This window comes from Mycobacterium sp. PS03-16, assembly GCF_004570325.1.
Classification (GTDB): Bacteria; Actinomycetota; Actinomycetes; order Mycobacteriales; family Mycobacteriaceae; genus Mycobacterium.
Genome location: NZ_SPQO01000020.1, coordinates 1 through 57029 on the forward strand (window position 1 = coordinate 1; position 57029 = coordinate 57029).

Sequence of the window (57029 nt, forward strand, 5' to 3'; positions counted from 1 at the left end):
TCCGATCGGGATGTCGGGTGCGCGGGTGGCGCTGCATGCGGCGTTGGAGCTCAGGCGCACCGGTGGCCGCTACGCCGTCGCGGCGCTGTGCGGCGCCGGCGGCCAGGGCGACGCCCTCATCCTGCGCCGCTGAGCACGGCGACGCTACGACGCTATGTAGTAGCTGGCCGCCGGATCGGGCACAATGGCGGCCATGACTGGCGCATTCGACCTCCGCACCGCCGCTGGGTGGCTTCGTCTCGTCGGCCTGCTCGAAGCAGTGAGTTGGGTCGGCCTCCTGATCGGCATGTACTTCAAGTACCTGGGCAGCCCGCGCACCGAGATCGGGGTGAAGGTGTTCGGCCCGATCCACGGCGGGATCTTCGTGGCGTTCGTGGTCGCGGCCATCGTCGCCGGGCTCGCCTTCAAATGGGGCCTCGGCACGTGGTTGCTGGCGTTGCTGGCCAGCATCGTCCCGCTCGGCACTGTGATCTTCCTCATATGGGTCGATCGCACCGGCCGGGCAGGCCAGACGCGGGCCGCCTCGGCGCTGACTCGGCCAGGCCGGACGGCACCGGAAACGACGTGACAGACTTGGGCGTGTGACACGTCCACGACCTTCCATCGGGCCCGCACTGGCCGGTGCGGTTGATCTGTCCGCACTCAAACAGCGGGCCACCTCGGAGCCGTCGGCACCGGGTGCCGGCGCCGGCGGACCCGGCGGCGTCGAGGTCACCGAGGCCAACCTCGAAGCCGAGGTGCTCGTCCGCTCCAGCCAGGTCCCCGTCGTCGTGCTGCTGTGGTCGCCGCGCAGCGAATCCAGCGTGGCGCTGGGCCAGACGCTGGCCGACCTGGCCGTGGCCGACCGCGGCAAGTGGTCGCTGGCGACGGTCGACGTCGACACCACACCGCGGGTGGCGCAGATGTTCGGCGTCCAGGCGGTGCCGACCGTCGTCGCGCTGGCCGCCGGTCAGCCGATCTCGAGCTTCCAGGGCCCGCAGCCACCCGACCAGCTGCGCCGCTGGGTGGATTCGCTGCTCAACGCCACGGCCGGGAAGCTGTCCGGCGCACCCGGGGGTGACGAGGCCGAAGAGGTCGACCCCGCGGTCGCGCAGGCGCGTGAGCACCTCGACGCCGGCAACTTCGACGCTGCGCTGAGCGCCTATCAGGCCATCCTCGACGCGCAGCCCAACCACGCCGAGGCCAAGGGGGCCGTACGCCAGATCGGGTTCTTGCAGCGTGCGACCGCACAGCGGCCCGACGCGGTCGCGGTGGCCGACGCCGCCCCCGACGACATCGACGCCGCCTTCGCCGCCGCCGACGTCGAAATCCTCCAGCAGCAGATCGAGCCTGCGTTCGACCGGCTGATCACGCTGGTCAAGCGGACCGCCGGCGATGACCGCACGAAGGTCCGGACGCGGCTGATCGAGCTGTTCGAGCTGTTCGACCCGGCCGACCCCGAGGTGATCGCGGGCCGGCGCAAGCTCGCCAACGCGCTGTACTGACGCGTCCCCCCGATGCCTCGACGGGTGTGCAGTTCCGTACGGCCGCCATGGCGAGTCGCGTACGAAACCGCACACCCGGTCGGCAGCGGCTAGGACATCGGCGGGTCGGTCGCGGGCTCCTGCTCGACAGGCGCGTCGGCGCTGTCGGTCGCGGGGACCGGTTCGAACCACAGCGCGGACAGCGGCGGCAGCGTCATGACCGCCGATGCCGGACGGCCATGCCACGGCTCGTGGGTGGCCTCCACGGCGCCGTAGTTGCCGATGCCTGCGCCGTTGTAATCGGTCGCGTCGGTGTTGAGCACCTCACGCCAGGTACCGGCGTGCGGGAGGCCCAGCCGGTAGCGGCCGTGCTCGGAGCCGGAGAAGTTGAACACGCACGCCATCACCGAACCGTCGTCGCCGTAGCGCAGGAAGCTCAGCACGTTGTTCGCCGAATCGTTCGCATCGATCCAGGAATAGCCCTCGGGCTTGGTGTCGTGCGACCACAGCGCCCGCCGGCTCTGATAGATGCGGTTCATGTCCGACACCATGCGCAGGATGCCGCCCGAGTAGCTGTTCTCGTCGAGCTGATACCAGTCGACGCCGCGCTCCTCGGACCACTCCGCGCGCTGGCCGAACTCCTGGCCCTGGAACAGCAGCTGCTTACCCGGATGTGCCCACTGGTAGGCCAGTAGCTGGCGCACCCCCGCCGCCTTGCGATGGTCGTCACCGGGCATGCGGCCCCACAGCGTGCCCTTCCCGTGCACGACCTCGTCGTGGCTGATCGGCAGCACGTAGTTCTCGCTGAAGGCGTAGAGCATCGAGAACGTCATCTCGTGGTGGTGGTAGCTGCGGTGGATGGGATCGCGGCTGATGAACGCGAGCGTGTCGTTCATCCAGCCCATGTTCCACTTCATCGAGAACCCCAGCCCGCCGAGATTCGTCGCGCGGGTGACGCCGGGCCACGACGTCGACTCCTCGGCCACCGTGACGATGCCCGGGGTGGCCTTGTGCACGGTCGCGTTCATCTCCTGCAGGAACTGCACCGCCTCGAGGTTCTCGCGGCCGCCGTAGATGTTCGGCGTCCACCCGCCCTCGGGACGGGAGTAGTCGAGGTAGAGCATCGAGGCCACCGCATCGACCCGCAGCCCGTCGACGTGGAACTCCTGCAGCCAGTACAGCGCGTTGGCCACCAGGAAGTTGCGCACCTCGGCCCGGCCGAAGTCGAACACGTAGGTACCCCAGTCGAGCTGCTCACCGCGGCGCGGATCGGCGTGCTCGTAGAGCGCGGTGCCGTCGAAGCGGCCCAGGGCCCACGCGTCCTTCGGGAAGTGCGCGGGCACCCAGTCCACGATCACGCCGATGCCGGCCTGGTGCAGCCGGTCGACCAGGTACCGGAAATCGTCGGGCGTACCCAGGCGCGACGTCGGCGCGTAGTACGACGTGACCTGGTACCCCCAGGAGCCGCCGAACGGATGCTCGGCCACCGGCAGCATCTCGACGTGGGTGAAGCCGTGCTCGAGCACGTACTCGGTGAGCTGGTCGGCCAGTTCGCGGTACGACAGGCCGGGCCGCCACGACATCAGGTGGACTTCGAGCGTGCTCATCGGCTCGAAGACGGGGTTCTGCGCGGCCCGCTTGGTCATCCAGGCGTCGTCGTTCCAGGTGTAGTCGCTCTGGGTCACCCGTGACGCGGTCTGCGGCGGCACCTCGGTGGCGAAGGCCATCGGGTCGGCGCGTTCGGTGACGACGCCGTCGGCGCCGTGGATGCGGAACTTGTAGAGACCGTCGACCGGGAAGTCCGGCCAGAACAGCTCCCACACCCCGGTCGAGCCGAGGACGCGCAGCTGCGCCTCGTTGCTCTCCCAGTGGTTGAAGTCGCCGATCAGCGTGACGCCCTTGGCGTTGGGCGCCCACACCGCGAACGACACGCCCTCGACCACACCGTCGGGGGTTTCGAAGCTGCGCGGGTGCGCGCCGAGCACCTCCCAGAGCCGTTCGTGGCGGCCCTCGGCGAACAGGTGCAGGTCCATCTCGCCCAGCGTGGGCAGGAACCGGTAGGCGTCGGCCGTGCGGTGCACGTGCGGCTGGTCGCCGCCGTGGTCGTAACTGACCTCGAGCCGGTAGTCGATCAGCCCGGTGAACGGCAGCGCCACCGCGAACAGGCCGGCCTCCACGTGGGTGAAGACGTGGCGCTCGCCGCCGACCACCGCGGCCACCTCGACCGCGTGCGGACGGTAGGCGCGGATCACGGTGTGGTCGTCGTACTCGTGCGCGCCCAACACCGAGTGCGGATCGTGGTGTTCGCCGGCCAGCAGCCGGTTCAGGTCCGAGGTGTGCGGCCGCAGGTGCGCGCTCGCTTCTTGGTTGATCTGCGTCATCGTGTTCACTCCCTACGCAGTAGGTTGAGTCGTCGGTCGGCGGGGACCTGCGGCATGTTCAGCACGTGGGCCACCGCGCGGGCGGGATCCAGGCGCACATAGTTCGACTGACCCCATTGGTATTCGTCCCCGGTGATCTCGTCGCGCACCCAGAACCGGTCATAGGCCTCCATACCCAGTGCGCCCATGTCCAGCCACAGCGTGGTCTCCTCCGCGGCGAACGGGTTGAGGGTCACCACCACGAGCACCTGATCGCCCGACACCGGATCGAACTTGCTGTACGCCAGGATGGCGTCGTTGTCCGGGTAGTGGAACGTGATGGTGCGCAGCTGGTGCAGTGCGGGGTGTACGCGGCGAATCTCGTTGAGCCGGGTGATGAACGGTTCGAGAGACTCCCCGTCGGCCAGCGCGGCCTCGAAGTCGCGTGGGCGCAGCTCGTACTTCTCGGAGTTGAGGTACTCCTCGCTGCCTTCGCGCACCGGCCGGTGCTCGAACAGTTCGTACCCCGAGTACACGCCCCACACCGAGCTCATCGTGGACGCCAGCACGGCGCGGATCGCGAACATGCCGGGACCGCCGTGCTGCAGACTCTCGTGCAGGATGTCGGGCGTGTTGACGAACAGGTTGGGCCGGGCCTCGTCGGCGTGCTCGGCGATCTGCTCCCCGAACTCGGTGAGTTCGGCGCGCGACGTGCGCCACGTGAAGTACGTGTAGGACTGCGTGTAGCCGAGTTTGGCCAGCCCGTACAGGCGCGCCGGCCGGGTGAACGCCTCGGCCAGAAACAGCACGTCCGGGTCTTCGTTCTTGATCTCCCCGATCAGCCAGGCCCAGAAGTTGGGCGGTTTGGTGTGCGGGTTGTCGACGCGGAACACCTTGACGCCGTGGGAGATCCAGAATCGAACGACCCGCAGCACCTCGTTGTACAGGCCGACCGGGTCGTTGTCGAAGTTCAGCGGATAGATGTCCTGGTACTTCTTCGGTGGATTCTCCGCGTAGGCGATCGTGCCGTCGGGCAGCACGGTGAACCACTCGGGATGGTCCCGCGCCCACGGATGGTCCGGTGCGCACTGCAGCGCCAGGTCCAGTGCCACCTCGAGGCCCTCGTCGCGGGCGGCCGCGACGAACTCGTCGAAGTCGGCGATGGTCCCGAGGTCCGGATGCACCGCGTCGTGGCCGCCTTCGTCGCTGCCGATCGCCCACGGTGATCCGACGTCGTCCGGGGCGGCGGTGACGCTGTTGTTGCGGCCCTTGCGGTGCACCTTGCCGATCGGGTGGATCGGCGGCAGGTACACCACGTCGAAGCCCATCCGGGCGATGCGGGGGAGTGCCTTGATCGACGTGGCGAACGTGCCGTGCACGGGATTGCCGTGGGTGTCCCAGCCGCCGGTCGACCGCGGGAAGAACTCGTACCAGGAGCCGAAGCGGGCCAGCGGACGGTCCACCCAGACGCCGTGTTGCTCACCGCGCGTGAGCAATTCGCGCAACGGATACTGCGCGAGCAGCGACGTCACCTCGTCGGACAGGGCCGCGCCTGCGCGGCCGAAGGGGTCGCCCGGTTCCCGCAACCGCTCGGCGGCCTGGATCAGCGGGTAGCGGTCCTGGCGCGGGACGCCGGTGGCGGCGCGCTCGAGCAGGCGGGCGCCGACCAGCAGGTCGTTGTTCAATTCGGACTCGCTCTGCCCGGCGTCGAGTTTGGCGGTGACGGCCTTGCGCCACGTCGCGATCGGATCGCCCCAGCCGTCCACCCGGTAGGTCCACAGCCCGACCGCGTCGGGCACGAACTGACCGTGGAACACGTCCGGCGTGCGGCCCTGGGCCATCGGGAGCGCCTGCGGTTTCACCCGCGGAGACGGTGTCACGAGATCCTGGATCGGCACGGGATCGGTGCCGCTGCCGCGCGGCACCGGCGTCTCGCCCAACTCGGGGTACGCCGTGCCGTGATAGCGGACCACCAACGTCGCCGCGACGGCGTCGTGACCCTCCCGCCAGACCGTGGCGCTCACCGGCACCACTTCCCCCACCACCGCTTTGGCGGGGTATCTCCCGCCGGATACGACGGGCTGGACGTCATCGATTCCGATACGGCCGGCCACCACCACTCCTTCGCTCAGCGCAGCCACGAGCGTCGTCGGCGTGACCACTGTCGGTTGGATCTGGGACCTTCTCCGTGCCCTGTACCCACCGTAGTGCGCCGCCCAACCCGAAGCGGGCCACGAGATCAGAGGAACGCTGCGGCGCGCCGATAAGTCAGTAAGGTAAGGCCACGTGAAAGCCCTGCGCCGGTTCACCGTCCGTGCCCACCTTCCCGAGAGGCTGGCCGCACTGGAGCGGTTGTCGATCAACCTCCGCTGGTCGTGGGACAAACCCACCCAGGACCTGTTCGCCGATATCGATCCCGGCCTGTGGCAGCAACTCGGCTGCGACCCGGTGGCGCTGCTCGGCGGTGTCAATCCCCGCCGGCTGGACGAACTCGCCACCGACGAGGAGTTCCTGCGGCGCCTCGACCAGCTGGCCGCCGATCTGGACGACTACCTGAGCCGGCCGCTGTGGTACCAGCAGCAGCTCGAGCAGGGACAGGCGCTGCCCAACGGCATCGCGTACTTCTCGATGGAGTTCGGTGTCGCCGAGGTCCTGCCCAACTACTCCGGCGGCCTCGGCATCCTCGCCGGTGACCATCTCAAGTCGGCGTCCGATCTCGGGCTCCCCCTCATCGCGGTCGGCCTCTACTACCGCTCCGGCTACTTCCGGCAGTCGCTGACCGCGGACGGCTGGCAGCACGAGAACTACCCGTCGCTGGACCCGCAGGGGCTGCCGCTGCGGCTGCTCACCCGCGCCGACGGTGAATGCGTGCTCGTCGAGCTGGCGATGCCCGACGAAGCCACCCTGCGCGCGCGCGTGTGGGTGGCGCAGGTGGGCCGGATCCCGCTGCTGCTGCTCGACTCCGACATCCCGGAGAACGAGCACGACCTGCGCGGCGTCACCGACCGGCTCTACGGCGGCGACCAGGAGCACCGGATCAAGCAGGAGATCCTGGCCGGCATCGGCGGCGTGCGCGCGATCCGCGCGTTCACCGAGATCGAGGGGCTCCCGTCGCCCGAGGTCTTCCACATGAACGAGGGCCACGCCGGGTTCCTCGGGGCCGAGCGCATCCGCGAACTCGTCGACGCCGGGCTGGACTTCGACACCGCGCTGACCGTGGTGCGTTCCTCGACGGTGTTCACCACCCACACGCCGGTGCCCGCCGGCATCGACCGCTTCCCGGTCGAGATGGTCAAGCGGTACTTCGGCAACCCGCCGGGCAGTCCGTCCGGGGCCAGCTCGCGGCTGCTCCCGGGCGTCCCGTTGGACCGGATCATCGGCTTCGGCGCCGAGGACGACCCGACCAAGTTCAACATGGCGCACATGGGCCTGCGGCTGGCGCAGCGGGCCAACGGGGTGTCGCTGCTGCACGGCCGGGTCAGCCGGGAGATGTTCAACGAGCTGTGGCCGGGCTTCGACGCGAACGAGGTGCCGATCGGCTCGATCACCAACGGTGTGCACGCACCGAGCTGGGCGGCGCCGCAGTGGCTCGAACTCGGCCGCGAACTGCTCGGCACCGCCGACCTGAGCTCGCTGAGCGAACCCGAAACCTGGGAGCGCCTGCACCAGGTCGACCCCGGCCACCTGTGGTGGATCCGATCGGAACTGCGCCGCGCGCTCGTCGAGGACGTCCGCGCGCGACTGCGCCGCAGCTGGGCCGAACGTGGTGCCGCAGACGCCGAACTCGGGTGGATCGCAACGGCTTTCGATCCGAACGTGCTGACCATCGGGTTCGCCCGCCGGGTGCCCACCTACAAGCGGCTCACGCTGATGCTGCGCGATCCGGAGCGGCTGCGCAAGCTGCTTCTCGACGAACAACGTCCGGTGCAGCTGATCGTGGCGGGAAAGTCTCACCCCGCCGACGAAGGCGGCAAGGCGCTGATCCAGCAGGTGGTGCGGTTCGCCGACCGTCACGACGTCCGCCACCGCATCGCGTTCCTGCCCGATTACGACATGTCGATGGCGCGCCAGCTCTACTACGGCTGCGACGTCTGGCTGAACAATCCGCTGCGGCCGCTGGAGGCGTGTGGCACGTCGGGGATGAAGAGTGCGCTCAACGGCGGGCTCAACCTGTCGATCCGCGACGGCTGGTGGGACGAGTGGTACGACGGGGAGAACGGCTGGGAGATCCCGACCGCCAACGGCCTGACCGACGAGGCGCGCCGCGACGACCTCGAGGCCGCTGCGCTCTACGACCTGATCGAACGGTCGGTGGCGCCGAAGTTCTACGAGCGCGACGAGCACGGTGTGCCGATCCGCTGGGTGGAGATGGTGCGCCACACCCTCAAGGCGCTCGGTCCCAAGGTGCTCGCCTCGCGGATGGTGCGCGACTACACCGAGAAGTACTACGCGCCCGCCGCGCAGTCGCTGCGCCGTACCGTGGAGGCCGTGGACGGTGAGGCGTTCGCGCCGGCCGCCGCCCTGGCCGACTATCGGCGCCGGGCCCAGGAGGCGTGGCCGAAGATCCAGATCAGCGATGTGGACAGCTACGGCCTGCCCGACACCCCGCTGCTCGGCTCCGAGCTGACGCTGACCGCCACCGTGCACCTGGCCGGGCTGCGGCCCGACGAGGTGTCGGTGCAGGCGGTGCTCGGACGCGTCGACGCCGGCGACACGCTGCTGGAGCCGACCACGGTGGCGATGACGCACACCGGCAGCGCGGACGGCGGCAGCGAGGTGTTCTCCACCACCGCGCCGCTGCCGGTGGCCGGGCCGGTCGGCTACACCGTGCGGGTGCTGCCGCACCATCCGCTGCTGGCCGCGGACAACGAGCTGGGCCTGGTCACGCTGGCGTGAGCGCGGCCCGCAAGGTCGCGATCGACGGCGGCCCGTACGCGCTGACCGCCGGGCCGGACGGGGCGATATGGGTGACGCTGATCCACGACGGCGCCATCGCCAGGGTCGCCGCAGACGGATCCGTCGACCGCTTCGCCGTCGGCGCCGGATCGCGGCCGGCCCAGATCACCGCCGGTCCGGACGGCGCGCTGTGGTTCACCCGAACCGGGGACGACCGGATCGGGCGCATCACCACCACGGGTGAGTTGCGCGACCACGCGCTGGCCGAGGGCAGCGGCCCCTTCGGGATCTGCGTCGGACCGGACGGCGCGCTGTGGTTCACCGAGATGACCGCCGGGGGCGTCGGGCGCATCACGGTCGACGGTGAGCTCAGCGGCTGGCCGTCGGTCGGCGGCACGCCCTCGATGATCACCCGCGGTCCGGACGACGCGCTGTGGTTCACGCTCAATCAGGGCAACGCGATCGGCCGCCTGCAACCGGGCGACGGGCTGACCGTGCGGGAACTGCCCACGCCCGGGGCCGGTCCGGTCGGCATCTGCGCCACCCACGACGATGCGGTGTGGTTCACCGAGATCACCGCGGAGCGGCTCGGACGCATCCCGCTCGACGACGCGGTCCAGGAGATGGACCTGCCCGGGAAACCGCACGCCGTGGTGGCCGATCCGCGCGGCGGGGTGTGGGTGAGCCTGTGGGGCGCCGACCAGCTCGCGCGCGTCACCGCCGACGGCGACGTGGTCACCATCGACCTGCCGCGGGGCAGCGAACCGCACGGGCTGGCCGTCGACCGCGACGGTGCGGTGTGGGTGGCGCTGGAGTCCGGGTTCGTGTTGCGTATGCCGGATTGACGGCCGAGGAGATTCCGCGAACACGCACCGCCGCGCCGCCCGGCCGGTAGGTTCCTCCGTTAGGTGATCTAGCTTCTTCGGTGGGGGGTGGGCGGTGGCGTCTCGGGCGCGGTTGCGTCGCGGTATCTCGGTGGTGGCGGCCTGCGCGATGGTGGGCGCCGCCCTACCGGTCACGGCGTCGGCGCAGCCCGACGTGGAGCCGGTCGTCGCCGACGCGCCCGCACCCGGGGCGGTGCCGCCCCCACCACCGCTTCCGGACGGCGCCGTGGTGTCCACCCCGCCGGTCACCACCGACACCCCGGACGGGTGGACCCTCACGCTGTCCGCCCGGGACGAGACGCAGGCGGTGAGCAATCCGCTGACCACGGCGCTGTCCTCACGCGAGTACGTGGTCGGCGGCACCTTCGCCGGTGAGCTGACCGGGCCGGAGGGCCAGGAGCCGCCGCGGGGAGTCCTCGAGGTCGGCTACGAAATCGGCTGCGGGATCGACATGAGCACGTCCAACGGCGTCTCCCTGACCGGCACCGCGGGGTTCAACCCGAACATCGGCATCATCGGCACCGATGTCATCTCGCCGCTGCCCGACGGGATCGGCCCGGTGATCGGCGGCAACATCGGCGGGGGCATCACGATCGGCCTCAAGCCGGGCTTCGTCAACGTGGTCCAGGTGACCGAGAAGGAGTTCACCGGGGCGGCGCCGTGGGTCAAGGTGACCAATTTCCGGGTGAACATCGACGGCTGCGTCGGGCAGTCGTTCATCCGCTCCTACGCGCTGCTCACCCACACCACCGACATGTCCGAGGCGGTGCTGGCCTGGTACGGCACCACGAAGGTGGTGTGAGCCGCTTCAGGGAAAGCGGGTCAGGCAGCGCTGTTCGTCGCCGAGCACCCCGATCCGGAACGCGTCGATGCGGGAGAACCCCGAGGGCACCGAGTCGCCGTTGACGTCGCTGGCGGCCAGGCCGTTGGTGAGGATGCCCGACACCGCCTCGTCGAGGTCGCCCGCGGTCAGCGCGATGGTGTTCCCGTCGGGGGTGGTGACGTCGCGGGACAGTTCGGTGGTGGCCACCCCGGTCAGACACGCGGTGCGAAGCGCCGCCTCGGCACTGTCGAGGTCGAGCCCGCGTTCACGCTGCACGGCCTGCAGATACCGCGACATCAGCACCGAGTAGGCGGTGTTGTCGCCGGTCGCGAGCCCGTCGCCCTCCGGCCCCTCTTGCTGGGCGCCCATCGCCTCGAGTTCGGGAAGGTCGACGATGACCGTGTTGGCGGCCGGGCAGTACGACACCGGCGGGCTGGGCCGCGCGTCGCGGCACCGCTCGGCGTCGCCCGCGGTGAACGACAGCCGTGGCGGACGCTCCGGGGCGAACACGATGTTCATGGCGTCGACGATCGACCGCACCGAATCCTCGGTGACCGGCAGCTCACCGGACTGGTCCTCCGGGAGCAGCACCGGTAGATCGCCGCGCCGCTGGTCGATCTCGCGCAGATCGATCGCCGCGCACGACGCCGGCCCGTCGGTGAAGCCGAACTGGAACGCCGAGACCCGCTCGAACGCCGAACCGTGTTCGTCGAGGCCGGCCAGTTCGTCACCCTCGGCGAACAGTGGGTCGCGGAAGGCGATGACCGCGGCGAGGATGCCGTTGAGGCCGTCGCCGGTGTTCAGCGTGAACCGCGGCGACGAACCCTCGGCCACCCACCGCATGTAGGCGCCCGAGAAGCAGTCGGCCTGCTGTTCGGAGACCAGCACCGGGGTGTCCGGCCGGTTCAGGCCGGCCTGATGCTGGATCGCGTGACCGTATTCGTGTGCGAGCACCATCGCCACACCGAGGTCGCCGTTGGCGGCGCGCAGCGCGGGCAGCAGTTCGCCGCGGTCCCAACCGATCGTGTTGTCGTCGAGGCAGAATCCCGCGTTGACCAACGTGTAGGTGTCGGTGCCGCAGAACCTGCCGTCGTAACCGCCGGAATCCCACGAGATCACGTCGTCGACCGGGGTGAACTCCGCACCGTCGAAGGTCTGCGGATACGCCTCGCGCCAGAAGTCCTCGATGTCGCTGATCGCGGAGGCGGCGAGCGAGTCGATCTGGCCGCCGTCGGAGGAGGAGACGTCGCGCGACGGTTCTCGTGCATCCGGGCGCAGACCGGTCGGCCCGTCGGTGGCGGCCATCCCCGCGACCTTGAAGGGGTCGTCGAACACCGACACCGGACGGCCCGTGACGACCGTCGCGCAGCCCGCGGTCGCCGTCAGTGCGACCGCGGCGATCGCGGCGCCCACCGTGTGGCGTCGGCTCATGCCCAGCCGCCTCCCTCGGATCCGCCGGCGGCCGGGGCGGCACGCGCGGGACGTCGTCGACAATAGTGAGGTCAGGCGCCGCCGCGGAGGCGTTCGAGCGCGGCGCGCACCCGGTCCCGGTCGGTGGTCGCCCAGAACGGCGGTAGCGAGGCCCGCAGATAGCCCCCGTAGCGGGCCGTGGCCATCCGCGAGTCGAGGACGGCCACGACGCCGCGGTCGTCGACGCGGCGCAGCAGTCGGCCTGCGCCCTGGGCGAGCAGCAGCGCGGCGTGCGAGGCGGCGACCGCCATGAACCCGTTGCCGCCGTGCGCGGTGACGGCGCGCTGGCGAGCGGTCAGCAGCGGGTCGTCGGGGCGCGGGAACGGGATCCGGTCGATCAGCACCAGCGACAGCGACGGGCCCGGCACGTCGACGCCCTGCCACAGCGACAGCGTGCCGAACAGCGACGTCTCGGGATCGTCGGCGAAGCGCGCCACCAGTGCGGCCGTGGTGTCCTCACCCTGACACAGCACCGGCGTGTCGAGCCGGCCGCGCATCACCTCGGCGGTGGCCTTCGCCGCTCGCATGGACGAGAACAGCCCGAGCGTGCGTCCGCCGGCCGCGGTGATCAGCGCCTCGATCTCATCGAGCTGCTCTGCCGAACCGGTGCCGTCGCGGCCCGGCGGCGGAAGATGCGCGGCGACGTAGAGGATCCCCGACTTCGCATGCTCGAACGGCGATCCCACGTCGAGGCCGCGCCATGTCGTCTCGGCCAGCCCCCACGCCCGGGCCATCGAGTCGAACGTCCCGCCCACGGTCAGCGTCGCCGACGTGAGCACCGTGGTGGTGTGGTCGAACAGCCGGGTGCGCAACAGCCCGGCCACCGACAGCGGCGCCACCCGCAGCACGGCCCGGGCCGATCCGGGTTGGCCCTCCTGGTCGAGCCACACCACGTCGGTGCGGTCAGGGATGGCCGGGACGAACGAGTCGACGATGCGCGAGGCGGTGTCGCTGACGTCGGTGAGCGCGGTGACCGCCTCGGTCCGCGCCGCGGCGGCCTTCGAATCGGTCGGCGCGGTGTCGATGGCCGAGCGCACCCGGTCTGCGGCGTCGCGCAGTGCGGTCAGGTAGGTGGCCAGTTCGTCGTCGAGGCGGTCGATGCGGCCGGGTGCGGCATCGTGGATGGCCGAGGCCAGCGTCGCGGTCGCGGCCTCGAACCGGTCGGCGAGTTCGGCGTCGACCAGCCGGGCGGCGCGCCGGTGCGCCACCCCCAGTGCGGTGGCCGTCAGCTCACCGGTCGCCACCGAGGTGACCCGGTCGGCCAGTTCGTGCGCCTCGTCGACCACCACGAGATGATGTTCGGGCAGTACCGCCGCATCGGAGATCGCGTCGATCGCCAGCAGGGCGTGATTGGTCACCACCACGTCCACATGGCCGGCCTTCTCCCTGGCCTTCTCGGCGAAGCAGTCGGTGCCGTACGGGCAGCGGCTGACCCCGATGCACTCGCGCGCCGACACACTGACCTGCCGCCAGCTGCGTTCCGGCACACCGGGTTTGAGCTCGTCGCGGTCCCCGGTCTCGGTGTCGGACGCCCACGCGGTCAGCCGGGCCACGTCACGGCCCAGCGCGGTGGCCGCGACCGCGTCGAACAGCTCCTCCTGCGGACGGTCGTCAGGCCCGTCCGGCGCGCCTGCGCCGCCGTGGACCTTGTTCAGGCACAGGTAGTTACCGCGGCCCTTCAGCAGCGCGAACTCGGGGCGGCGGGGCAGTACGCCGGTCAGCGCATCGGCGAGCCGGGGCAGGTCGCGGTCGACGAGCTGGCGCTGCAGCGCGATCGTGGCGGTGGACACCACCACCGGCTCCTCGGCCGCCACCGCATGGGCGATCGCCGGCACCAGATAGGCCAGCGACTTGCCGGTGCCGGTGCCGGCCTGCACCGCGAGGTGCTCGCCGGAGTCGAATGCGCGCGCCACGGCCCGGGCCATCTCGACCTGACCCGATCGTTCGGCGCCTCCGACGGCCGCGACGGCGGCGGCGAGCAGTTCGGTGACGCGCGCGGCGGAGTCCTCGCCCGTGACTGCTCCTAGGTCCGGCGCCGGGTCGGCGCGATCATGCGGGTGCGGATCGCCGGCTCACCGCGGGACAGCTTGAGCCCGTCCCACGGCAGGCTGCGCAGCCCGGCCGCGACGCGGTCGCGGGCCGCGGCCAGGCTCAGGTCGCCGACCGGCTCCCCGGCGCGAACCAGCTCCACGGTCAACGGCCGGGATCGGTAGCCCGCCGTCTCGGTGGGGGGCTCGCCGGCCGGGTGCACCACCTCTTCGACCACAGTGCCCGACGGTTTGGCCAGCCGGTACGCCGCCTTGCGCCCGCCGTGGGACTCCTTGTGGCTGCTGCGCTTCTCGACCGGCAGCCCGTCGACCTCCACCAGCTTGTAGACCATGCCCGCGGTGGGCGCACCGGATCCGGTGACCACCGAGGTGCCGACGCCGTAGCTGTCGACGGGTTCGGCGCGCAGCGCGGCGATCGCGAACTCGTCGAGGTCGCCGGAGACCACGATGCGGGTGCCGGTCGCGCCGAGGCCGTCGAGCTGGGCGCGCACCTGCCGGGCGAGCACGCCCAGTTCGCCGGAGTCGATCCGCACCGCACCCAGCGCCGGCCCGGCCACCGACACCGCGGTGGCCACGCCGGCGGTGATGTCGTAGGTGTCGACCAGCAGCGTGGTGTCGACGCCGAGCGCCTCGACCTGGGCGCGGAAGGCGGCCGCCTCGTCGGGGCCGTCCGCGGTGGTGTGCAGCAGCGTGAACGCATGCGCGCTGGTGCCCAGCGCGGGCACCCCGTAGCGGCGCTGGGCCTCGAGGTTGGAGGTGCCGGCGAAGCCGGCCAGGTAGGCGGCGCGGGCGGCGGCCACCGCAGCCTGCTCGTGGGTGCGCCGGGACCCCATCTCGATGAGAGGTCGGCCCTGCGCCGCGTCGGCCATCCGGGCGGCGGCCGAGGCGATTGCGCTGTCATGGTTGAAGATCGACAACGCGAGCGTCTCGAGCACCACACATTCGGCGAACGTGCCGTGCACCGACAGGATCGGTGAGCCCGGGAAGTACAGCTCGCCTTCGGCGTATCCGTCGATGTCCCCGCCGAATCGGTATCCGGCGAGGTAGGCCGCGGTCTGGTCGTCGAGGAAGTCGGCCAGCGCGGCCAGCGTCGGCTCATCGAACGCGAACTCCCGCAAGGCCTCGATGAACCGCGCGGTGCCGGCCACCACGCCGTACCGCCGGCCCTCGGGCAGCCGGCGCGCGAAGATCTCGAACGAGGTGCGCCGGTGCGCAGTGCCGTCGCGCAGGGCGGCGGCCAGCATCGTCAGCTCGTACTTGTCGGTCAGCAACGCGGCCGTCACAGCTGCCACCGTAACGGGTGGGGGCCTATCGGTATCCTGACGACATGGCCACGCCGGCGAAAGCCCGTCCGGGAACCCGCGAGGAACGTGATGTGGCGACCCTGCCGCAGCAGGACGAGGCCACCGAGACGCCCTGGGTGACGATCGTCTGGGATGATCCGGTGAACTTGATGACCTACGTGACCTATGTGTTCCAGAAACTGTTCGGCTACAGCGAACCGCACGCCACCAAGTTGATGCTGCAGGTGCACAACGAGGGCAGGGCGGTGGTCTCGGCGGGCAGCCGCGAATCCATGGAGGTCGACGTCGCCAAGCTGCACGCGGCCGGGCTGTGGGCCACCATGCAGCAGGATCGCTGACCCGGGGCCTGGGGAGTGCGAAAGTGGAAGCGGGTCGAGACCGCCGACGGCGCCAGGTTCCGGTCCGCACTGGCAGAACATGAGGCGGCGCTGCTGCGCAGCCTGGTGAGTTCTATCGCGGGCATGCTCGACGATCGCGAATCGTCTGCTCCGGCAGACGAACTCGAGGAGATCACCGGGATGCGCACCGGGCACTCGAGCCCGCCGCCCGACGCGACGATGAAGCGGCTGCTGCCGGACTTCTACCGGTCGGCCACCGACCATCCCGCCGGGTCCGGTACCGCCGACAGCCTCAACAGCGCGCTGCGCAGTCTGCACGAACCCGAGATACTGGCGGCCAAACGTGCTGCCGCGCAACGGGTCCTGGACACCGTGCCCAACGGTGGCGGGCGCATCGAGCTGACCGAGGAGGACGCCCACGCCTGGGCCGCCGCGGTCAACGACGTGCGGCTGGCGCTGGGCACCATGCTCGACATCGGCGCCGACGGTCCCGACCGGCTGCCGCCCGAGCATCCGATGGCCGGCCACCTCGACGTGTACCAGTGGCTGACCGTGTTGCAGGAGTACCTGGTGCTGTCGCTGATCGGGAAGCCGGCGCGGTGACCGTGCCGACCGGCTTCGGGGCGATCACCGATGTGGCGGGTCTGCGCGTCGGCCACCACCACCGGCTCGACGAGGACGCCGAACTGGGCGCGGGCTGGGCCACCGGCACCACGGTGGTGCTCACGCCGCCCGGCACGGTCGGCGCGGTCGACGGCCGGGGCGGGGCACCCGGGACCCGCGAGACCGATCTGCTGGATCCGGCCAACTCCGTGCGCCACGTCGACGCCGTCGTGCTCACCGGGGGCAGCGCCTACGGGCTGGCCGCCGCCGACGGGGTGATGGCCTGGCTGGAGGAGCAGGGCCGCGGCGTCGCGTTGGACGGCGGCGTGGTGCCGATCGTGCCCGCGGCGGTGATCTTCGACCTGCCCGTCGGCGGCTGGCAGTGCCGGCCGACGGCGGCGTTCGGGTACGCGGCGGCCGAGGCGGCGGGCACCGAGGTCCCGATGGGCACCGTCGGCGCGGGAGTCGGCGCGCGGGCCGGTGTCCTCAAGGGCGGCGTCGGGACGGCGTCGGTGCGGCTCGCCTCCGGGGTGACGGTCGGTGCGCTGGTGGTCGTCAACTCCGCCGGGGAGGCGTTCGACACCGCGACCGGGCTGCCGTGGCTGGCCGAACACCGCGGCGAATTCGGGCTGACCGCCCCGCCGGCCGCGCAGATCGCCGCCTATGCCGACCGCCATGCCGAGTACGGGCCGCTGAACACGACCATCGCCGTGGTGGCCACCGACGCCGAACTCAGCCCGGCGGGTTGTCGCCGGGTCGCGGTCGCGGCCCACGACGGCCTGGCCCGTACGCTGCGCCCGTGCCACACCCCGCTCGACGGCGATACGGTGTTCGCCCTGGCCACCGGCGCTGTCGAGGTGCCGCCGGATCCGCAGACACCGGCGTCGATGTCACCGGAGGTGCCGCTGATGACCGCCGTCGGGGCGGCCGCGGCCGACTGTCTGGCCCGTGCTGTGCTGGCCGGTGTGCTGGCCGCCGACTCGGCGGCAGGAATACCGACGTACCGCAGCCTGTTGCCCGGAGCGTTCGGGTGAGACGTCTGCCGAGAATCAGGAGAGTGCTGTGCTGGTGATTCGCGCCGATCTGGTCGACGCCATGGTCGCCCACGCCCGCGCCGACCACCCGGACGAAGCGTGTGGCATCATCGCCGGGCCGGAGGGGTCAGACCGGCCCGAACGCCACATCGCGATGCTCAACGCCGAGCGGTCGCCGACGTTCTACCGGTTCGACTCGATGGAGCAGCTCCGGGTCTGGCGGGCGATGGAGGCGGCCGACGAGGTGCCGGTGGTGATCTATCACTCCCATACCGGCACCGAGGCCTATCCGAGCCGCACCGACGTCTCGATCGCCCAGGAGCCCGATGCGCACTATGTCCTCGTGTCGACCCGTGACCCCGAGGTCCACGAACTGCGCAGCTACCGCATCGTCGACGGCGTGGTGACCGAGGAACCCGTCAAGATCGTCGACAAGTACGACAGATAAGGAGTCCGTCACATGACCGTTTCGGTGTCCATCCCGACCATCCTGCGCACCCACACCGGCGGAGAGAAGCGCGTCAGCGCGTCCGGCGCGACGCTGGCCGACGTCATCAGCGACCTGGAGGCGAACTACTCGGGCATCTCCGAACGCCTCGTCGATCAGGGCAAGCTGCACCGCTTCGTCAACATCTACGTCAACGACGAGGACGTCCGTTTCTCCGGCGGGCTGGCCACCGAGATCAGCGACGGTGACTCGGTGACGATCCTGCCCGCCGTGGCGGGTGGGTGAGCGGAGGTTTCAACGATGGCCCGCTACGGCTCGGTCCTCGAGGCGCTCGGCGACACCCCGCTGGTCGGGTGCCCGAAGCTGTCGCCGCGCTGGGAGGACACCGACGGACCGCACGTCCGGCTGTGGGCCAAGCTCGAGGACCGCAACCCCACCGGGTCGATCAAGGACCGGCCCGCGCTGCGGATGATCGAGCAGGCCGAACGCGACGGGCGGCTGGCGCCCGGCGCGACCATCCTGGAACCCACCAGCGGCAACACCGGCATCTCGCTGGCGATGGCGGCGCTGCGCAAGGGTTACCGGATGATCTGCGTGATGCCGGAGAACACCTCCGTGGAACGCAGGCAGCTGCTCGAGCTCTACGGCGCGCGCATCATCTTCTCCCCGGCCGAAGGCGGTTCCAACACCGCGGTCGCACACGCCAAGGAGCTGGCGGCGGCCAATCCGGACTGGGTGATGCTCTACCAGTACGGCAACCCGGCCAACGCCGACGCCCACTACCACGGCACCGGGCCCGAGATCCTCGCCGACCTGCCCGAGATCACCCACTTCGTCGCCGGGCTGGGAACCACCGGCACGCTGATGGGCACCGGCCGGTTCCTGCGTGAGAAGGTCCCCGGCGTGCAGATCGTGGCCGCCGAACCGCGCTACGGCGAGGGCGTGTACGCACTGCGCAACATCGACGAGGGGTTCATTCCCGAGCTCTACGACCCCGACGTACTCACCACCCGGTACTCGGTGGGCTCCTTCGACGCCATCCGGCGCACCCGCGAGATCGTGCAGCAGGAGGGCATCTTCGCCGGCATCTCGACGGGCGCGATCCTGCACGCGGCGCTCGGGATGGCCGCCAAGGCGATGAAGGCCGGCGAGCGCGCCGACATCGCGTTCGTGGTCTGCGACGCGGGGTGGAAGTACCTCTCGACCGGCGCGTACGCCGGTAGCCTGGACGACGCCGAGGACGCGTTGGAAGGGCAACTATGGGCATGACCGGCCCGGCGGGCTATCCGGCCAACGCCGGCCGCCCGGCGCCGAGAAAGCGCCCGGCCTGGGTGATCGGCGGCCTCACCATCGTCAGCTTCGTCGTGCTGCTCTACCTCGTCGAGTTGTTCGACGCGCTCACCGGGCACCGCCTCGACGAGAACGGCATCCGCCCGCTGGAGACCGACGGACTGTGGGGCATCGTGTTCGCGCCGCTGCTGCACGCCGACTGGCAGCACCTGATCGCCAACACCGGCCCGGCCCTTGTGCTGGGCTTCCTGATGACGCTGGCCGGGCTGGCCCGGTTCATCTACGCCACCGCGATCGTGTGGGTGCTCGGCGGGCTGGGCACCTGGCTGATCGGCAACATCGGCGCCCCCACCTACAACGGGATGGTCGTCGAGACCAATCACATCGGCGCGTCGGGCCTGATCTTCGGCTGGCTGACCTTCCTGCTGGTGTTCGGGTTCTTCACCCGCAACGTGTGGGAGATCGTCGTCGGGGTCATCGTGCTGTTCGTCTACGGCGGCATCCTGCTCGGCGTGCTGCCGGGCACGTTGGGGGTGTCCTGGCAGGGGCACCTGTGCGGCGCGGTCGCCGGCGTCGTCGCCGCGTACGTGCTGTCGAGTCCGGAACGCAGGGCCCGCGAACGGCGCGGCTCGCGATCCCCGTCGCCCTACCTCAATTCGTGACCGACCGGCTGGCTCCCGTCGGCATCTTCGATTCCGGCGTCGGCGGGCTGACCGTGGCGCGGGCGATCATCGACCAGCTGCCCGACGAGGACATCGTCTACGTCGGCGACACCGCGAACGGGCCGTACGGTCCGCTGTCCATCCCACAGATCCGCGCGCACGCACTGGCCATCGGCGACGACCTCGCCCAGCGCGGCATCAAGGCTCTGGTGATCGCGTGCAACACCGCGTCGTCGGCCTGCCTGCGCGACGCGCGCGAGCGCTACGCGCCGGTGCCGGTGGTCGAGGTGATCCTGCCCGCGGTGCGCCGGGCGGCGGCCGCCACCCGCAACGGCCGCATCGGGGTGATCGGCACGGCGGCGACCATCGCCTCGGGCGCCTACCAGGACGCATTCGCCGCCGCCCGCGACACCGAGATCATCGGCGTGGCGTGTCCCCGCTTCGTCGACTTCGTCGAGCGCGGTGTCACCAGCGGCCGCCAGGTGCTCGGACTGGTCGAGGGATACCTCGAACCGCTGCAGCACGCCGGGGTGGACACCGTGGTGCTGGGCTGCACGCACTACCCGATGCTGTCGGGACTGATCCAGCTCGCCATGGGCGACGAGGTGACGCTGGTGTCCAGCGCGGAGGAGACCGCCAAGGACCTGCTGCGGGTGCTGACCCAGGCCGATCTGCTCCGCCCGCATGACGCCGGACCGGCGCGGCGGGTGTTCGAGGCCACCGGCGACCCCGAGGCCTTTACCGCCCTGGCCGCGCGGTTCCTCGGGCCCAGCCTCGACGGTGTCCGGCCTGTTCAGCGTCACGTCGACGCCTAGATGAGAAACCGGTGACAACCGGTGCCCAAACGGGCGATGTTTTCGTCGACGAACGATTGGGCATGGCAAGCTAGTGGGCGTGCGAATCACCGTACTGGGTTGTTCCGGCAGTGTGGTCGGGCCCGATTCGCCGGCTTCGGGGTATCTGGTCACCGCACCGGACACGCCACCTCTGGTCCTCGACTTCGGCGGCGGCGTCCTGGGCGCGTTGCAGCGCCACGCCGACCCCAATTCGGTACACGTCCTGCTGTCCCACCTGCACGCCGACCACTGCCTCGACCTGCCCGGCCTGTTCGTGTGGCGGCGCTACCATCCCGCCCCCGCGACCGATCGTGGTCTGCTCTACGGGCCGGCCAACACGTGGGCCCGCCTCGGGGCGGCGTCGTCGCCCGAAGGCGGCGAGATCGACGACTTCTCCGACATCTTCGACGTGCACTCGTGGTCGGACAACCTCGAGGTGCGCATCGGTGCGCTCACGGTGCTGCCCCGGCTGGTGTGTCACCCGACCGAGTCCTACGGTATGCGGCTGACCGATCCGTCCGGGGCGACGCTGGTTTACAGCGGTGACACCGGATACTGCGATGCGCTGATCGAGTTGGCCCGCGGCGCCGACGTCTTCCTGTGCGAGGCGTCGTGGACGCATTCTCCCGACCGTCCCCCGAAGCTGCACCTGTCGGGCACCGAGGCCGGGCGGGCGGCGGCGCAGGCCGGGGTCGGCGAACTGCTGCTGACCCACATTCCGCCGTGGACGTCGCGCGAGGACGTGATCAGCGAGGCCAAGGCGGAGTTCGACGGCCCCGTGCACGCGGTGGTGTGCAACGAGTCCTTCGACGTGACGCGGCACTAGGCCGTCCTCGGCAGGAGACCGTGGGGCGCGTCGGCCCGACCGGTTATGGTTGGCCCGTGTCCAGACGAGAAGACGGCCGCCTCGACGACGAGTTGCGCCCGGTCCGCATCACCCGGGGCTTCACCTCGCATCCCGCCGGGTCGGTGCTGGTCGAATTCGGGCAGACGCGCGTGATGTGCACGGCCAGCGTCACCGAGGGCGTCCCGCGCTGGCGTAAGGGGGCGGGCCAGGGCTGGCTGACCGCCGAGTACGCGATGCTGCCCGCCGCCACGCACGACCGGTCGGACCGGGAGTCGGTCAAGGGCCGGGTCGGGGGCCGCACCCAGGAGATCAGTCGGCTGATCGGCCGCTCGCTGCGCGCCTGCATCGACCTGAATGCGCTGGGGGAGAACACCATCGCGATCGACTGCGATGTGCTGCAGGCCGACGGGGGCACCCGGACGGCGGCCATCACCGGCGCCTACGTCGCGCTCGCCGACGCGGTCACCTACCTCGCCGCGGCCGAGAAGCTCTCGGATCCGCGGCCGCTGTCGTGTGCGATCGCCGCGGTCAGCGTCGGGGTGGTCGACGGCCGGGTGCGCGTGGATCTGCCCTACACCGAGGACTCCCGCGCCGAGGTCGACATGAACGTCGTGGCCACCGATACCGGAACGCTGGTGGAGATCCAGGGCACCGGCGAGGGCGCCACGTTCCCGCGGTCCACGCTGGACAAGTTGCTCGACGCGGCGCTGGGTGCCTGCGAGCAGCTGTTCGTCGTGCAGCGCGAGGCGCTGGAGGCGCCGTACCCCGGCGTGCTGCCGGAGCCGACGTCCCCGCCGAAGAAAGCGTTCGGAAGCTGACCGAGCTGCTGGTCGCCTCGCGTAATCGCAAGAAGCTGGCCGAACTGCGCCGGGTGCTCGACGCCGCCGGGGTGTCGGGGTTGACCCTGCTGTCGCTCGACGATGTGGCGCCGTTCGACGAGGCACCCGAAACGGGGGCGACGTTCGAGGAGAACGCGTTGGCCAAGGCGCGGGATGCGTTCCGCGCGACTGGGATCGCCGCGGTTGCCGACGATTCCGGCATCGAGGTCGACGCGCTCAACGGGATGCCGGGTGTGCTGTCGGCACGCTGGTCGGGAGCCCACGGCGACGACTCCGCGAACACCGCGCTGCTGCTCGGGCAGCTGCGCGACGTGCCAGACGGCCGGCGCGGCGGGGGGTTCGTCTCCGCCTGCGCGCTGGTGTCGGGTTCGGCGGACGCGCCTGTCGAAACCGTTGTGCGTGGGGTGTGGCGGGGGGTGATCGTGCGGGAGCCGCGTGGGACGGGCGGCTTCGGCTACGACCCGGTGTTCCTGCCCGACGGATCCGACCGCACCGCCGCGGAACTCACGCCGCAGGAGAAGGACGCCGCCTCGCACCGCGGCCGGGCGCTCGCCCAGCTCGTGCCCGCGCTGCGTACGCTCGCTCAGGGCTGACCCGACCGGGTCCGTGAAACCGCCACCATCGCGGCGCGCCACGGCCTAACGTCCGGTGGTGTGGAGGGGAAGTCGCCGACGGAGCAGGACCCCTCACCCACGCGCGCCGACGCGCCGCCGCCGGTCACCACGACGGATGTGGCGCCCCCGGTGGTCGACGACCAGGAGCGGCCCGGCCGGGAACTGCGCGGATGGGTCCATCATGCGGTGGCCGTGGTGGCGTTCGCGGTTGCGGTGCTGGCCATCTTCCAGGTGTTCCGGCCGCTCGCCCAGGGCAGCCAGTTCTACCTGATCGTCTTCCTCGCGGGGTCGCTGCCGCTGGTGTTCCTGGTCTACCGATCGGGGCTGCGCGTCCTCGACCCCGAGGACCGCCCCGGGGCCCTGGACTGGGTGATCGCGGTGCTCGCGCTGTTCGTGTGCCTGTACCCGGTGCTGCCGATCGCACTCGGCTCCGGCGGGGGTGGCTACAACGCGTTCCTCGACCGGCAGGGTCTGCTGGACCCCGTCGACGTGGGGATGGGCGCGCTCCTGCTGATCCTCGTGCTCGAGGCGTGCCGGCGCACCACGGGGTGGGCGCTGCCGATCGTGTGCGCGGCGTTCCTGGCCTACGGCTACTACGGCGGCCTGCTGCCGCAGACCTGGGCCATCGCCCACGCGGGTCTGGACTTCGACCAGATCGTCGATGCGTTGTACAACTCCGGCAGCGGGTTCTTCGGCACCCCGCTCGACGTGGCCGCCACCTACATCGTGCTGTTCACGATCTACGGCGCGGTGCTCGAATACTCGGGCGCAGCGCGGTTTTTCGTCGATCTGTCGGTAGCGGCGTTCCGGCGGTCGCGCAGCGCGGCCGGCCGGACCACGGTGGCGTCGGGATTTCTGCTCGGCACGGTGTCCGGGTCGGGGACGGCCACCGCCGTCAGCGTCGGCGCGGTCACCTGGCCCATCATGCGCAAGGCGGGATACACCCCGGAGCGGGCAGGTGGGGTCATGGCCGCCGCGGGCGTCGGCGCCCTGCTCTCGCCGCCGACGCTCGGCGCCGCCGCGTTCATCGTGGCCGAATACCTCGAGGTGTCCTATCTCGCCGTGCTGGGGTGGGCGGCGATCCCGACCGTGCTCTACTACCTCGGCATCCTGCTGGCCGTCGAGATCGATGCCCGCCGGTTCGGCATCCGGGCGACGCACCTCGACGCAGGCTCACCGTGGAAGCTGCTGGCCCGCTTCGGGTATCACTTCTCCTCCCTGATCGCGATCGTGGTGCTGCTGGCCGTGGGCATGTCGGCGACGCGGGCGGTCATCTACGCCACCGCGCTGGCGTTCGTGCTGTCGTTCCTGGACCGGCGGCACCGGCTGACGCCCCGCCGGGTGTTCGACGCGCTCAGTTCGGGGGTGCGGGCCGTGCTGCCCGTGGTTGCGGTCTGTGCCGCGGCCGGGGTCATCACCGCGATGACCACGAAAACGGGTCTGGGCGCGCAGTTCTCATCGCTGCTGGTGCGCGGGGTCGGCGCCATCACCGACAACCGCACGCTCGTATTGGCGCTGACCGCCGCCGTCGCCGCCGTCGCGCTGGCCCTGCTCGGGCTCGCGATCCCCGTCACGGCGTCGTTCGTGATCGGCTGGGTGATCATCGGGCCCGCGCTGCTCGAACTCGATGTCCCCGCGCCCGCCGCGGCGATGTTCGTCTTCTACTACTCGGTGCTCTCGGAGATCACCCCGCCGACCGCGCTGGCCGCGGTCGGCGCCTCGGCGGTCACCGGCGGGCGGGCCATCCCGACCATGTGGCACACGCTGCGCTACGGCATGCCGGCCTTCCTGTTGCCGATCGCGTTCGTGGTCACCGAACCCGGCGAGTACCTGCTCGCCCGCGGCCCCTGGACCGGGGTGGTGCTGGTGTCCGCGGCCGCCTGCGCGGGCATCGTCGCGCTGTCGTTCGCCGCAGGCGGATGGGTGCTCGGCGTCGGGTCGGCGAACCGGGTGGCGCGCGTGGCCGCCGGTGTCGCGGCGGTGCTGCTGCTGTTCCTCGATCCCGTCACGATCGTCGCGGGCCTGGTGTGCCTGCTGGTGGCGGTCATGGTTGCCCTCATCGACAGAAGGAGATCCCCATGATGCGTGCGATGACCGTGCTGGGCGCGCTGGTGCTCGTCGGCGCCGCCGCCACCGGATGCGGCGGCCGACAGGACCAGCCGACCGCCGACACCGGCGGTGAGGTGACGTGCGAGGTCGGCGGCGACACCCGCATCGCGATCGCGACCGGCAACGCCACCGGGGTGTACTTCTCGCTGGGCAACGCCTACGCCGAGCAGATCGGGGCCGCCACCAACGGCACGGTGAAGGCCACGGCCGCCGAGACCGGGGCGTCGGTGCAGAACATCCAGCAGCTCGTCGGCGGTACCTACCAGGTGGCGTTCTCGCTGGCCGACACCGCGGCCGACGCGGTCGAGGGCAAGGCGAGTTTCGACGGTCAACCTCAGCCGATTCAGGCGATCTCCCGCATCTACCCGAACTACACCCAGGTGGTGGCCCGCACGGATTCCGGCATCCGCACGGTCGCCGACATGCGGGGCAAGCGCGTGTCGACCGGATCGCCGGGCTCGGGCACCGAGGTGATCGCCAACCGGCTGCTCGAGGCGGCCGGGCTGAACCCGCAGAGCGACGTCGCCGCGCAGCGGCTCGACCTCACCAAGACCGTCGACGGGATGAAGGACGGGTCGATCGACGCACTGTTCTGGTCGGGTGGGCTGCCCACCCCCGGCATCACCGACCTGCTCACCACCGCGCGCAACGAGGTGACGTTCATCGACATCTCGGGCGAACTGCCGAAGATGAAGGAAATCAGCGAGGTCTACGAGGAGGGCGTGATCCCGGCGGCCACCTACGGACTGCCCGGCGACACCAAGACCATCGTGGTGCCCAACATGCTGCTGGTTCGCGACGACCTCGACGCGAACCTCGCCTGCGTGCTGACCAAGACGCTGTTCGACCGCAAACCGCAGCTCGAACAGGCCGTCAGCGCCGCCAAGGGCATCAACCTCGACAACGCGCGCAACACCGCACCGGTGCCGCTCAACCGCGGCGCGGAACACGCGCTGACCGAGCTGGGCTCGGCGGGCTGACGACCGGGCGGTGCGACACCGTCATTTTGTATAGGCGACCTAACGGGTAACCTGCCGGGCGTGAACCGGCATCCGGGAGTGATCGTCGCGGTGCTGTCGGCGGCCGGCATCAGCGTGTCGCTGATGCAGACGCTGATGATCCCGCTGATCCCCGAGTTGCCCGTGCTGTTGGACACGAGCGCGGCCAACGCGTCGTGGGCGATCACCGCCACGCTGCTCACCGCCGCGGTCGCCACGCCGGTGTTCGGCCGGCTCGGCGACATGTACGGGGCCAAGCCGATGCTGATCGTGTGCGCGGCGCTGCTGACCGCGGGATCGCTGGCCGCGGCCGTCAGCGACTCACTGCTGCCGGTGCTCGTCGGCCGGGCGCTGCAGGGGTTCGGGATGCCGATCATCCCGTTGGGCATCAGCGTCCTGCGGGCCACAGTGCCCGCACACCGGGTCGGCACTGCGATGGGGTTGATGAGCGCGTCACTCGGCGTGGGCGGGGCGCTGGGCCTGCCACTGTCGGCGGTGATCGCCGACAACCTCGACTGGCACGCGCTGTTCTGGTTCGCCGCGGCCCTCGGCGTGGTCTGCGGCGTGCTGTTCGGCGCCCTGGTGCCGCGGCTTCCGGCGGCCTCGACCGACCGATTCGACCCGCTGGGCACGGTGCTGCTGGCCGGCGGGCTGATAGCGCTGCTGCTGGCCATCTCCAAGGGCGGCGGCTGGGGGTGGACCAGTGCGACGACGGTCGGGTTGTTCGCGACGTCGGCGGCGGTGTTCGCGGTGTTCGCCTGGTGGCAACTGCGGTGCGCGTCGCCGATCGTCGACCTGCGCGCCACGGTCCGCCGCCCCGTGCTGACCACCAACGCCGCGTCCGTCGCGGTGGGTTTCGGGCTGTTCGCGATGTCGCTGATCGGTCCGCAGATCCTCGAGCTGCCCGCAATCACGGGCTACGGCCTCGGGTTGAGCATGCTGCACGCCGGGCTCTGGCTGGCGCCGGGCGGACTGGCGATGATGGTGGCCGCACCCGTCGCCGCGCGGGTCGCCGCGGCGCGGGGCCCGCGCTTCACGCTGGTGCTGGGCAGCGCCATCGTGTCCGCCTCGTACCTCGCCGGGCTCGGGCTGATCGACAGCGCATGGCGGGTGTGCCTGTTCAACGTGCTGGTCAGCGTGGGGGTCGGCTTCGCGTTCGCCTCGCTGCCCGCGTTGATCAATGCGGCGGTGCCGGTCTCGGAGACCGCGGCGGCCAACGGGATCAACGCGCTGGCCCGCGCGCTGGGCACGTCGATCTCCAGCGCGGTGATCGGTGCGGTGCTGGCCGGAATGACCGTCTCGGTCGGCGGGCACGACTACCCGTCGCTGGGCGCCGTACGGGTCGCGCTGGTGATCGCGGCGGCGGTCGCGGCGCTGGCCGCGCTCCTGGCGCTCGCGATCCCGACGTCACGACGGCCGGACGCCGCGGCGCCCGAACTGGCGGCTACAGCCCGAAGCGCGCCTTGATCTGTTTGGTCTGGAAGTGCTCGACGACGATGCCGAGCAGCGGGATCGTGCCTGCGAGCAGCACGCCGATGGTCTTGCCGATCGGCCAGCGCACCTTGACGGCGAGGTTGGCGGCGAACAGCAGATAGATGAAGTACACCCAGCCGTGGACCACCGCGATCCAGCTCAGCGAGTCGTCGCCGAAGCCGTATTTGAGCACCATCTCGTAACACAGCGCGATCAGCCACAGGCCGGTCGCCCAGGCCAGCACGCGATAGCCCAGCAGCGCCTTGCGGACGGCCTCGGCGCTGACCCCCGCCGGGGTCGACGTCTGGGGTGCATCGGGTGCGGTCATGACTCGGTCCTGCCTTCGTGGTCGGTCTTGGAGAGTTCGGCGAGGTAGGCGTTGTACTCCCGCAGTGCGGGATCGTCGTCGTCGGGCGCCTGCGCGGTCACCGGCCGCTGCGGCAGTAGACCGGGCGGCAGTTCCGTCGCGCCGTCGCGCTGCACCGATTCGGTGGGCGGGGCGTCCTCGTAGCGGACGAATTTGAAGTACGCGTAGAAGCAGAAGCCCGCGAACAGCGGCCACTGCAGCGCGTAACCAAGGTTCTGGAAATCTCCCGCGGTGGATTCGAATCGGGTCCACTGCCACCAGGCCAGCGCCAGGCAGCCCGAGGCGGCGACGATCACCAGGGCGATGAGCGCCGGCCTCCTACGCCGTGTAGTGGACACGGTCTCACGGTACCGCTTGGCGGACCCGCGCTGCGAACGCCTCGAGGCGTCCGGGGACGCCCGTGCGCTGCGGCGACGATAGGATCACCACGCCGCGGGCGTGGTGGAATTGGCAGACACGCGGGTTTTAGGTGCCCGTGCTCGAGAGAGTGTGAGGGTTCGAGTCCCTCCGCCCGCACTGGTGATGCGATGTCGGACCCTCCTGTTTTGATGGGCTCATGTCCTCGACGGCAACGGTTTTGCTTCCGCAGGAACGCCTTGGGCTGTTGTTCGAGGAGATGTCGGAACTGTGCGGTCAGCGCAATGCCATCGATGGCCGTCTCGCGGAGATCGTGGCCGAAATCGACGGTGCCGAGCTGTGGGGGGCCACCGGGTGCCGATCCATCGCGTCACTGGTGGCCTGGAAGACCGGTACTTCGCCGAGCAATGCCGAGACCATGGTCGCGGTGGCGCATCGGCTCGAGCAGTTCCCGCGCTGCGCCGAGGCGCTGCGGGAGGGCCGGTTGTCGTTGGATCAGGTTGGGGTGATCGCCAAGGGCGCCGCCGAGGGATCTGATGAGCACTATGTGGGGTTGGCGCAGCACGCGACGGTCACCCAGTTGCGCACCATGGTCAAACTCGAACCCCGCCCGAAACCTGACCCGAAGCCGGAACCCGAGTCGGTGATCACCAGGCATGAGGACGGAGATTACACGACGTGGCGGATCCGGCTCGCCACGTTGGAGGCGGCCCGATTCGATGCGGCGTTGCAGGCGCACAAGGACGGGTTGATCGCGGACTGGACCCGTGACCACGGCTCCGAGTACAACGCGCACGGCGTGGATGCGCGCGGCAGGCCGCCCGAGCAGGCAGCGTCGTTTCCGACCACCGTGGAGGCGTTCATGAGCCTCATTGAGGCCGGCTGGGACACCGAGGTGGCGCGCCGCCCGCATGGGCAGCGCACCACCGTGCTGGTGCACCTCGATGTGGACAAACCGGCGGCGGGCGTGCATCTGGGGCCGATGCTGTCTGATGAGGACCGGGCGTTTCTGTTGTGTGACGCCACGTTTGAGGCGTGGTTCGAACGCGACGGCCAACCCCTCGGCGCCGGACGCGCCACCCGCGGCATCGGCCGTCGGCTGCGCCGCGCTCTGGAGCATCGGGACCGCTGCTGCGTGGTCCCCGGGTGTGGTGCGACGCGGGGTTTGCATGCCCATCACATCCGGCATTGGCAGGACGGCGGCCCCACCGACATCGACAATCTGGTGCTGGTGTGTCCGTATCACCATCGGCTGCATCACCGCGGGCTGATCACGATCAGCGGGACCGCCGGCCACCTGACCGTCACCGATGACGACGGCCGGCCACTGCGCGGGGCATCGCTGGCGCGGCCACCCACCACACCCCCTCCGGCGGTGCCGCCGTATGCGGGTCCCACCGGCGAGCGCATGGGTTGGTGGTGGTACCGACCCTTCGAACCACACCCACCACCATCGAGCAACTGAGACCGACGACCGGCCGCACTCGCGGCGCGGCGGGGCGCCCGCACCGGAATGCTTGACGGTCGGTCGGCGTTATCCGGTGACCGGGTGTCGGCTCGACGTTTCGAGCCGGACGGCCGGGGGTAACGCCGTGGTCTGCCGCGCAGCGGTGCCACGCCTTTTCCGACCGAGGAGCACACATGACAGTCGATTACGACGCCCCGCGTCGCACCGATCCCGATGAGGCTGCCGGCGGCACCATCGACGAGTTGGCCGCCGCGCGCACGGCCACCCGCACCGCCGACGCCGACGTCGAGGAGCCCGACGCAATCGACAGTTTCGAACTGCCGGATGCGGACCTGTCCGGCGAGGAGCTCTCGGTGCGGGTGGTGCCGCTGCAGCGCGACGAGTTCACCTGCTCGAGCTGCTTCCTCGTGCACCACCGCAGCCAACTGGCCCGCCAGGTGGGCGAGCGGATGGTGTGCGCGGACTGCGCCTGACCCGTATCGGCTCCCGGCAGCGTGACAATGGTAACGTCGCGTTTGCTGATCGTGACCTATTCGGGTTTCCCAGCTCACATCGGTAGCGCGTGGTGCCCGGAATCACCGAGGTCGTGACCGATCTCACCGCCGCCTGAGTCATCATTCGCCGCCGACAACGCGTTGAGTAGTACGTGAAACGTATTAGCTCGACGGAGGGGACGAAGATGAAGGCGATGATCCAGGCCCTGCGCGACGAGATCGCGATGGTGTCCGAGGTGGCGTCGATCGCCGGTGCGCTGAACAGCCGCCGGATCACCGCGGCGGAGGCCACCGACGCGATCACCCGCCTCGGCAACCGAGGCGACGCGTCGCTCGCTGCGTGAGTTGAGCGGCGTCGCTGACGCCGCGGGGCGGTTCCGGCCGCCCGGTCGAGAGGCGGATTCCCCAACGGATCGAGATCCGCGTCGGTAGTCTGCTTCTCGATCATGGAGAACAACATTTCCGGCGTGGCGCGGCCGGAAGCGCCCGCAGTGCGAGATGCCGCGGTGCGCAAGGCCATCACGGGCGCCTCGATCGGCAACGCCGTCGAGTGGTTCGACTTCGCGATCTACGGCTTCCTCGCCACATTCATCGCGGCCAAATTCTTCCCGGCGGGCAATGACACCGCGGCCCTGCTGAACACCTTCGCCATCTTCGCCGCCGCGTTCTTCATGCGGCCGCTCGGCGGGTTCGTCTTCGGACCGCTCGGCGACCGCATCGGACGCCAGCGCGTCCTCGCCGTGGTCATCCTGCTGATGTCGGCGGCCACCCTCGGCATCGGGTTGCTGCCCACCTACGCCAGCATCGGCGTCGCCGCCCCGCTGCTGTTGCTGTTCCTGCGCTGTCTGCAGGGCTTCTCCGCGGGTGGCGAATACGGCGGCGGCGCTGTATATCTCGCCGAGTACGCGCGCGACGGTCGTCGCGGACTGACCGTCACTTTCATCGCCTGGTCCGGTGTGCTCGGGTTCCTGCTGGGTTCGGTGACCGTCACGCTGTTGCAGGCGCTGTTGCCCGCGGCCGTGATGGACAGCTACGGCTGGCGGATCCCGTTCCTGATCGCCGCACCGCTGGGACTCGTCGGCCTCTACATACGTCTGCGCCTCGACGACACCCCGCAATTCGCTGCGCTCAGCGACGCCGACCGCGTCGCCACCTCACCGCTGCGCGAGGCCACCACGACCGCGTGGCGGTCCATTGTGCAGGTGATCGGTCTGTTCGTCGTCTTCAACGTCGGCTACTACGTGGTGTTCACGTTTCTGCCTGCCTACTTCATCAAGAACCTCGAATTCGGCAAGACCGCATCGTTCGTCTCGATGACGCTGGCCAGCCTGGTGGCGCTGGTGCTGATCCTGCCGTTGGCCGCGCTGTCGGACCGGATCGGCCGGCGTCCGCTGCTGATCGGCGGCGCCGTCGCCTTCGCGGTGCTGGCGTATCCGCTGTTCCTGCTACTCAATTCGGGTTCACTGGTCGCCGCCGTGACCGCGCACTGCGTGCTGGCCGCCATCGAGTCGGTGTACGTCTCGACCGCGGTGACGGCGGGCGTCGAGCTGTTCGCCACCCGCGTGCGCTACAGCGGCTTCTCGATCGGCTACAACATCTCGGTGGCCACCTTCGGCGGGACGACGCCGTACGTCGTCACCTGGCTGACCGCGACATCCGGGAACGACCTCGCCCCCGCGCTGTATCTGATCATCGCCGCGGTGGTGTCGCTCGGCACGCTGCTGACCCTGCGCGAGTCGGCGGGTCGACCGCTGGCCGCGGCGGGCGGTGGCACCGGCCCCGAACAGCGGCGTGCGACCATGAACGGGTGACCGGCAGGGGAGTGGCGAGGCCGACCAAGGCCGACGTGGCCCGGCTGGCCAAGGTGTCGACGGCCACGGTCAGCTACGTGCTGAACAATGTTGAGGGTCAACGCATCTCCACCCACACCCGTGACGTGGTCAAGAAGGCGGCCGAAACGCTCGGATACCGGCCGAATCTGGCCGCCCGCAACCTCGCCGTCGGGGGCAGCGGTGTGGTGCTCTATGTCGTCCCCCGGATCGCGCTCGGGGAACTGCCGATGGAGGTGGGCAGCCGGCTCACCACCGCGCTCGCCCGGCACGGGATCGTGTTGTCGCTGCAGTTCGAGACCGACGACGATCGCAACGTCGTCGCTGCGATCAACGACCTCAACCCGGTCGCCGTCACCAGCGTGTTCCCGCTGACCGGTCCCGCGCTGGCGGCCGCCGACGCCGCCGCCATCCCGCAGATTCACGTGGGCAGCGCCCAGTTGCACGCGCTCGGCGAACTACACCTGTCGATCGGCGAACTGCGCGTGGGGCATCTGACCGACCGTGGGCACCGTCGGCTGGCCTACGCGTACTCCGACGATGCGCGGTTACGCCCGCTCGGCGACTACTGGTTCGGCGGGTTGCAGGCGGCGGCGCAGCGGTGCGGACTTTCCGAACTGGTCGTCGGCACGGTTGCCACCGACGGCAGTGACGCGGCCGCCGCGGTGTCGGATTGGGTGGCGGCCGGGGTGACGGCGGTGTGCGCGCAGAGTGACGAGACCGCATTCGTCGTGCTGCACGGATTGCGCGAGGCGGGGTTGAGCTGCCCGCGCGATCTGGCGGTGATGGGTGTCGACGCCCGGCCGCTGGGAGCCGTCAGCGGCCCGCCGCTGACATCGGTCGCCTTCGACGCCGAACAGATCGTCGACGTGGCGGTGGCGACGCTGATGGCCGAGCTCGGTTACCCGGTCGAGTCGTCGCCCGGGGCGGGCGACGTGGCGCGGCTGGTCGTGCGCTCCTCGACCTGAGCGCTTACAACTTCGCGTGCATTTGTCACTTCCGTCGTGCGCTTACGCGTGTAAGCTCCTAACCGCGTAAAGAGAGGCGGGTTTCTCCGTGACAGTGTCTGCCGGCCCCGACGTCTATTTCGACCCCTACGACGTCGACTTGAATGCCGACCCCTATCCGATGTTCAAGCGCCTGCGTGAGGAGGCGCCGCTGTACTACAACGCCACGCACGACTTCTATGCGGTGAGCCGCTACGCCGATGTCTGCGAGGCGCTCGTCGACCATGAGACCTACAGCTCGGCCCGCGGCGCGATCGTGGAGCTGATCAAGGCCGACATCGAGATTCCGCCGGGCACCGTGATTTTCGAGGATCCGCCGATCCACGACGTGCATCGCAAGTTGCTGGCGCGGATGTTCACCCCCCGTAAGGTCAACGCGCTCGAGCCCCGGATCCGCGAGTTCTGCGCCCAGAGCCTCGACCCCCTGGTCGGCGCCGGGCGGTTCGACTTCATCACCGACTTCGGCGCGATCATGCCGATGCGGGTGATCAGTGCGCTGCTCGGCATCCCGGAAAAAGACCAGGAGAAGATCCGCGATCACGGCAACGCCCAACTGCGCACCGAAGCGGGCAAGCCGATGGAGTCGCAGCTGGCTGACGCGTCACTGTTCGAGGCCTACATCGACTGGCGCAAGGACAACCCGTCCGACGACATCATGACCGAGTTGCTCAACGTCGAGTTCACCGATCAGCACGGCGTGACCCGCCGCCTCACCCGGGAGGAACTGCTGGTCTACCTCAACGTCGTCGCCGGCGCCGGTAACGAGACCACCACCCGGCTCATCGGCTGGGCCGCCAAGGTGCTCGCCGAGCATCCCGACCAGCGGCGGCAACTGGTCGACAATCCGGCGCTCATCCCGCAGGCCGTCGAGGAGCTGCTGCGCTTCGAGCCGCCGGCGCCGCACGTGGCCCGTTACGTCACCCGCGACGTCGAGGTGCACGGTCAGACCGTGGCCGAAGGCAGCGTGATGATGATGCTGATCGGCGCAGCGGTCCGCGACCACCGCCAGTTCCCGCCCGACGGCGACGTATTCGACATCCATCGCGAGCCCCGTCAGCACCTCGCCTTCAGTGTCGGCACGCACTACTGCCTCGGCTCGGCGCTGGCGCGCCTCGAAGGGCGGATCGCGCTGGAGGAGATGCTCAAACGCTTCCCGGAATGGGACATCGACCTGCCCAACGCCCGGCTTTCACCGACATCGACTGTGCGAGGCTGGGATTCAATGCCGGCGATCGTCGGATGACCAGCGCGGAGCTGGCCGTCCCGAACGACTGGGACGAGATCACCCCGGCCTGGATGACCGGCGTGCTGGCACGACACTTCCCCGACGCCGCAGTGAAATCGGTGACCGTCGACCTGCGCGACGACGGCACCAACCGCCGGGCCCGGCTGCGGCTGACCTATGCGGCGGGCACCGGGCCGCAGACCGTGTTCGTCAAGGCGCTCGACCCCGCGCACCGCGATCTGGTGCGGCTCACCAGCGGGTTGTGGCACGAGCCGCGGCTGTTCACCTGTGGCGTCGACCTGCCGCTGGAGCATCCGACCGTCTACGCCGCGCTGATCGACGAGCCGCGCGAGGATTTCATCCTGGTGATGGAGGACCTCACCGCGCGCGGTGCCGACCCGCGCGATGCCACCCGGCCGCTCACCGTCGAACAGGCGGCCACCGGAGTGCGGGGACTGGCCCGCATGCACGGCCGGTTCTGGGGAGACCGGGTCGAGGCGGATCCCGCGCTGGGCTGGCTGGAACCGTTCGTCCCGTGGGAGGGCATGGGTGCCGCGCCGCTGGCCGAGGCCCTGCGCCTACTCGGCGACGACGCACCGGATGTGCTGCTGGCCTTGACCATCAACCGGCTCATCGACGACATCTGGAAGCCCTACATCCGCAGCCTGACCCGCGCACCGCAGACGCTGCTGCACGGCGATCCGCACATCGGCAACACCTACCTGATGCCCGACGGAGAGGTGGGATTCCTGGACTGGCAGGTCGCGCGTCGCGGCAACTGGTCGCTGGATCTCGGATATTTCCTGCAGGGTGCGCTGACCATCGAGGACCGCCGTCGCCACGAAGGCGAACTGCTCTCCGAGTACCGTGACGCGCTCGGACTGCCCGCCGCGGAGATGCCGTCGCTCGGGGAGATCTGGCTGCGGTATCGGGCGTCGGTGGCGCACGGGCTGACGCTGTGGCTGTGCACGGCCAGCGCGGGGGAGCTGTGGCAGCGTCCGGACATCGCGGTCGCCCTGGCGCAACGGTATTCGGCCGCCTACGCCGATCTGCAGACCGCCGAGGCGCTCGCCGACATCGACACCTGAGTCAGTCGCGGCGCCGCGTCCGCCACGGGCCCGGCATCAGGCACACGCAGACCGCGGAGACGACCGACACGGCCACCATGTAGGCCGCGATCGCATCGCTGGTCTTCGTCGCCGTGTACAGCGCGGTGGCGATGGTGGGCGCGAACGCCGACCCCGCCACCGCGGACAGGGTGTAGCCCAAAGACACGCCGCTGTAGCGGACGTCGGCGTCGAACGCCAGGCTGAACAGCGATCCGGTGACGCCGGCCGCAGGCGCCATGGCGAGGCCGAACACCAGGATCAGCGCGACCAGGAACCACCGGGCGTCGCCGGTGTTGATGAGCGCGAACACCGGCACCACCGACAGCCCCATCGCCACCACACCGGCGAGGAACACGGGTTTGCGGCCGACGGCATCGGACAGCGCGCCGAACAGCGGGTACATCACCACGGCGATCACCGCGGCCACACTGACACCGAGAAGTGCTGCGGGGCGGTCGATTCCGGCCACCGAGGTGGCGTAGGACACCAGGTAGGCGACGCAGATGTAGGCGAACACGCCCTGGGACAGATACGCCCCGGCGACGAGCAGGACCTGGCGCCAGTGCCGGCGGATGGCGTCGGCCAGCGGCAGGCGTACGAGCGCGGCGCGCGCCTGCACCGCCGCGAAGTCGGGACTCTCCGTCAGCGACAGCCGGATGGCCAACCCGATCACGATCAGCACCGCACTGAGCAGGAACGGCACCCGCCACCCCCAGCTCAGGAACTGCTCGTCGGGCAACCGGGACACCACGTAAAACGCCAGGGTGGCGGTCGCCGTGCCCGCGGGCGCACCCATCTGCGGGAAGGCGCCGTAGAGCCCTTTGCGGTGTGGCGCGGCGTGTTCGACGGCCATCAGGGTCGCACCACCCCATTCGCCGCCGACCGCGAAGCCCTGGGCCAGCCGCAGCAGCGTCAACAGCACGGGGGCCGCGACGCCGATCTGGGCGTAGGTCGGCAGGGCGCCCATGAGCACGGTGGCGACACCCATGATGAGCAGCGAGTAGACCAGCATCCGCTTGCGGCCGATTCGATCGCCGAAGTGGCCGAACACCACTCCGCCGAGCGGGCGGGCGACGAAGCCGACGCCGAAGGTGGCGAACGACAGCAGCAGCCCCGTCGCCGCCGACACCTCGGGGAAGAACAGCTTAGGGAACACCAGGGCCGCGGCGGTGCCGTGGATCAGGAAGTCGTAGTACTCGACCGTCGTCCCGATGAAGCTGGCGACCGCCACGCGCAGCGGTGACGTCGCCGTCGTCGCGGTCGTGGTGCTCGCTGCCGTGGCCACCGCTATGGTTCAGTCGCTGGCCGGAAGCGGTTTGGCTTCCTTCAGATCGAGGGCGGTGTCACCGATCGACAGGGTGCCGGCACCGGCCTTGGTGACCAGGACTTCGGCCCCGCTGCCGTCGACATAGCGCTTACCCATCACGTTGCCACCGGACAGCGCGGGATCCATGGCGGCGTCGGCGGACTTCGGGGCGTCCAGCGGCACCATCGGGACGCCGCCGGCGCGCAGGTCGTCGAGGCTGTCGGCGCTGCGCACCACGATCACCTGGGTGTCGCACACCTGGCTCTGCAGGCGGGTGCCGTTCTTGATCATGCGGGCTCCTTCTCGGGCTCGTCGGCGGCGGCTTCGAAATCCTTGATCAGCTCGCGGCGCAGCACCTTACCGGTGGCGTTGGTCGGCAATTCGTGCCGGAACACCACCCGGTCGGGGGTGCGGGAACCGCGCAGGTGCCGTCGCACGTGGGCGCGCAGATCGTCGGGGTCGGGGGTGACACCGGGGCTGGGCACCACGACGGCGACGATGATCTGCCCCCACTGCGGGTCCTCGGGACCGACGACGGCGACGTCGCGCACGTCGGGGTGTTCGACGAGCACGTCCTCGATCTCGGCCGGTGCGATGTTCTCGCCGCCGCGGATGATGGTGTCGTCGGACCGGCCGCCGATGAACAGGTAGCCGTCCTCGTCCAGCGACGCGATGTCCCTGGTGGGGAACCAGCCGTCGGCGTCCAGCACCGAGCCGATGTCGGAGTAGCGCCCGGACACCTGCTCACCCCGCACGAACAGCTCGCCGGTCTCGCCTGCGCCCAGCACCGTTCCGTCGTCGGCACGGATCTGCACCTCGATGCCGGGCACCACCTGTCCGACCGATCCCAGCCGCCGGGCGCCCGCCTCGTCGTCGGCGGCGAGTGCGGCGCGGTGGTCGTCGGGCCCCAGGACCGCGATGGTGGAGCTGGTCTCGGTCAGGCCGTAGGCGTTGACGAAGCCGACGCCGGGCAGCAGTTCCAGCGCGCGGCGCACCAGGGGCAGCGCCACCTTCGAGCCGCCGTAGGCCAGGTTGCGCAGCGTCGGCAAGGTGGCCGCTTCCTCGGACAGCGCGGTGACGATGCGGTCGAGCATGGTGGGGACGACCGTGGCGGTGGTGACGCCTTCGGCGTTGACCAACCGGATCCACTCCCGGGCGTCGAAGTGCCGCAGATACACCATCTTCCGGCCGGCGTAGAGGTTCGACATCGCCGCACCGACCCCGGCGATGTGGTAGGGCGGCACGCAGATCAGCGCGGCGTCGGCGGGGTCGGCAGACGCGAACTCCACGGTGCCGGTGACATAGCTGGTGAGGTTGTTGTGGGTCAACTCGACGGCCTTGGGCCGCGAGGTGGTGCCGGAGGTGAACAACACGACCGCGACGGCATCGGGGTCGGCGAATTCGGCGGCCGGGTCGGCGGTGCGGGCGGCGGTGAGGAAGTCCGTCGATTCGACGACCTGCCTACCCGCGCCGGCGACGACGTCGACGTACTCGGCATCGGCGATCACCAGCGGGTCGGGTAGCCGGGTGATCAGCTCGTGCAGGCCGTCGCGGCTGAGCCGGTAGTTCAACGGGGTGAACGCCACCGCCGCGCGGGCCGAGGCGAACAGCAGAAGCGGCAGCATGGCGCCACCGGTGCCGACGTACACCACATGTCGCGCACCTGATTCGGCGATGACGCCGGCGCCGCCGTCGGCCAGAGCGCTGAGTTCGGCGGCGCGCAGCCGCAATTCGTCGCAGACCACCGCGGTGCGATCCGGATCGCCGGACACCGACATCTCCAGCAGCAGCGAGATGCTCATGGGGCGTCCACGAAGATGTCGAGGGTCGGGTGGTCTCCGCCGCCGTAACCGGCGAGGTCGGTGGCGCCGACCGAGGCGAGCACCTCGGAGTCGATGTAGCACTGACCGGTGGCCGCCCGCGCGGGCCGCGAGAGCACCTCGACCGCCGCATCGGCCATGATCTGCGGACTCCTGGCCTTCTTCAAAGCCTCCCGGCCGTCGGCCATGTTGGCGACCGCGGAGGTGGCGATGTAGGTCTGCGGCCACAGGCAGTTGACCGCGATACCCGCCCCGCCCCGTTCGGCGCGGAACTCCTCGGCCCAGCCGAGCGACAGCAGCGTCATGCCGTACTTGGACAGCGTGTACGCCGGGTGCGCGCCCAGCCAGAAGGGGTTCATGTTCAGCGGCGGCGACAGGGTGAGCACATGGGGATTCGCCGATTCGCGCAGATGCGGCAGCGCCGCCTTGGTCAGCAGGAAGGTGCCGCGGACGTTGATGTCCATCATCAGGTCGAACTTCTTGGCCGAGAGCTGCTCGGTCGGTTCGGTCGCGATGGCGCTGGCGTTGTTGACGACGATGTCGATGCCGCCGAAGTGCTCGACGGCGGTGGCCACCGCGCGGGCGACGTCATCTTCCTTGCGCACGTCGCCGACCACCGCGACGGCTTTACCGCCGGCGGCCTCGACGTCGGCGACGGCGGTGTGCACGGTGCCGGGCAGTTTCGGGTGCGGTTCGGCGGTCTTGGCCAGCAGCACCACGTTGGCGCCGTGCCGGGCCGCGCCGATCGCGATCGCCAGGCCGATTCCGCGGCTCCCGCCGGACACCACCATGGTGCGGTCGGACAACGCTTGCTGACTGGACATCGGCCTCCTCGGTCACCTCGATGGTATTGGCATTCTCATTTTCTGCAAGTGTCGTATTCGGTAGGTGTGCGGGCTCGGCGCACGCAGGCGGCCGTGGTGGCGAGGGGCGAGGGGCCGCGTTGCGGAACACGCGCCGGTGCGAACCGGTTTCCGATACGTGGTATTGGCATTCTCATTTTTTGCAAGTACGTTATCCACTGATGAGCGACCTCGTACAGACCTCCTCGGGCGTCCCGCTCGAGCCCGTCTACGTGCCGGGTGACCGCACCACCGAGCCGCCACCGCCGGGTGCCTACCCGTTCACGCGCGGCAACTTCGCGTCCGGATACCGCGGCAAGCTGTGGACGTTCCGCCAGTATTCCGGCTTCGGCACGGCCGAGGAGTCGAATCGCCGCTACCGTTACCTGCTCGATCAGGGCGGCACCGGGCTGTCGGTGGCGCTGGATCTGCCCACGCAGTGCGGGTACGACTCCGACGATCCGGAGTACGGCGAGGAGGTCGGCCGCGTCGGGGTGGCCGTGGACACGCTGGCGGATGCCGAGATCCTGTTCGACGGGATTCCGCTGGACAAGATCAGCACGAGCTTCACGATCAACGGCACCGCGGCCATCCTGCTGGCGTTCTACGTGGCCGCCGCGGAGAAGTCCGGCGTGCCGCGAGAGAAGCTCACCGGCACGATCCAGAACGACATCCTCAAGGAGTACGCCTCGCGGGGTACGTGGATCTGGCCGCCGGACCCCTCGCTGCGGCTGATCGCCGACACCATCGAGTTCTGCGCCGCCGAGGTGCCGCGGTTCAACGCGATCTCGGTGGCGGGGGCGCACTTTCGCGACGCCGGCGCCAACGCGGTGCAGGAGATGGCGTTCACGCTCGCCGACGGCGTGACCTACTGTGACACGGTCGTCGAGCGCGGCCGTATGAGCATCGACAAGTTCGCCCCGCAGATCTCGTTCTTCTTCTACACCCACGGCGACTTCTTCGAAGAGATCGCCAAGTACCGGGCCGGCCGCAGGCGCTGGGCGACGATCGTGCGCGAACGGTACGGATCGACCAGCGACAAGGCGTCGATGTTCCGGTTCGGCTGTGTGTCGGGCGGTGCGTCGCTGTACGCCCCGCAGGCGCAGAACAACGTGGTCCGCATTGCCTACGAGGCGATGGCCTCGGTGCTGGGAGGCGTGCAATCCATGTTCACCGCGGCGTGGGACGAGCCGTTCGCGCTGCCCAGCGAGGAGTCCGCGACCCTGGCGCTGCGCACCCAGCAGATTCTGGCCTACGAGACCGGGGTGACCAGGGTGGCCGACCCGCTGGGCGGGTCGTACTTCGTCGAGGCGCTCACCGATGCCACCGAGGCCAAGATCATCGAGATCATGGGTGATCTCGAGCAGCACGGCGGCATGGTGCGCTGCATCGAGGACGGCTATCTGCAGGGGCTGATCGCCGACGAGGCCTACAAGGTGCACCAGCAGATCGAGGACGGCACGCGCCCGGTGGTCGGGGTGAACAAGTTCGTCACCGACGAACCGCCGCCGGACATCGACACCTATGAACTCGACGCCGAGGGACGCGACCTGCAGCTCAAGCGGTTGTCGAAGGTCAAGGCCGACCGGGACCCGGACGCGGTGGCCCGGACGCTGGCCGAGTTGTCGCGCGCCGCCGGCGGCGACGACAACCTGATGCACAAGCTGATCGACTGCGCGAACGCGTACTGCACGGTGGGGGAGATGGTGTCGGCGCTCAAGGCCGTGTGGGGCGAGTTCCAGCAGCCGGTGGTGTTCTGATGAGCGCTCCCGCGCGTGTCCTCGTCGCCAAACCCGGGCTGGACGGCCATGACCGCGGCGCCAAGATCGTGGCGCGCGCCCTGCGCGACGCCGGTTTCGAGGTGATCTACACCGGAATCCGACAGCGCATCGAGGACATCGTGTCGATCGCGCTGCAGGAGGACGTGGCGCTGGTGGGCCTGTCGATCCTGTCGGGCGCGCACGTGGCGCTGACCGCCCGCACCGTGGAGGCGTTGCGCGCCGCCGACGCCGGTGACATCGCGGTGGTGGTGGGCGGCACCATCCCTCAGGCCGACGTGCCGAAGCTCCTCGAGTGTGGTGCGGCGGCGGTGTTTCCGACCGGCACACCGCTGGAGACGTTGGTGACCGAGGTGCGCAAGCTGACCGAGCAGGCCCAGGCGTGACGAGTGTGAAACGCGGGCGATTCTCGGGCCTGATTCCCGCCAAGGAGTCACACTCGGCGAAGGAAGAGGGATAACCATGAGACTGGGCGTGATGATCGGGGCCGAGCGCGGCGACATGGCGCGCAAGGTCACCAAGCTGGTGTCCGACATCGAGTGGGCCGAATCGGCCGGACTGGACACCGCGTGGATGCCGCAGGTGCCCAACGATTTCGACTGCCTGACCATGGTGGCGCTGATGGCCGCGCACACCACGCGCATCGAACTCGGTACCGCGGTGGTGCCGCTGCAGGCCCAGCATCCGATCGCGCTGGCGCGTCAGGCGTTGTCGGTGCACGCCGTGTCGGGCGGGCGCCTCGCGCTGGGCGTCGGGCCGTCACACCACTGGATCGTGCGCGACATGCTCGGGCTGCCCTACGACAAGCCGGCGGCCTACACCCGCGACTACCTCGAGGTGCTCGACGCGGCGCTGGCGGGACCGGGGTCGGTCGACGTGGTGAACGATTCCTTCACCGTGCACAATCCCACCGTGCTGCAGGCCGATTCGCCGATGCCGGTGCTGGTGGCCGCACTCGGCCCGGTGATGCTGCAGATCGCCGGGGCGCACGCCGACGGCACGGTGCTGTGGATGGCCGACGAACGCGCCATCGGTGAGCACATCGCGCCGCGGATCACCAGCGCGGCCGCCGAGGCGGGCCGGCCGGCCCCGCGCATCGTCGCGGGTATCCCGGTGTGCCTGTGCGCGAACTCCGAGATCGACGCGGCCAAGGACCGCGCCAATCGGATACTCGCGGAGGCCGAGACGTCGCCGAACTACCAGCGGTTGCTCGATCGCGGCGACGCCCGCGATGTCGGCGACCTGTGCGCGGCCGGTGACGAGGACTCGATCCTGGCGCGGTTCAAGGCCTTCGCCGACGCGGGTGTGACGGACCTGTCGGTGCGCCTGCTGCCGATCGGGGACACCCGCGACGAGCTGATCGCGTCGAAGTACCGGACGCGAGAGGTGATCGCCGAACTCGCGAAGCAGGTGCGATGAGCGCTTGCGCGAAGAGCCGCGTGCCCCGATGAGCGCTTGCGCGAAGAGCCGGGTGCCCCGATGAGCGCTTGCGCGAAGAGGCGGGCGCCCCGATGAGCGCGCCGCTGGCCGGCATCCGCATCATCGAGGTCGGCGTGATGCTGGCCGGGCCCTATGCGACGATGATGCTCGCCGACCTCGGCGCCGATGTCATCAAAGTGGAGCCGCCCGGCGGCGAGATCTCCCGCCAGGTCGGCGACAGCTATTTCGCGAGCCTGAACCGCAACAAACGCAACATATGCCTGGATCTGCGGTCCGAGGAAGGGCAGCAGCGCCTCGCCGAGCTGGTCGCCGACTCGCACGCCCTCCTGGTCAACATGAAGCCGTCGGTGATCCGCCGGCTGGGACTGACCTACGAGGCGCTGCGCCGGCACAACGACAAGATCGTCTGCGTCGCGCTGACGGGGTTCGGGCTCACTGGCGGCGACGACCCGGCGTTCGACTACGTGGTCCAGGCGGCGACCGGGGTGGCGGCGATGACCGGCGAACCGGACGGGCCGCCCACACTGCCGGGCTATTCGTCGGCCGACAACTCGACGGGCCTGACCGCCGCGCTGGGACTGCTGGCGATGATCGTGTCGGGCCGTGGCGGGCAGGTGGACGTGTCGCTGCGCGATGTGATGCTGTCGCAGTTGAACTACCGGGTCGCGGCGTACCTGAACGACGGTGTCGAACCCCGCCGCCATCCCAACGGCGCCCACTCGTTCTACGTTCCGGCACAGCTGTTCCCGACCGCCGACGGGTTCCTGGCGCTGTTCGTCACCCACGACGGGTTCTGGCGGCTGTTCGCCGACGAGGCGGGCATCGACGGTTTCCCGACCATGGCGGAGCGGTCGGCGCGGCGCGATGAGGTGCTCGCACTGGTCACCTCCGCGCTGGCGCGGGATACGGCGACCGGTTGGGAGAAGCGGCTACGGCCGCTGGGCATTCCGGCGGCGGCCGTGCGCGCGCTGCCGGCCGCACTGGAGGAGACACCCGAGGTGCTGGTCACCGCGGGCGGGTTCCGGCTGGTGGGCAGCCCGGTGCGGATCAGCGGGTACGAACCGGAATACCGGCCGCCGCCACCGCCGCCGGGTCACTCGTCGTAGGTGACCGCCACGATGTCGGTGTCGGGAATCGCCTGGCAGGTCAGCACGTATCCGTCCGCCACCTCGTCGTCGTCGAGCGCATCGTTGACCCGCATGGTGGCGGTCCCCTCGATGAGCCTGGCCATGCATGTCCCGCAGTTGCCGGCCTCGCACGAGAACGGGGGCGAGATGCCGGCGCGGCGGGCACTTTCGAGCAGCGTCTCACCGGCGACTCTGGCCACCGACACCTGCTTGCGGTCGAGGACGATCGTCACCTCGCCGCCGGGGGCGCCGGCGGGCGGGACGGGCATGGGCGAGGCCGACATACAGCTCCTTCGAGCATCGACATTCTGACTTGAGGAGAATAGTATTCTCCTGAAATGATAGTGTCTTCTCAAGTGCAGTCTACGGCGTCCAGGAGGGTCCGGCGGCGGTGAGCGATGGCCGACACGTGACCGGTTCCGCCGCGCTGGCGTTCGGCGACCGCGAGTACTCGCCGGCCGACATCGATGCCCTCGCCAGCGGAATGGCCACGGCGCTGGAGGAGCGCGGCGTGCGGGCCGGGGACCGCGTGGCGATGATGTCATCGAACCGACCGGAATTCGTGGCGGCGCTGCGCGGGATCTGGCACCTCGGCGCCGCCGCGGTCCTGCTCAGCCCGGCCTGGAAGCACGCCGAGGTGGCGCACGCACTCCAGTTGACCCGGCCCAGCCATGCGGTCGGCGACCATCCGGTGCTCGCGGACGCGATGCCGATGCTGCACCTCGACGAGTCGCTCTCACCCGGCCGGCGCGCGTTCGACGGCGTCGATCCGGCGCGCGACGCGGTGTTCGTGTTCAGCTCCGGCACCACCGGGATGCCCAAGGCCGTGCGGCACACCCACGGCGCGTTCGCCGTGGCGGTGCAGCAGTGGCGGGATGCGCTCGGGCTGTCGCCGGCGGACCGCATGCAGATCATGACACCCCCGTCGCACATCCTCGGTCTGCTCAACATCGTGATGGCGTTGCAGACCGGCGCCTGGATCCGCCTGCATCCGCGCTTCGACATCGACACGATGCTGCGCCACATCGAGGCGGACGGCATCACGATCGAGATGGCGGTCGCACCGATCGCGCTCGCGCTCGCCCGGCACCCCGATCTCGAGAGCCATGACCTGTCGTCGCTGCGGTACATCATGTGGTGTGCCACGCCGGTCACCACCGGCGTCGCCGACCACGTCACCGCGCGCACCGGCGTGCCCTGGGTCGCGGCCTATGGCACCACCGAGGTACCGGTGATCGCCGCCAACCCCCTGACGGGGGCACGCCTGGACACCGTCGGCCGCCCGGTGCCCGGTGTGCAGGTGCGGGTGGTGTCGCTGCACGACGGCACACCGGTCGGTGCCGGAGACACCGGTGAGATCCAGGTTCGCTCGGCGGCGGTGATGGCCGGATACCTGCCCGCAGCGGCGACGTCCGCCGCGTTCGCCGACGGCTGGTACCGCACGGGTGACGTGGGCGCCCTCGACGGCGACGGCTGGCTCCGCATCACCGACCGGTCCAAGGAGATGATCAAGGTCCGCGGGTTCCAGGTGGCGCCCGCCGAGGTCGAGGCCGTCCTGCACGGGCATCCGGTCGTCGAGGACTGCGCCGTCTTCGGCGAACCCGACGCGGCCGACGGCGAGGCGGTGGTCGCCGCGGTGACCACCAGCGCCGACGTCGCGCCCGACGAGCTGATCGATCTGGTGGGCGACCGGCTCGCCTCCTACAAGAGACCGCGCCGGGTGGTGTTCGTCCCGATCATCCCGCGCCTACCGTCCGGAAAGGTATTGCGCCGAGTGCTCAAGGAGCAACATGGACGTCCGTCTGACGGCTGAACAACGACAACTGCGTGACGCCGCCGCGGAGGTGGTCGGCGACCTGGGCCCGGGTTCGGTGGCCGATCTTGACGATTCCGTCCGCCTGGGCAGGCTCGAGAAGGCGGTCGACGCCACCGGGTTTCGCACCTTACGGTCCGACGGCGCCTCGGCGGTGGAGGTCGCGATCGTCGCCGAGGAGTTCGGGCGGGGGCTGCTCGACGTGCCCTACCTCGGTCCGGTGCTCGCCGACGATCTGCGCCGCCGGCTGGGGCGGGAGGTATCGGGCGCCGCCGGGCCGGAGTCGGTCGACCTGACCGGCAGCCTCGCCGGGGTGATCGAGTCACCTTCGGAGCTGGCGGAGCTGTCCGACGAGGACGCCCGCCGGTGGTACGCGCTCGCGCTGGCGACCACCACCGCCGACATCGTCGGTGCCGCCCGTGGAACGCTCTCGCTGGCAACGGAGTACGCCAAGGTGCGCGAGCAGTACGGTGCGGCGATCGGGTCGTATCAGGCGGTCGCCCATCTGCTTGCGGAGAGCCTCGCGCTGATCGAGGGGTCGATCAGCGTCGCCCGCCACGCCGCCTGGGCCGTCGACGAGCTGCCGGTGCGGGAGGCGGTCGAGGCCGGCCGGATCGCGAAGATCTACTGCGCCCGGGCCGCGATGGCCGTGTGCGAGACGTCGATCCAGGTGCACGGGGGGATCGGGAACACCTGGGAATGCCTGGCCCACGTCTACCTGCGCCGGGTGCTGGCCGCCACCGAGGTGTGGCCTGCGAAGCTCGAGGAGTTGACCATTGGACTTTCGTGATTCCGCCGAGGAAGCCGCGTTCCGGGAACGGTTGCGCACCTGGCTGACCGAACAGAAGGGCAGGTTCCCGACGTCAGGGGACGAATACTGGGCCAGACAGGGTGAGTGGCACCAGGCGCTCTACCGGGCCGGCTTCTTCGGCACCTCGTGGCCGAAACCATACGGCGGGCAGGATCTTCCGCCGGTCTACGACGTCATCGTCGACGAGGAGATCGCCAAGGCGGGGGCGCCGGCGCGGCCGAGCCTGGGCTACCTCGTCGTCGGGTTGAGCCATCACGGCAGCGAGGAACTCCGGCAGCGCTTCCTGCCCGGGCTGATCGACGGCACCGAGCGATACTGCCAGGGGTTCTCCGAACCGGGCGCCGGTTCGGACCTCGCCTCGCTGACCACCACCGCCACTGCTGAGGGTGACGACTACGTCATCAACGGGCACAAGATCTGGACCAGCTACTCCGACGTCGCGGACTGGTGCCTGCTGCTGGCGCGTACCGAAAAGGATGTGCCCAAGCACAGGGGCATCTCGGCGTTCATCATCGACATGCACCAACCCGGCATCGAACAGCGCCCGCTGAAGATGATCAGCGGCGTCACCAAGGAGTTCGGTCAGGTCCTCTTCGACGGGGCACGGGTGCCCGCCGCGAACATGGTCGGCGCACCCGGGGAAGGCTGGAAGCTGGCGATGACTGTCGTCGCGCACGAACGGGAGCCCTCGACGCTGGGGTTCTCGGCGCGATACGGAAAGACGGTGCGTCAATTGGCATCCCGGGTCGACGGACCGCCGTCCGAGGAACTGCTGTGGGCGTGGGTGCAGACCGAGATGCTGCGGCTGCACGTGCGCCGGCGGCTGTCCGAGCAACTCGACGGCATCACCCACGGGCCGCAGGGCTCGCTCGACAAACTGCTGATGACGTGGACCGAGCAGTCCGTGGGACATGCCGCACTCCGCACCGTCGGCACGGCGGACGACGAGATGTTCGGCGCCTACATGTACAGCCGCGCGCAGAGCGTCATGGGCGGCACATCGCAGATCCAGAAGAACATCATCGCCGGCCGGATACTCGGACTCGGAGTCCGGTGAGCGCCGGCGCGAACAGCGGAGGAGACGGAATGTACGGCATGCCCGAGGAGATCCAGGTCACCGCGGACGGTCCGCTGCGGATCATCACCCTGAACCGGCCGGATGCGCTCAACGCCGTCAACGACGAACTGCACGAGGGGCTGGCGCAACTGTGGCCGCGGCTCAACGAGGACCTGGATGCACGGGCAGCGGTCATCACCGGTGCGGGACGGGCATTCTCGGCCGGCGGCGACTTCGCCTACCTACAGGAGCTCAGCGGCGATGCGAAGTTGCGGGCCAAGACAATCCTGCACGGCCGCGAGATCGTGCTGGGGATGTGCCGGACGCGCATCCCGGTGGTGGCCGCCGTGAATGGACCCGCGGTCGGGTTGGGCTGCAGTCTGGTGGCGCTGAGTGACATCGTGTACATGGCGCCGACGGCGTACTTCGCCGATCCGCATGTCCAGGTGGGCCTGGTCGCCGCCGACGGCGGCCCGCTGACCTGGCCGCTGCACATCAGCCTGCTGCTGGCCAAGGAGTTCGCGATGACCGGCACGCGGATATCCGCACAGCGGGCGGCCGAACTCGGGCTGGCCAACCACGTCGTCGACGATCCGGTGAGTGAGGCCATCGCGTGCGCGGAGAAGATGATGCAGATGCCGCGCCAGGCGCTGGAATCGACCAAGCGGCTGCTCAACATCCATCTCGAGCGGGCGGTGCTGGCCAGCCTCGATTACGCGAACACCGCTGAGGAGCAGTCGTTCACGACCGAGGACTTCCGCACGATCGTCGCCAAGCTCAACGCCAAGAAGAACTGAGCGGCGCTGATCCGGGCGAGCCAGATTCAGGCCGATCGAAACCCGTAGCGTCTCAGAGCGTCGCCGTTAGCGTCGAACCCCTGACACCGGCATGACTGCAAGGGGACGAGACGATGACTGCTACCACCGAAACCGCGTTACAGGTCGCACCACTGTCCGGTTGGACGGGCGCGTTGATCACGGGAGTCGACCTGTCGGCGCCGTTGTCCGAGGACGAGCGGGCGGTGATCCGTTCGGCACTGCACAAGTGGAAGGTGGTGTTCTTCCGCGATCAGGACCTCGACCACGCCGCCCAGATTGCGTTCGGCGCCCAGTTCGGCGACGTCACACCCGGTCACCCGTACGAGGGCGATTCTGCGCCGCAGGGATTCCCGCAGATCCACACGGTCTCGCCCGCCGCGTACGATCACCGGTACGGCACGCGGTACCGCAAGAAGCTCAGCCCGAACGGCCCGCAGTGGCACGCCGACGTCACGCCGCTGATCAATCCGCCGTCGCATTCGATCCTGCGGGCAGAGACGGTACCGCCCTACGGCGGGGACACCCAGTTCACCAACGTCGCAGCCGTCTATCAGGGACTCGCACCGTCGGTGCGCGCGTTCATCGACGGCCTACGGGCAGAACACCGCTTCGGGGCGACATTCGCCGCTGACCGCAGCAGCGAGAAGATCGGCGACCTGGTGCGCCGCAATCCGCTGGCGACCATCCATCCGGTCGTCCGCGTCCACCCCGAGACCCACGAACGGGTGGTGTACGTGAACCCGTCGTTCACCCGGGAGATCGTCGACCTGTCGCCCCGCGAGAGCCGGCACATCCTCGATCTGCTGTTCGAACAGATCGCCCGCCCCGAGTACACGGTGCGCTTCAAGTGGGCGCCGGGCAGCGTGGCGTTCTGGGACAACCGGGCCGCGCTGCACCTTGCTCCGCGCGACTTCGAGCATGTCCAGGGTGACCGGGTGCTGCATCGCATCACGCTGGTCGGCGACATCCCCGTGGGGCCGAGTGGCGCCGCCTCGGAGTCGATCTCGGGTGAGTTCTTCGGGGCTGCGTGACATGGCCACCGTCCTCTTGCGGCCACCCACCGAAGAGGTGGCCGCCGCGAGGCTCGTCGATCCGCGGACCCGCAGGGTCCGTCGCACCTCGCGGGTGCCGCGTCAACTGCAACGCCTTCTGGGTCCGGTGCTGCTGGTCGGTGTGTGGCAGATCCTCTCGTCCACGGGCATCTTCGACGAGCGGACGGTTCCCCCACCGAGTCGCGTGGTGGGTGCCGCCTATCGGCTCATCGCCGACGGGTCGCTGCCGGAGCATCTCTCGACCAGCCTGCTGCGGGTCGGCTACGGATTGGCTTTCGGGATCGCGCTCGGGCTCGGGCTGGCGCTGATCACCGGCCTGTCCCGGATCGGAGAGAACCTCTTCGACGCGAATATGGAGGTGCTCAACGCGATTCCCAACTTCGCACTGGTACCTCTTCTGATCGTCTGGTTCGGCATCAGTGAAGTGCCCAAGATCACGCTGATCACGATCGCAGTGGCCGTGTCGATATACATCAACACGTTCAGCGCGATCCGCAGTGTCGACGCCGGCCTGGTCGAGGCCGCTCGCTCGTTCGGCGCCGGCCGCGCCGAATTGATCTACCGCGTCGTCGTTCCAGGTTCACTTCCCGGCTTCCTCGTCGGTCTGCGGCTCGGGCTCACGGCGTCGTGGCTGGCGTTGATCTTCGCCGAGACCATCAACGCCAAGAAGGGCCTCGGCCGGATGATGACCGACGCGCGCGAGTACTTCCAGGTCGACGTGGTCTTCGTGCTGATCACCGTCTACGCCGCGCTGGGACTGGTGTCGATCCTCGTCGTGCGCTTCCTCGAGGCTCGGCTGTTGACGTGGCGACGGGCGTATGACGGTGACTGACACGCTGACCGACACCGTCGTCGTCGTCGAGAACCTACGAAAGAAGTTCGGCGACACCGTGATCCTCGACGGTATCGATCTGCGGATCCGTGCGGGTGAGTTCGTCGCGCTGCTGGGCCGCAGCGGATCCGGCAAGAGTACCTTCCTGCGGGCGCTGGGCGCCCTGGACGGCGATGTCGAAGGCGATCTGCGCGTGCCCGCACGCCGTGCGATCGTGTTCCAGGATCCTCGCTTGCTCCCGTGGCAGCGCGTCCTGACGAACGTGACCGTCGGCCTGCAGTCCACGTCGGCGGCACGCCGGCAGGCGATGGCCGCCCTGTCCGAAGTCAACCTCGCCGCCAAGGCGAAGGTGTGGCCGCGCACCTTGTCCGGGGGCGAGGCGCAGCGTGTCGCCCTGGCGCGGGCGTTGGTGCGCGAGCCGGATCTGCTGCTGCTGGACGAGCCGTTCGGCGCACTCGACGCGCTCACCCGAATCAAGATGCACGGGCTGCTGCAGGACCTGTGTCGCCGGCACACCCCCGCTGTCCTGCTCGTCACGCACGATGTCGACGAGGCGATCCTGCTCGCCGACCGCATCGTGGTGCTGACCGACGGCAGGTTCTCACTCGACGCCGAAGTGGCCGTCCCGGCACCGCGCAGACGTGAATCACCGGAGTTCGCCGCCCTGCGATCCCGGCTGCTGACCGAACTCGGCGTCACCGACGGCCCACAAATCTGACACCCCGACCAGAAGGACACCACATGCCCATGTCACGGTGGAAGCTGCCTGCCGCACTGGCCATCACCCTGCTCGCCACCGCCTGCGGTCTGTCGGATGACGACGGCGGCGCCGCCATCGACTCCGTGCAGATCGCCAACCGAACCGACGTCCCGGCTGGCACGAAACTCGTCGTGGCCGAGCAGAATTCCACTCAATCACTGCCGTGGAACCTGGCCGATGCCGGGAGGGACGCCCCGTATGCCGTGGAGTTCGCCGATTTCAGCGGCGGCGCAGCGGTCATCGAGGCATTGCGTTCGGGCGCTGCCGATATCGGCTCGATCGGTGAGGCGCCGGTGCCCATCGCCGTCGACAACGGTGTCACCGACCTCGTCACGGTCGGTCTGCAGGCCAATCCCGGTACCAGCGGCGGCTATTACCTCGTCGCTCGCCCCGACAGCGGGATCACATCGATCGAGCAGTTGCGCGGCAAGCGGGTGGCCTACCCACCCGGGTCCGGCCGTCACATGATCACCGCCGGCCTGCTCAAACGGCACGGGCTCGACCTGCGGACCGACGTGCAACCCGTGGAGCTCGCGGGCGCCGAAGTCGTTCCGACGTTCGCGGCGGGCGCCGTCGACGCGGCGATCGTGCTCGGCAACCAGTACTACCAGCTCGGCGAGCCGCCGGTGCTCGGCGACGGCAAGGGCATCAACACCGGCATCCAGACCCTGATCGTGCGCAAGGACATCCTCGACGACCCGGTCAAGGCAGCCGCGATCGGCGACTACGTCGGCCGGGCCATCGCGGCCAACAACTGGAAGGACAACCACGCCGACGAGTGGATCAACGCCTATTACGTGGACCAGCAGGGCATCACCCACGACCAAGGCAAGACGCTCTACGAGGAGGACGGGCTGACGGCGTACTACCCGATCGACGACCAGTCCACGGCATTGTTCCAGCAGGTGGCCGACGGGTTGTTCGAGTCGGGGGTCACCAAGACCCGTGTCGATATCACGCCGTACGTCGACGGCCGGTACAACGCGATCGTCACCGCCCAGAACCAACTCGACGGTGTGACCCCGCGACCGATCGAATCCTGAATCACACGACAAGAGAGAGGAACTGACATGACACTGGCAGCTCAGAAGGTTGCGGTCGAGCCGCAGTCGGGTTGGACAGGCGCCGAGATCAGCGGGGTGGACCTCACCGCGCCGCTGCACGAGGAGCAGATCGCCGACATCCGGGCGGCGCTGTTGACCTGGAAGGTGGTGTTCTTCCGCGGCCAGTTCATCGGCCACGACGACCATCTGCGCTTCGCGCGGGCGTTCGGCGCCCCCACGCCGGCCCACCCGTTGTTCGACGCGATACCCGATCCGGACCACCCGACCATCTACCCGATCTTCCGGGACCGGTTCAAGGCCCGGTTCCGCGGTACCGGGTTCGACAAGCCCAACTGGCACGCCGACGTGACCGCCGCCGTCAATCCGCCTGCCGCGTCGATTCTGCGCGCAGAGGTCATCCCGCCCTATGGCGGTGACACCCAGTGGGCGAACACCGTCGCCGCCTACGAGGGCCTGTCGAAGCCGTTGCAGCGCCTCGCCGACGGGCTGCGTGCGGTGCACCGGTTCTCACCGCCGGACGGAGCGACGGCGACCGCCGACTATCAGCGCCGGGTCGAAGGCCGGCCCTTGTTCACCGAACACCCGGTGGTGCGCGTGCATCCGGAGACCGGTGAGAAGGCCCTCTACGTGAATCCGGGCTTCACCACCCACATCGTCGGCGTGTCACCGCACGAGAGCCGGCGGCTGCTCGGCCTGTTCTACGACGAACTCGCGCGCCCGGAACACACCGTGCGGTTCAAGTGGGAGCCGGGCAGCATCGCGTTCTGGGACAACCGGTCGACCGTGCACCTCGCGCCGTCTGATCTGACGACGGACCACGACCGCCGGCTCTACCGCATCACGCTCGTCGGCGACGTACCGGTCGGTCCCGACGGGGTGCCGTCGGTCGCGCTGGACGGCGAACCGTTCGACGCCATCTGACCGACAGTCGGCTCTGCGTCCACGGCGTGACCACCCGCGAGGGCGCGACGCCGTGGCGCAGGGCCGCACAAGGGGAGTGCCGCTGTGACTTCCCGTAGGAGCTGTCACTTCCCGGACGGGCCTCACCTGGGCGGGAAGCGCAGTGCTCCGTCGAGGCGGATGATCTCGCCGTTGAGGTAGTCGTTCTCGATGATGCTCTGGGCCAGCTGGGCGTACTCGGGCGACCGGCCCATCCGCTTCGGGAACGGCACCTGCGGGGCCCAGTACTGCTCGAGCTGATCGGCCGCCTTGCCGTAGGCGGGTGTGTTGATGGTGCCCGGGGCGATGGTGACCACGCGAATGCCCAACGGGGAGAGATCGCGGGCCGCGACCAGCGTCATCCCGAGCACGCCGCCCTTGGCCGCGGCGTAGGGGAGCTGGCCGATCTGGCCCTCGTAGCCGGCGATCGACGCGGTGTTGACGATGACGCCGCGCGCACCCTCGTCCAGCGGCTCGGATCTCGCGATCGCCGCCGCCGACAGCCGCATGACGTTGAACACCGCGGTCAAATAGAACTCGATGGTCTTCTTGAAGCCGTCGAGGTCAAGCGGTGAGCCGTCCTTGCCGATCAACCGTCCGCCACTGGCGGGCCCGCCGTGGGTGTCGACCGAGATCCGCAGCGGTGCCAGCGATTCCGCCGTGGCGATCGCGGCGTTGACCGAGTCCTCGGAGGTGGCGTCGGTGCGTACGTACCGCACACCGAGCTCTTTTTCCAGTTCGCCGCCCTTCTCGTCGGCGAGGTCGGCGACGACGACCTTTGCTCCCGCACCGTGCAGCCGCCGCACCGTCGCCTCGCCGAGGCCACCCGCACCGCCCACGACGATCGCTGAACACCCGGCGATTTCCATGCGGCTTCCCTTCTTGCAACGAACGCTCTCTTATAGTGAGAATAACATTCTCGCCGGTTTCCCGAACGGAGTCCATACATGCCCGAAGCCGTCATCGTCTCCGCCCTGCGTACCCCGATCGGCACGGCGATGAAGGGGACGCTGCGCGACACCGACGCCTATCAACTGGCCGAACACGTCGTCGGTGCGGCGGCAGAGGGGTTGAGCGGTGGGCAGGTCGACGATGTCGTGCTCGGCGAGGGCCTCTACGGCGGCGGTGTCATCGCCCGTCACGCCGCGATCACCGCCGGGCTGACGTCGGTGCCCGGCCTGTCCAACAACCGCCACTGCGCCGCCGGCCAGGCCGCCGTGCAGAGCGCCGCGGCGAGCATCCGCGCCGGCATGGATCGGCTGGTCATCGCCGGGGGCGTCAACTCGGCCTCCACCACACCGCGATTCACGCGTCGGGCCAGCAGCGCCAAGGACGCCGCGATGCTCGACTGGTTCCCGCCGACCCACCCGGACCGCGCCGATGCGCCGAACATGGACATGTCCATCACCGTCGGCTGGAACGCCGCGGTGCGGGCCGGAGTCAGCCGCGAGGAGATGGATCAGTGGGCGCTCGACTCCCACCGTAAGGCGGTCCGGGCGATCGACGAGGGCCGGTTCACCGATGAGATCGTCCCCATCGAGACGCCCCACGGGCGCTTCGACATCGACGAGCATCCGCGCCGCGACACCAGCATGGAGAAGCTCGCCTCGCTCAAACCGCTGCATCCTGAGATCGAGGGCTTCTCGATCACCGCCGGAAACGCGTGTGGCGCCAACGATGGAGCCGCCGTACTGACGCTGGCCAGCGACCGGCTCGGGTTGCCCGCACTGGGCACCGTGAAGGCCTGGGCCTCGGTCGGCGTCGACCCGGCGTTCACCGGGCTCGCACCGGTCGAGGCCATCCCGAAGGCGCTCGAGCGCGCCGGGCTGTCGATCTCCGACATCGACCTGTTCGAGATCAATGAGGCGTTCGCCGCGATGTGCGTGGCGACGGTCAAGATGCTCGACATCGACCCGGACCGGGTCAACGTCAGCGGCAGCGGCTGCTCGCTGGGTCATCCGGTGGCCGCCACCGGGGCCCGGATGCTCGTGACATTGGTGCACGAATTGCGCCGTCGCGGAGGCGGTGTCGGTGTCGCGGCGATGTGCGCGGGCGGCGGGATGGGGTCGGCGACGGTCATCGAGGTGCCGGCGCCCTGAGCTCGCCGCCTAGGCTGGTGGCCGGATGACCCCCCACAGCGACATCGACGACCTGATCGCGGCCGCGCGCAACGGCTCCACCCGGGCCGCGGGCCGGCTGCTGAGTCTGGTCGAGGGAGCCCGCCGCGACGACGTGCTGGCCGCAGTGGGTGCGCCGCCGGTGCGGGTCGTCGGGGTGACCGGACCGCCCGGGGCGGGTAAGTCGACGACGGTGGCCGCGCTGGTCGGCGCCTACCGGCGGCAGGGGCAGCGGGTGGCGGTGCTGGCGGTCGACCCGTCGTCGCCGTACAGCGGCGGGGCACTGCTCGGCGACCGCATCCGGATGGCCGCCCACATCAACGACCCGGACGTGCTGATCCGTTCGGTGGCCAGCCGCGGACACCTCGGGGGTCTGGCCGCCGCGGTGCCCGCCGCGATCCGGTTGCTCGCCGCGCTGTCCTACGACCTCATCGTGCTGGAGACCGTGGGGGTGGGGCAGTCGGAGATCGAGATCGCCGCGATCGCCGACCCGACCGTCGTGGTGCTCAACCCGGGCGCGGGTGATGCGGTGCAGGCGGCCAAGGCCGGGCTGCTCGAGGTGGCCGACATCGTGGTGGTCAACAAGGCCGACCGCGACGGCGCCGACCAGACGGTGCGGGACCTACGTGCAGAGGTCAGCGTGCCGATTCTGAAACTCATTGCGGCTCAAGGGGAGGGGATACCGGCGCTGGCCGAGGCCATCGACGCCCACCACCGCGCCGACACCGCCGAGCGGCGGGCGGCGCGGGCCAGGACCCAGATCCTCTCGCTCGCCCATACGCTGTTGCGGACACATCCCGACCTCGGCCGCCTGGCCGCGCTGGTGGCCGACGGCCACACCGATCCCTACAGCGCGGCCGAAGAGCTGTTCGCCGGGCGGCCCGGCGACTCCTGACTCACTCCGGCAGGTCGACGATCCGGCGCATGGTGCGGCGTAACTCCTCGCGCAGCGTGTCGTCGTCGATGTCGCTCACCAGCGGATGCATCACGGCGACGCTGATGACCCCGGACAGCATCGCCGCGTGCACGCGGGCCCGGGCGCCGGTCTCCTCGCCGAGCATCGTGGCGTAGAGCCGGTCGATGAACCGGCCGAACGGCGGATGCTCGGCGAGCACCCGCACGATCACCGGATCGAACTGCAGGACGCTGACCATGCGACGGCGTTCGACGGCGAGATCGACCACGCGGCTCAGCAGCATGTCGCGACCGCTGAGGTGGTCGGGTGCGGCTTCGGCCGCCTCCAGTGCGCCCTCCAGACCTCCGAGTTCCCGCTCGGTCAGCGCGATCACGATGTCATCCTTGGTCTTGAACTGGTGGTAGACCGCGGCTTTGGTCACGCCGATGCGGTCGGCGATCATCTGCAGCGACGTGCCGCTGACACCGTGTTCGGCGATCAGCGCGAGCGCCGCGTCCAGGACACGGGTCTGCGCCGCGCTGCGCCGGATACCCGCGAAGCGACTCCCTGGTTCTGCCGAGACCACCTCACCAGGGTAGTGATCGCGGTGACCGGAATGTCAGTACCGCAGCGATTCGCCGGTCGCGGCCGCGTGCCCCGCGCGTACCCCGAACACCATGGCCGGCCCCAGCGTCCCGCCCGCGCCGCCGTACGCCTTACCCGTGGCGCCGGCCATCGCATTGCCCGCGGCGAACAGCCCCGGAATCGGCCTGCCGCTGACATGCAGCACACGGCCGTCGCGGTCGGTGCGCGGTCCGCCCTTGGTGCCCATCGCGCCGATCGACACCGGCACCGCGTAGTAGGGCGGTGTGTCGATCGGGCCGAGCGTCTGCAGGGCCGGCGTGGGCGCGTGCGGGTCTCCCCAGTATCCGTCGTATGCGCTTGCGCCCCGGCCGAACTCAGGGTCGCGCTCCTCGGCGACGTGGCGGTTCCACTCCTGCAGGGTGCGGCTCAGCCCGTCGACGTCGATCCCGGTCTTGTCGCCGAGCTCGTGCAGATCCCGCGACTGGCAGAACCAGTCCGGGGCCGGGCCGTCGGGCTCGACGCCCAGGAACCCGTACTTCTTCAGGTGCAGCGAATCGAAGACGATCCAGGCCGGATCGTTGACGTATCCGAGCCGCGGGTCGAGGTACTGGAATGCGCCCGCCATCGAGTTGTACTCGCCGGCCTCATTGAGGAAGCGCCGTCCGGCCCGGTTGACGATGATGCTGCGCGGCCTGGTGCGTTCGAGCCGGACGCTGCGGCTGCGGGGATGACCGTCGATGGTGTCGCCGGGGATCTGGACGATCGGCACCCACCACGC

General features: G+C 69.9%; 56 protein-coding genes, 1 tRNA gene and 1 pseudogene (1 of these 58 running past the window's edge). 43 read left to right on the plus strand and 15 right to left on the minus strand.

All coding sequences use genetic code 11. The annotated features are described in order from the left end of the window. The 3 genes and pseudogenes from E4P42_RS17085 to E4P42_RS17095 form a co-directional block, all read left to right on the plus strand. Positions 1 to 133: pseudogene (locus E4P42_RS17085) on the plus strand (acetyl-CoA C-acyltransferase); the annotation flags it as partial. Between the two features lie 51 nt (positions 134 to 184). Beyond that, positions 185 to 568, plus strand: a complete 384-nt coding sequence (locus tag E4P42_RS17090; protein ID WP_135127268.1) for a DUF3817 domain-containing protein — start codon at positions 185 to 187, stop codon at positions 566 to 568. 13 nt (positions 569 to 581) lie between these two features. Then, a complete protein-coding gene (locus tag E4P42_RS17095) occupies positions 582 to 1484 on the plus strand; it encodes a tetratricopeptide repeat protein (RefSeq protein ID WP_135127269.1) in 903 nt (300 codons plus the stop codon). 89 nt (positions 1485 to 1573) lie between these two features. Here E4P42_RS17095 and glgB read toward each other — a convergent pair whose 3' ends face one another. Continuing rightward, entirely contained in the window at positions 1574 to 3844 is a 2271-nt protein-coding gene (gene glgB / locus E4P42_RS17100; protein ID WP_135127270.1) for a 1,4-alpha-glucan branching protein GlgB, read from the minus strand. A 5-nt stretch (positions 3845 to 3849) separates the two neighbouring features. Then, a complete protein-coding gene (locus E4P42_RS17105; protein ID WP_135127271.1) occupies positions 3850 to 5937 on the minus strand; it encodes an alpha-1,4-glucan--maltose-1-phosphate maltosyltransferase in 2088 nt (695 codons plus the stop codon). A gap of 172 nt (positions 5938 to 6109) precedes the next feature. Here E4P42_RS17105 and glgP point away from each other — a divergent pair, with 172 nt between their 5' ends. From glgP to E4P42_RS17120, 3 genes are all read left to right on the plus strand, one after another. After that, complete coding sequence (gene glgP / locus E4P42_RS17110; RefSeq protein WP_135127272.1) at positions 6110 to 8719, plus strand: alpha-glucan family phosphorylase; 2610 nt, start codon at positions 6110 to 6112, stop codon at positions 8717 to 8719. Further along, complete coding sequence (locus E4P42_RS17115) at positions 8716 to 9564, plus strand: virginiamycin B lyase (RefSeq protein ID WP_135127273.1); 849 nt, start codon at positions 8716 to 8718, stop codon at positions 9562 to 9564. Before glgP ends, E4P42_RS17115 begins: the two co-directional genes overlap by 4 nt. Positions 9565 to 9712: 148 nt before the next feature. Continuing rightward, the gene (locus E4P42_RS17120) at positions 9713 to 10405 is read left to right on the plus strand and encodes an MspA family porin (RefSeq protein WP_135127350.1); all 693 of its coding nucleotides are present in this window, start codon (positions 9713 to 9715) and stop codon (positions 10403 to 10405) included. Positions 10406 to 10411: 6 nt separating this feature from the next. Here the strand turns inward: E4P42_RS17120 and E4P42_RS17125 are convergent, their stop codons facing one another. The 3 genes from E4P42_RS17125 to E4P42_RS17135 all read right to left on the minus strand — a co-directional run bounded on the left by E4P42_RS17125 (position 10412) and on the right by E4P42_RS17135 (position 15236). Beyond that, entirely contained in the window at positions 10412 to 11857 is a 1446-nt protein-coding gene (locus E4P42_RS17125; RefSeq protein WP_135127274.1) for a neutral zinc metallopeptidase, read from the minus strand. Positions 11858 to 11928: 71 nt separating this feature from the next. Then, complete coding sequence (locus tag E4P42_RS17130; RefSeq protein ID WP_135127275.1) at positions 11929 to 13878, minus strand: ATP-dependent DNA helicase; 1950 nt, start codon at positions 13876 to 13878, stop codon at positions 11929 to 11931. Between the two features lie 41 nt (positions 13879 to 13919). After that, a complete protein-coding gene (locus tag E4P42_RS17135) occupies positions 13920 to 15236 on the minus strand; it encodes a nicotinate phosphoribosyltransferase (protein ID WP_167759521.1) in 1317 nt (438 codons plus the stop codon). Positions 15237 to 15271: 35 nt separating this feature from the next. Between E4P42_RS17135 and clpS the strand changes: the two genes are divergently transcribed. From clpS to E4P42_RS17205, 14 genes are all read left to right on the plus strand, one after another. Then, entirely contained in the window at positions 15272 to 15586 is a 315-nt protein-coding gene (gene clpS, locus E4P42_RS17140) for an ATP-dependent Clp protease adapter ClpS (RefSeq protein WP_135127277.1), read from the plus strand. Between the two features lie 15 nt (positions 15587 to 15601). Beyond that, positions 15602 to 16189 (plus strand): DUF2017 domain-containing protein, encoded by a 588-nt coding sequence (locus E4P42_RS17145; protein ID WP_135127278.1) that lies wholly within the window; start codon positions 15602 to 15604, stop codon positions 16187 to 16189. A 2-nt stretch (positions 16190 to 16191) separates the two neighbouring features. Further along, on the plus strand, positions 16192 to 17223 hold the full coding sequence (locus tag E4P42_RS17150; protein WP_135127351.1) for a P1 family peptidase: 1032 nt from the start codon (positions 16192 to 16194) through the stop codon (positions 17221 to 17223). A gap of 28 nt (positions 17224 to 17251) precedes the next feature. Beyond that, on the plus strand, positions 17252 to 17671 hold the full coding sequence (locus E4P42_RS17155) for a Mov34/MPN/PAD-1 family protein (protein ID WP_135127279.1): 420 nt from the start codon (positions 17252 to 17254) through the stop codon (positions 17669 to 17671). A gap of 12 nt (positions 17672 to 17683) precedes the next feature. Beyond that, complete coding sequence (locus E4P42_RS17160) at positions 17684 to 17956, plus strand: MoaD/ThiS family protein (protein WP_135127280.1); 273 nt, start codon at positions 17684 to 17686, stop codon at positions 17954 to 17956. A gap of 15 nt (positions 17957 to 17971) precedes the next feature. After that, positions 17972 to 18940 (plus strand): PLP-dependent cysteine synthase family protein, encoded by a 969-nt coding sequence (locus E4P42_RS17165; RefSeq protein ID WP_135127281.1) that lies wholly within the window; start codon positions 17972 to 17974, stop codon positions 18938 to 18940. Beyond that, positions 18931 to 19623 carry a rhomboid family intramembrane serine protease gene (locus tag E4P42_RS17170; RefSeq protein ID WP_135127282.1) on the plus strand — a complete coding sequence of 231 codons (693 nt, stop codon included), beginning with the start codon at positions 18931 to 18933 and terminating at the stop codon, positions 19621 to 19623. The genes E4P42_RS17165 and E4P42_RS17170 overlap by 10 nt, the downstream gene beginning before the upstream one ends. Continuing rightward, the gene (gene murI, locus E4P42_RS17175) at positions 19620 to 20438 is read left to right on the plus strand and encodes a glutamate racemase (RefSeq protein ID WP_135127283.1); all 819 of its coding nucleotides are present in this window, start codon (positions 19620 to 19622) and stop codon (positions 20436 to 20438) included. Before E4P42_RS17170 ends, murI begins: the two co-directional genes overlap by 4 nt. A 73-nt stretch (positions 20439 to 20511) precedes the next feature. After that, the gene (locus E4P42_RS17180) at positions 20512 to 21285 is read left to right on the plus strand and encodes a cyclic nucleotide-degrading phosphodiesterase (protein ID WP_135127284.1); all 774 of its coding nucleotides are present in this window, start codon (positions 20512 to 20514) and stop codon (positions 21283 to 21285) included. Positions 21286 to 21341: 56 nt separating this feature from the next. Next, positions 21342 to 22124 carry a ribonuclease PH gene (rph, locus tag E4P42_RS17185; protein WP_135127285.1) on the plus strand — a complete coding sequence of 261 codons (783 nt, stop codon included), beginning with the start codon at positions 21342 to 21344 and terminating at the stop codon, positions 22122 to 22124. Continuing rightward, positions 22121 to 22738: an RdgB/HAM1 family non-canonical purine NTP pyrophosphatase gene (rdgB, locus tag E4P42_RS17190; protein WP_135127353.1), complete on the plus strand. Its 618-nt coding sequence runs from the start codon at positions 22121 to 22123 to the stop codon at positions 22736 to 22738. Before rph ends, rdgB begins: the two co-directional genes overlap by 4 nt. 150 nt (positions 22739 to 22888) lie before the next feature. Continuing rightward, positions 22889 to 24841: a TRAP transporter fused permease subunit gene (locus E4P42_RS17195; RefSeq protein WP_245234076.1), complete on the plus strand. Its 1953-nt coding sequence runs from the start codon at positions 22889 to 22891 to the stop codon at positions 24839 to 24841. Next, the gene (locus tag E4P42_RS17200; protein ID WP_371287049.1) at positions 24838 to 25848 is read left to right on the plus strand and encodes a TAXI family TRAP transporter solute-binding subunit; all 1011 of its coding nucleotides are present in this window, start codon (positions 24838 to 24840) and stop codon (positions 25846 to 25848) included. Before E4P42_RS17195 ends, E4P42_RS17200 begins: the two co-directional genes overlap by 4 nt. Positions 25849 to 25908: 60 nt before the next feature. Next, the gene (locus E4P42_RS17205; protein ID WP_256371162.1) at positions 25909 to 27333 is read left to right on the plus strand and encodes an MFS transporter; all 1425 of its coding nucleotides are present in this window, start codon (positions 25909 to 25911) and stop codon (positions 27331 to 27333) included. Here the strand turns inward: E4P42_RS17205 and E4P42_RS17210 are convergent. Together E4P42_RS17210 and E4P42_RS17215 are read right to left on the minus strand one after the other, a co-directional pair. Next, the gene (locus tag E4P42_RS17210; RefSeq protein ID WP_135127286.1) at positions 27311 to 27667 is read right to left on the minus strand and encodes a DUF3817 domain-containing protein; all 357 of its coding nucleotides are present in this window, start codon (positions 27665 to 27667) and stop codon (positions 27311 to 27313) included. The two genes, E4P42_RS17205 and E4P42_RS17210, sit on opposite strands and share 23 nt — an antisense overlap. After that, positions 27664 to 28044 (minus strand): hypothetical protein, encoded by a 381-nt coding sequence (locus tag E4P42_RS17215; protein ID WP_135127287.1) that lies wholly within the window; start codon positions 28042 to 28044, stop codon positions 27664 to 27666. Before E4P42_RS17215 ends, E4P42_RS17210 begins: the two co-directional genes overlap by 4 nt. Before the next feature lie 94 nt (positions 28045 to 28138). Between E4P42_RS17215 and E4P42_RS17220 the strand changes: the two genes are divergently transcribed. The 8 genes from E4P42_RS17220 to E4P42_RS17250 all read left to right on the plus strand — a co-directional run bounded on the left by E4P42_RS17220 (position 28139) and on the right by E4P42_RS17250 (position 35174). Further along, a tRNA-Leu gene (locus tag E4P42_RS17220) sits at positions 28139 to 28222 on the plus strand. Between the two features lie 40 nt (positions 28223 to 28262). Then, positions 28263 to 29528, plus strand: coding sequence for an HNH endonuclease signature motif containing protein (locus tag E4P42_RS17225; protein WP_135127288.1), 1266 nt, complete (start codon positions 28263 to 28265; stop codon positions 29526 to 29528). A gap of 176 nt (positions 29529 to 29704) precedes the next feature. Further along, positions 29705 to 30004: a DUF4193 domain-containing protein gene (locus E4P42_RS17230; protein ID WP_135127289.1), complete on the plus strand. Its 300-nt coding sequence runs from the start codon at positions 29705 to 29707 to the stop codon at positions 30002 to 30004. Between the two features lie 206 nt (positions 30005 to 30210). Then, entirely contained in the window at positions 30211 to 30369 is a 159-nt protein-coding gene (locus E4P42_RS27035; protein ID WP_167759522.1) for a hypothetical protein, read from the plus strand. 102 nt (positions 30370 to 30471) lie between these two features. Next, positions 30472 to 31836: an MFS transporter gene (locus tag E4P42_RS17235; RefSeq protein WP_135127290.1), complete on the plus strand. Its 1365-nt coding sequence runs from the start codon at positions 30472 to 30474 to the stop codon at positions 31834 to 31836. Continuing rightward, positions 31833 to 32822, plus strand: coding sequence for a LacI family DNA-binding transcriptional regulator (locus E4P42_RS17240; protein ID WP_135127291.1), 990 nt, complete (start codon positions 31833 to 31835; stop codon positions 32820 to 32822). The genes E4P42_RS17235 and E4P42_RS17240 overlap by 4 nt, the downstream gene beginning before the upstream one ends. An 88-nt stretch (positions 32823 to 32910) precedes the next feature. Next, a complete protein-coding gene (locus tag E4P42_RS17245) occupies positions 32911 to 34104 on the plus strand; it encodes a cytochrome P450 (protein ID WP_135127292.1) in 1194 nt (397 codons plus the stop codon). Next, positions 34101 to 35174: a phosphotransferase gene (locus E4P42_RS17250; protein ID WP_135127293.1), complete on the plus strand. Its 1074-nt coding sequence runs from the start codon at positions 34101 to 34103 to the stop codon at positions 35172 to 35174. Before E4P42_RS17245 ends, E4P42_RS17250 begins: the two co-directional genes overlap by 4 nt. A 1-nt stretch (position 35175) precedes the next feature. On the opposite strand, the gene E4P42_RS17255 is transcribed toward E4P42_RS17250, so the two are convergent. Genes E4P42_RS17255 through E4P42_RS17270 form a run of 4 tightly spaced genes read right to left on the minus strand, consistent with a single transcriptional unit; the run spans position 35176 to position 39145 of the window. Then, positions 35176 to 36480 (minus strand): MFS transporter, encoded by a 1305-nt coding sequence (locus E4P42_RS17255; RefSeq protein WP_135127294.1) that lies wholly within the window; start codon positions 36478 to 36480, stop codon positions 35176 to 35178. Between the two features lie 9 nt (positions 36481 to 36489). After that, complete coding sequence (locus E4P42_RS17260) at positions 36490 to 36792, minus strand: hypothetical protein (protein WP_135127295.1); 303 nt, start codon at positions 36790 to 36792, stop codon at positions 36490 to 36492. Next, entirely contained in the window at positions 36789 to 38303 is a 1515-nt protein-coding gene (locus E4P42_RS17265; protein ID WP_135127296.1) for a class I adenylate-forming enzyme family protein, read from the minus strand. Before E4P42_RS17265 ends, E4P42_RS17260 begins: the two co-directional genes overlap by 4 nt. Next, on the minus strand, positions 38300 to 39145 hold the full coding sequence (locus E4P42_RS17270) for an NAD(P)-dependent oxidoreductase (protein WP_135127297.1): 846 nt from the start codon (positions 39143 to 39145) through the stop codon (positions 38300 to 38302). Before E4P42_RS17270 ends, E4P42_RS17265 begins: the two co-directional genes overlap by 4 nt. A 200-nt stretch (positions 39146 to 39345) precedes the next feature. Between E4P42_RS17270 and E4P42_RS17275 the strand changes: the two genes are divergently transcribed. The 4 genes from E4P42_RS17275 (at position 39346) to E4P42_RS17290 (ending at position 43487) form a co-directional block, all read left to right on the plus strand. Further along, a complete protein-coding gene (locus E4P42_RS17275; protein WP_135127298.1) occupies positions 39346 to 40923 on the plus strand; it encodes a methylmalonyl-CoA mutase family protein in 1578 nt (525 codons plus the stop codon). Further along, positions 40923 to 41327: a cobalamin B12-binding domain-containing protein gene (locus E4P42_RS17280; RefSeq protein WP_135127299.1), complete on the plus strand. Its 405-nt coding sequence runs from the start codon at positions 40923 to 40925 to the stop codon at positions 41325 to 41327. Before E4P42_RS17275 ends, E4P42_RS17280 begins: the two co-directional genes overlap by 1 nt. A gap of 76 nt (positions 41328 to 41403) precedes the next feature. Further along, positions 41404 to 42360, plus strand: a complete 957-nt coding sequence (locus E4P42_RS17285) for an LLM class F420-dependent oxidoreductase (protein ID WP_135127300.1) — start codon at positions 41404 to 41406, stop codon at positions 42358 to 42360. A 92-nt stretch (positions 42361 to 42452) separates the two neighbouring features. Continuing rightward, positions 42453 to 43487 (plus strand): CaiB/BaiF CoA-transferase family protein, encoded by a 1035-nt coding sequence (locus tag E4P42_RS17290; RefSeq protein WP_135127301.1) that lies wholly within the window; start codon positions 42453 to 42455, stop codon positions 43485 to 43487. Here E4P42_RS17290 and E4P42_RS17295 read toward each other — a convergent pair. Beyond that, positions 43475 to 43792, minus strand: a complete 318-nt coding sequence (locus tag E4P42_RS17295; RefSeq protein WP_135127302.1) for a 2Fe-2S iron-sulfur cluster-binding protein — start codon at positions 43790 to 43792, stop codon at positions 43475 to 43477. The genes E4P42_RS17290 and E4P42_RS17295 overlap by 13 nt on opposite strands. Before the next feature lie 107 nt (positions 43793 to 43899). On the opposite strand from E4P42_RS17295, the gene E4P42_RS17300 reads away from it, so the two are divergent. The 9 genes from E4P42_RS17300 (at position 43900) to E4P42_RS17340 (ending at position 52636) form a co-directional block, all read left to right on the plus strand. Next, positions 43900 to 45321 carry a class I adenylate-forming enzyme family protein gene (locus tag E4P42_RS17300; protein ID WP_135127303.1) on the plus strand — a complete coding sequence of 474 codons (1422 nt, stop codon included), beginning with the start codon at positions 43900 to 43902 and terminating at the stop codon, positions 45319 to 45321. Beyond that, positions 45299 to 46111, plus strand: coding sequence for an acyl-CoA dehydrogenase family protein (locus E4P42_RS17305; RefSeq protein ID WP_135127304.1), 813 nt, complete (start codon positions 45299 to 45301; stop codon positions 46109 to 46111). Before E4P42_RS17300 ends, E4P42_RS17305 begins: the two co-directional genes overlap by 23 nt. After that, the gene (locus tag E4P42_RS17310) at positions 46098 to 47189 is read left to right on the plus strand and encodes an acyl-CoA dehydrogenase family protein (RefSeq protein ID WP_135127305.1); all 1092 of its coding nucleotides are present in this window, start codon (positions 46098 to 46100) and stop codon (positions 47187 to 47189) included. The genes E4P42_RS17305 and E4P42_RS17310 overlap by 14 nt, the downstream gene beginning before the upstream one ends. A gap of 29 nt (positions 47190 to 47218) precedes the next feature. Beyond that, a complete protein-coding gene (locus tag E4P42_RS17315) occupies positions 47219 to 47986 on the plus strand; it encodes an enoyl-CoA hydratase/isomerase family protein (protein ID WP_167759523.1) in 768 nt (255 codons plus the stop codon). A 113-nt stretch (positions 47987 to 48099) separates the two neighbouring features. Continuing rightward, complete coding sequence (locus E4P42_RS17320) at positions 48100 to 49038, plus strand: TauD/TfdA family dioxygenase (RefSeq protein WP_135127306.1); 939 nt, start codon at positions 48100 to 48102, stop codon at positions 49036 to 49038. A 1-nt stretch (position 49039) separates the two neighbouring features. Then, on the plus strand, positions 49040 to 49891 hold the full coding sequence (locus tag E4P42_RS17325) for an ABC transporter permease (protein WP_135127307.1): 852 nt from the start codon (positions 49040 to 49042) through the stop codon (positions 49889 to 49891). Next, positions 49878 to 50609 (plus strand): ABC transporter ATP-binding protein, encoded by a 732-nt coding sequence (locus tag E4P42_RS17330; protein WP_135127308.1) that lies wholly within the window; start codon positions 49878 to 49880, stop codon positions 50607 to 50609. Before E4P42_RS17325 ends, E4P42_RS17330 begins: the two co-directional genes overlap by 14 nt. A gap of 23 nt (positions 50610 to 50632) precedes the next feature. Then, positions 50633 to 51694, plus strand: coding sequence for a PhnD/SsuA/transferrin family substrate-binding protein (locus E4P42_RS17335; RefSeq protein WP_135127309.1), 1062 nt, complete (start codon positions 50633 to 50635; stop codon positions 51692 to 51694). A 27-nt stretch (positions 51695 to 51721) separates the two neighbouring features. Next, entirely contained in the window at positions 51722 to 52636 is a 915-nt protein-coding gene (locus tag E4P42_RS17340; protein ID WP_135127310.1) for a TauD/TfdA family dioxygenase, read from the plus strand. Between the two features lie 122 nt (positions 52637 to 52758). Here E4P42_RS17340 and E4P42_RS17345 read toward each other — a convergent pair whose 3' ends face one another. After that, a complete protein-coding gene (locus tag E4P42_RS17345) occupies positions 52759 to 53523 on the minus strand; it encodes an SDR family NAD(P)-dependent oxidoreductase (RefSeq protein ID WP_135127311.1) in 765 nt (254 codons plus the stop codon). A 78-nt stretch (positions 53524 to 53601) separates the two neighbouring features. On the opposite strand from E4P42_RS17345, the gene E4P42_RS17350 reads away from it, so the two are divergent. Then, positions 53602 to 54753 carry a thiolase family protein gene (locus E4P42_RS17350; protein WP_135127312.1) on the plus strand — a complete coding sequence of 384 codons (1152 nt, stop codon included), beginning with the start codon at positions 53602 to 53604 and terminating at the stop codon, positions 54751 to 54753. 25 nt (positions 54754 to 54778) lie between these two features. After that, positions 54779 to 55666 carry an ArgK/MeaB family GTPase gene (locus E4P42_RS17355; protein WP_135127313.1) on the plus strand — a complete coding sequence of 296 codons (888 nt, stop codon included), beginning with the start codon at positions 54779 to 54781 and terminating at the stop codon, positions 55664 to 55666. A gap of 1 nt (position 55667) precedes the next feature. Here E4P42_RS17355 and E4P42_RS17360 read toward each other — a convergent pair whose 3' ends face one another. Beyond that, positions 55668 to 56252 (minus strand): TetR/AcrR family transcriptional regulator, encoded by a 585-nt coding sequence (locus E4P42_RS17360; protein ID WP_135127314.1) that lies wholly within the window; start codon positions 56250 to 56252, stop codon positions 55668 to 55670. 33 nt (positions 56253 to 56285) lie between these two features. Further along, positions 56286 to 57029, minus strand: the end of a protein-coding gene (locus tag E4P42_RS17365) for an FAD-dependent oxidoreductase (protein WP_135127315.1). The gene runs 897 nt beyond the window's last position; the window shows 744 of its 1641 coding nt (coding positions 898–1641); its start codon lies beyond the right edge, outside the window; its stop codon occupies positions 56286 to 56288.

Excerpts from the sequence above, each read along its gene's own strand:
- E4P42_RS17090 (WP_135127268.1), top strand. The coding sequence starts at position 185 with ATGGCGGCCATGACTGGCGCATTCGACCTCCGCACCGCCGCTGGGTGG.
- glgB (WP_135127270.1), bottom strand. The coding sequence starts at position 3,844 with ATGACGCAGATCAACCAAGAAGCGAGCGCGCACCTGCGGCCGCACACC.
- E4P42_RS17120 (WP_135127350.1), top strand. The coding sequence starts at position 9,713 with ATGGTGGGCGCCGCCCTACCGGTCACGGCGTCGGCGCAGCCCGACGTG.
- E4P42_RS17125 (WP_135127274.1), bottom strand. The coding sequence starts at position 11,857 with ATGAGCCGACGCCACACGGTGGGCGCCGCGATCGCCGCGGTCGCACTG.
- clpS (WP_135127277.1), top strand. The coding sequence starts at position 15,272 with ATGGCCACGCCGGCGAAAGCCCGTCCGGGAACCCGCGAGGAACGTGAT.
- E4P42_RS17160 (WP_135127280.1), top strand. The coding sequence starts at position 17,684 with ATGACCGTTTCGGTGTCCATCCCGACCATCCTGCGCACCCACACCGGC.
- E4P42_RS17165 (WP_135127281.1), top strand. The coding sequence starts at position 17,972 with ATGGCCCGCTACGGCTCGGTCCTCGAGGCGCTCGGCGACACCCCGCTG.
- E4P42_RS17170 (WP_135127282.1), top strand. The coding sequence starts at position 18,931 with ATGGGCATGACCGGCCCGGCGGGCTATCCGGCCAACGCCGGCCGCCCG.
- E4P42_RS17200 (WP_371287049.1), top strand. The coding sequence starts at position 24,838 with ATGATGCGTGCGATGACCGTGCTGGGCGCGCTGGTGCTCGTCGGCGCC.
- E4P42_RS17210 (WP_135127286.1), bottom strand. The coding sequence starts at position 27,667 with ATGACCGCACCCGATGCACCCCAGACGTCGACCCCGGCGGGGGTCAGC.
- E4P42_RS17225 (WP_135127288.1), top strand. The coding sequence starts at position 28,263 with ATGTCCTCGACGGCAACGGTTTTGCTTCCGCAGGAACGCCTTGGGCTG.
- E4P42_RS17230 (WP_135127289.1), top strand. The coding sequence starts at position 29,705 with ATGACAGTCGATTACGACGCCCCGCGTCGCACCGATCCCGATGAGGCT.
- E4P42_RS27035 (WP_167759522.1), top strand. The coding sequence starts at position 30,211 with ATGAAGGCGATGATCCAGGCCCTGCGCGACGAGATCGCGATGGTGTCC.
- E4P42_RS17235 (WP_135127290.1), top strand. The coding sequence starts at position 30,472 with ATGGAGAACAACATTTCCGGCGTGGCGCGGCCGGAAGCGCCCGCAGTG.
- E4P42_RS17250 (WP_135127293.1), top strand. The coding sequence starts at position 34,101 with ATGACCAGCGCGGAGCTGGCCGTCCCGAACGACTGGGACGAGATCACC.
- E4P42_RS17260 (WP_135127295.1), bottom strand. The coding sequence starts at position 36,792 with ATGATCAAGAACGGCACCCGCCTGCAGAGCCAGGTGTGCGACACCCAG.
- E4P42_RS17265 (WP_135127296.1), bottom strand. The coding sequence starts at position 38,303 with ATGAGCATCTCGCTGCTGCTGGAGATGTCGGTGTCCGGCGATCCGGAT.
- E4P42_RS17270 (WP_135127297.1), bottom strand. The coding sequence starts at position 39,145 with ATGTCCAGTCAGCAAGCGTTGTCCGACCGCACCATGGTGGTGTCCGGC.
- E4P42_RS17275 (WP_135127298.1), top strand. The coding sequence starts at position 39,346 with ATGAGCGACCTCGTACAGACCTCCTCGGGCGTCCCGCTCGAGCCCGTC.
- E4P42_RS17280 (WP_135127299.1), top strand. The coding sequence starts at position 40,923 with ATGAGCGCTCCCGCGCGTGTCCTCGTCGCCAAACCCGGGCTGGACGGC.
- E4P42_RS17285 (WP_135127300.1), top strand. The coding sequence starts at position 41,404 with ATGAGACTGGGCGTGATGATCGGGGCCGAGCGCGGCGACATGGCGCGC.
- E4P42_RS17290 (WP_135127301.1), top strand. The coding sequence starts at position 42,453 with ATGAGCGCGCCGCTGGCCGGCATCCGCATCATCGAGGTCGGCGTGATG.
- E4P42_RS17295 (WP_135127302.1), bottom strand. The coding sequence starts at position 43,792 with ATGTCGGCCTCGCCCATGCCCGTCCCGCCCGCCGGCGCCCCCGGCGGC.
- E4P42_RS17305 (WP_135127304.1), top strand. The coding sequence starts at position 45,299 with ATGGACGTCCGTCTGACGGCTGAACAACGACAACTGCGTGACGCCGCC.
- E4P42_RS17315 (WP_167759523.1), top strand. The coding sequence starts at position 47,219 with ATGTACGGCATGCCCGAGGAGATCCAGGTCACCGCGGACGGTCCGCTG.
- E4P42_RS17320 (WP_135127306.1), top strand. The coding sequence starts at position 48,100 with ATGACTGCTACCACCGAAACCGCGTTACAGGTCGCACCACTGTCCGGT.
- E4P42_RS17325 (WP_135127307.1), top strand. The coding sequence starts at position 49,040 with ATGGCCACCGTCCTCTTGCGGCCACCCACCGAAGAGGTGGCCGCCGCG.
- E4P42_RS17330 (WP_135127308.1), top strand. The coding sequence starts at position 49,878 with ATGACGGTGACTGACACGCTGACCGACACCGTCGTCGTCGTCGAGAAC.
- E4P42_RS17335 (WP_135127309.1), top strand. The coding sequence starts at position 50,633 with ATGCCCATGTCACGGTGGAAGCTGCCTGCCGCACTGGCCATCACCCTG.
- E4P42_RS17340 (WP_135127310.1), top strand. The coding sequence starts at position 51,722 with ATGACACTGGCAGCTCAGAAGGTTGCGGTCGAGCCGCAGTCGGGTTGG.
- E4P42_RS17345 (WP_135127311.1), bottom strand. The coding sequence starts at position 53,523 with ATGGAAATCGCCGGGTGTTCAGCGATCGTCGTGGGCGGTGCGGGTGGC.
- E4P42_RS17350 (WP_135127312.1), top strand. The coding sequence starts at position 53,602 with ATGCCCGAAGCCGTCATCGTCTCCGCCCTGCGTACCCCGATCGGCACG.
- E4P42_RS17355 (WP_135127313.1), top strand. The coding sequence starts at position 54,779 with ATGACCCCCCACAGCGACATCGACGACCTGATCGCGGCCGCGCGCAAC.